Here is a 57671-nt window from a genome sequence, read left to right as displayed (position 1 = left end):
GAAAAACAGATGTAGTAGTTGTTGGATTTGATGCAACAGAAGATGCTGTGAAAGCGGTTAACGATGGGCGTATGGCTGCAACAGTCGCTCAAAAACCGGAATTAATCGGAGAGAAGGCGATGCAAACAGCAAAAGAGATAACACAAGGTAAAAAAGTGGACAAATCTATTCCGATTGAATTAGAGCTTATTAAGAAAAATAAATAAATATAAAATGAAAATTAGGAAGGAAGAATAACAAATGAAATTTTTTATTGATACAGCAAACATTAACGAAATTAAAGAGGCAAATGCATTAGGCGTAGTAGCTGGAGTAACGACAAACCCATCACTTGTAGCAAAAGAAGGCGTAGATTTCCATGAGCGTATTCGTGAAATTTGCAGCTTTATAGAAGGACCTGTAAGTGCAGAAGTAATTAGCTTAGAAGCTGATAAAATGATTGAAGAAGGAAAAGAATTAGCGAAGATTGCTCCAAACGTTGTTGTAAAAGTTCCAATGACAACAGAAGGTTTAAAAGCAGTAAAAGCATTCTCAGATTTAGGAATTCGTACAAACGTTACATTAGTATTCTCAGCAGTTCAAGCATTACTTGCAGCTCGCGCTGGTGCAACATATGTTTCACCATTCTTAGGTCGTTTAGATGATATCGGTCATAACGGTATGGATTTAATTCGTCAAATCGCAGAAATCTTTGCAATTCATGGCATCGAAACAGAAATCATTGCAGCATCTGTACGTCACAGCGTTCACGTAACTGACGCAGCATTAAACGGTGCACATATTGCAACAATCCCAGCAAACGTAATTGCTTCATTAGTGAAGCACCCATTAACAGATCAAGGAATTGAGAAATTCTTAGCTGATTGGGAAAAAACACAAGAGAAATAATAGAAAATCAAGAATCCTAGTTTAATTGACAGGATTCTTTTTTTATTTAAAAGAATTTTCATGCAATTTTGCATATTGTCTTTTAAATTTGTTATATAAGATATTTAATATATATCACATAACTCTTTATTTTTCATATTTCGATATAAAGTGAAACTTTAATCAGTGGGGGCTTTGTTCATCAGCACACTGATTATTAGTTGAACCAAGGGATAAACAGATAGAGGGTCTGACCAGAAAACTGGAGGGCATGATTCTATAACAGAAAGTTTAATGTTTATAGAATTATGTCTTTTTATATAGGGAGGGTAGTAAATAGAGATTTCGACAAAAACGCACCGATTTATCTGAATTTTAAGTTTTATAAAAGGAGAGAAATGGAATGAGAAGAAAAGCCCCATTTAAAGTGTTGTCATCATTAGCAATTGCAGCAATTATCGGATGCACATCTGTAATGAGTGCGCCGTTAGCATATGCAGAAACGCCAGCAAAAGAGAAAGAGAATGTGTCTACAACGCCAATTGATTACAATTTAATTCAAGAAGATCGTTTAGCGGAAGCTTTGAAAGAAAGAGGAACAATTAATCCAGCATCTTCTAAAGAAGAGACGAAAAAGGCTGTCGAGCAATATATTGAAAAGAAACAAGGAGATCAGGCGAACAAAGAAATTCTTCCAGATGCTCACTCACAAGAAACGTCTGATTTCACAAAAAAAGTAAAAGAGAAAAAGATGGAAGAAAAGGAAAATGTAAAAAAGACTGAAAAAAATATTAATCTTGAGCAAAAGCCAGAACCAAATAAAAAGCAATTAAATGGGCAAGTTCCAACTTCAAAAGCAAAGCAAGCTCCATATAAAGGATCTGTTCGATCGGATAAAGTATTAGTGCTACTCGTTGAATTTAGTGATTATAAACATAATAATATTGATCAAACACCAGGTTATATGTATTCGAAAGACTTTAGTAGAGAACATTATCAAAAGATGTTGTTCGGTAAGGAGCCTTATACATTATTTGATGGTTCAAAAGTAAAAACGTTTAAACAATACTATGAAGAGCAGTCTGGTGGTAGTTATACGACAGACGGATATGTAACGGAGTGGCTAACAGTTCCAGGAAAAGCATCTGATTATGGAGCTGATGGTAGCAGTGGTCACGATAATAAAGGTCCGAAAGGTGCACGTGATTTAGTGAAAGAAGCTTTGCATGCAGCTGCTGAGAAAGGACTAGATTTATCTCAGTTTGATCAGTTTGATAGATATGATACAAACGGGGATGGGAATCAAAATGAACCTGACGGTGTAATTGATCATTTAATGGTAATCCATGCTGGTGTTGGTCAAGAAGCAGGTGGTGGTAAATTAGGTGATGATGCGATCTGGTCACATCGTTCAAAATTAGCAGTAGATCCAGTAGCGATTGAAGGTACAAAATCAAAAGTAGATTACTTTGGTGGAAAAGTAGCAGCACATGATTACACAATTGAACCAGAAGATGGAGCTGTAGGTGTGTTTGCGCATGAATTTGGACATGATCTTGGATTACCAGATGAATATGACACGAAATATACTGGAAATGGTTCACCTGTCGAAGCTTGGTCGTTAATGAGTGGAGGTAGTTGGACAGGAAAAATCGCAGGAACGGAGCCGACAAGTTTTTCACCACAAAATAAAGACTTCTTACAAAAGAATATGGGTGGCAACTGGGCAAAAATATTAGAAGTAGATTACGATAAAATTAAGAGTGGTGTGGGAGTTCCTACCTATATTGATCAAAGTGTTACGAAATCAAATCGTCCAGGCGTTGTACGTGTTAACTTACCAGGTAAAAGTGTTGAAACGATTAAACCGGAGTTTGGAAAGCATGCATATTATAGTACAAGAGGCGATGATATGCATACAACGTTAGAGACACCTTTCTTTGATTTAACAAAAGGAACAAATGCAAAATTCGATTATAAAGCAAATTATGAGTTAGAAGCAGAGTGCGATTTCGTCGAAGTACATGCAGTAACAGAAGATGGAACGAAGACGTTAATTGATAGACTTGGAGAAAAAGTAGTCCAAGGAGATAAAGATACAACAGATGGGAAATGGATTGATAAATCATATGATTTAAGTCAATTTAAAGGCAAAAAAGTGAAACTACAATTAGACTATATTACAGATCCGGCTGTAACATATAAAGGTTTTGCGATGGACAATGTAAATGTAACTGTTGATGGACAAGTTGTATTTTCTGATGATGCAGAAGGACAGTCTAAAATGAATTTAAATGGTTTTGTTGTTTCTGATGGGACAGAGAAGAAAGCTCATTATTACTACTTAGAGTGGAGAAACTATGCGGGATCAGATAATGGTTTAAAAGCAGGAAAAGGTCCAGTGTATAATACAGGTCTTGTCGTTTGGTATGCAGATGATAGTTTCAAAGATAACTGGGTTGGGGTGCATCCAGGTGAAGGATTCCTTGGTGTTGTAGATTCTCATCCAGAAGCGCTAGTTGGTAATTTAAACGGAAAACCAGCATATGGTAATACGGGCATGCAAATTGCAGATGCTGCATTTTCATTTGATAAAACACCAGCATGGAGTGTAAATTCATTAACACGTGGTCAGTTTAACTATTCTGGATTACAAGGTGTTACAACTTTTGATGATTCAAAAGTATATAGTAACAAGCAAATTGCAGATGCAGGAAGAAAAGTTCCAAACCTTGGACTTAAATTCCAAGTTGTTGGACAGGCAGAAGATAAATCGGCAGGCGCTGTTTGGATTAAACGTTAATAACATAAAAGCACATTCTTCATATGAAGAGTGTGCTTTTTAATTTGTACAGTAAGTTATTATTTTAGTTTATGTAATACAAGTGTTTATTCATGTGTAGTGTATCAAATTATGTGGGGAAAGGAAATATTTCCGAGGAAATTGTCGAAGTATCGTCGGTATTTATAAACTTTCTTTTTAAAAGAAGCGATGTATTATTGCCTTTACGGCTCAATTTATTTACATTGTTATTTGGTTATACACAAAAGTAATATATTGGGCAAAAAAGAGTTCTATTCAATAGGGCTCTTTTTATAGATAGAAAGGAGTAAGCGATAAATGAAAGAAGTTATTGAATGTCCACAGTGTGAAGGGGATATTACTGTACAGCATATTATTGATCTCCCGCATCCTTTTTCATTAAGGTGTCCACATTGTAAGGTGAAGTTGAAAGAAATCAGGATAACACCATGTTTAATATTAGCGATGATTTGTATAATTCCATTGTTTATTATTATTGGAGAGAGTATTAAGGAATTACTAGTAAAATATTTTTCTATTGTAGACAATGTACCAACTGTACTTATTTTCTTTTTATTTTGTTATCCATTGTATTATTTCTATGAAAAATATAATGCTATATTGTTTATTAAATATGGTTTGCTGAAAGTTAAAAGTTAAATTGAATAGGAGATTATCATTATGCTTTGGAAAATATATTTAGTTATTGTAGCAATGTTAGCTATTATTTCGTTAGTAAGGGGTATGTTTCAAACACCAATTCAAAAGTTTGACTTTGTAGTATCTATTATTACGTGGATAGGGCTTTTTGGTTTTGTATTTGATATACAAATATTAACCTCAATTGTTTGGAAATGTATCTTCTTGTTTAGTGTCATTTGGACTTTAACTGCAGTTTTTGTTTTTCGTTTATATGAAGAGCGAGATGAGCCATTACCTTTTATATTTAAATTAATTGGCATTATTCCAACGCTTCCATTATATTACGGATTATATCAATATGCATTTTAAAAAAGACAACGATGGATTATCCCATCATTGTCTTTTTTACTTTGCTTCTTACATAAATCATCCCAGCAAATGTTAATAAAAATGCTGTCCCGATAATGAAGCTGATGCTAGGTGATGCTCCGATTGCGCCGACTGTAAAGGAGCCAGCAACAACTCCTAATGAGAAGAAGGCATAAAATAATCCGAATGCCTTTCCACGATTATCGTCTGTAGTATTTTCAACGAGTAAAGCGTTAATAGACGGAAAGAGGATTGCGAATCCAATTCCATAAATCATCATTACGATAAAGAGCATACCTTTTGTAGCAAATAATCCGAGTAAAGATAATGCGAATGCCATAACTGCAATTCCGATTAGCATTAGTTTCGAACGATTAAATCGATCGTAAATACGATTTGTTGGAAGCAAGAAGAAGAGGATAGCAGTTATACCGAATACACTTAACATCATGCCTGTTGTGGATGCTTTAAGCGCTAATGCCTCAACTTTTACTGGTAACATATAAGTGACAATTCCTTGTGAAAACATTAATGTGAAAGCACCAATATATGCTTGTAATAACGGTTCTGATTTTAAAAGTTCAACCATATCTTCTTTGTTCATCATTTGCGTTCTTGATGTATCTTTTCTTGATACGTTATTTGGTAAGAAGAATAGAGATACGATTGTACCAAGAGCCATTAAAATAGAAATAGTAATGAAGACCCACTCTACGCCAGCTGTTGCTTTCATAATACCGCTGAAAGCAGGTCCTACGATTGCGGCTGTTCCAACAGCAGCACCAGATAGAGCCATTGCTTTTCCTTGTCTTTTTGCATTTGTTTGTTTTGATAAAAATGTAAAGGCAGCAGGAATTAAAAAGCCATCACTAAATCCATGCATAAAGCGCACAACTAATAGTTGTTCACCACTTTGAACAACGGTGTATAACAAGACTATGAAACTCGTAATTCCCATGCTTATATAAAGGATTTTTTTTGCACCAAATTTATCGACAGCGGCTCCAGCAATAATATTACCGATCATATTAGCGAATGAGTACATACCGACAACTAGACCGATAATAAGAGGAGTTCCTCCAAGGCTTTGAGCGAAAGTACTCATAATAGGTAATTGTGAAAATGTATCTAAAAATGCCACGATAACGATAAAGTAAATAAAATATTTCAAGCGATATTCACCTCTCCTATGCTATTATGGCACAATGCTAATTTCACCTGCAATGAAATTGAATTAACAGATGTGGAAAAAAGTACAAAGTGACAAAATATTGAACGTTATTTGTAAAAAATTAGTGGGAACGTGATTGTTTTTTTGAAATATATGGATAGAAGTATTATAATAGAGTTGTAAACTTCACCAGGTTAAGTATATACATAGAGAGGGATGTATAAAATGAAAGCACTACTTTGGCATAATCAACGTGATGTACGAGTAGAAGAAGTACCAGAACCAACAGTAAAACCAGGAACAGTGAAAATCAAAGTTAAATGGTGTGGTATTTGTGGGACAGACTTGCATGAATATTTAGCAGGGCCTATTTTTATTCCAACAGAAGAACATCCATTAACACATGTGAAAGCACCTGTTATTTTAGGTCATGAGTTTAGTGGTGAGGTAATAGAGATTGGTGAAGGAGTTACATCTCATAAAGTGGGAGACCGCGTTGTTGTAGAGCCAATTTATTCTTGTGGTAAATGTGAAGCTTGTAAACATGGACATTACAATGTTTGTGAACAACTTGTTTTCCACGGTCTTGGCGGAGAAGGCGGCGGTTTCTCTGAATATACAGTAGTACCAGAAGATATGGTTCATCACATTCCAGATGAAATGACGTATGAACAAGGTGCGCTTGTAGAACCAGCAGCAGTAGCAGTTCATGCAGTACGTCAAAGTAAATTAAAAGAAGGGGAAGCTGTAGCGGTATTTGGTTGCGGTCCAATTGGACTTCTTGTTATCCAAGCAGCTAAAGCAGCAGGAGCAACTCCTGTTATTGCAGTTGAACTTTCTAAAGAACGTCAAGAGTTAGCGAAATTAGCAGGTGCGGATTATGTATTAAACCCAGCAACTCAAGATGTGTTAGCTGAAATTCGTAACTTAACAAATGGTTTAGGTGTAAATGTTAGCTTTGAAGTAACAGGTGTTGAAGTTGTACTACGCCAAGCGATTGAAAGTACAAGCTTCGAAGGACAAACTGTAATTGTTAGTGTATGGGAAAAAGACGCAACAATTACTCCAAATAACTTAGTATTAAAAGAAAAAGAAGTTATTGGTATTTTAGGATACCGTCACATCTTCCCAGCTGTTATTAAATTGATTAGCTCTGGACAAATTCAAGCAGAGAAATTAATTACGAAAAAAATTACAGTGGATCAAGTTGTTGAAGAAGGATTTGAAGCACTTGTAAAAGATAAAACCCAAGTGAAAATTCTTGTTTCACCTAAATAAGATAGAATCGAAAAAAGTAGCCCTTTTCTAGAAATAGAAGAGGGCTACTTTTTTTCTGTACAGAAAGGTGATAGACTTTCCTGTAACTAAAGGTATTTTGTTTGGAAGGGGAAGTCTAATGCTTTCATTTATATTGACATTGAAACGGATGCTAAAAGCTTGTTTGCGAGCATGGAAAGATAAAGAATTTCAAGTGTTATTCGTATTAACAATTTTGACATTAATATCTGGTACAATCTTTTATAGTACAGTGGAGGGGTTACGTCCTTTGGATGCTTTATATTTTAGCGTTGTGACGCTGACTACTGTCGGTGATGGGCAATTTAGTCCCCAAACTGACTTCGGAAAGATATTTACGATATTATACATATTTATAGGGATCGGATTAGTGTTTGGATTTATACATAAGTTGGCAGTTAATGTACAATTGCCAAGTATATTATCGAATAGAAAAAAAGAGTAAAGCATGTGGGTGCTTTACTCTTTTTTTACATTAGTTTAGACAAAACTTAATAATAGTTTATTAAAATGAAAGTGTATTCATTCATTATATTCACTATGTATAAAGTTATAATGATATGAACATTTGCATATTTTAATTTAGTGATAGAAATTTCGTGAAAGGTGGGATATTCTAGTCATAGGTTAACCGGACGACATCATAGGATCCTAACAAAATGTTTACAATAATTCAATTATAAAATGGAGGATTTTATATGAAAAAGAAAGTACTTGCTTTAGCGGCAGCTATTACATTAGTTGCTCCATTACAAAGTGTTGCATTTGCTCATGAAAATGATGGGGGACAGAGATTTGGAGTTATTCCGCGCTGGTCTGCTGAAGATAAACATAAAGAAGGCGTGAATTCTCATTTATGGATTGTAAACCGTGCAATTGATATTATGTCTCGTAATACAACACTTGTAAAACAAGATCGAGTTGCACTATTAAATGAATGGCGTACTGAGTTAGAGAACGGTATTTATGCTGCTGACTATGAAAATCCTTATTATGATAATAGCACATTTGCTTCACATTTCTATGACCCTGACAATGGGAAAACTTATATTCCGTATGCAAAGCAGGCAAAGGAAACTGGAGCTAAATATTTTAAATTAGCTGGTGAGTCTTACAAAAATAAAGATATGAAACAAGCATTCTTCTATTTAGGATTATCTCTTCATTATTTAGGGGATGTAAACCAACCAATGCATGCGGCAAACTTTACGAACCTTTCGTATCCACAAGGATTCCATTCTAAATATGAAAACTTTGTAGATACGATAAAAGATAATTATAAAGTAACGGATGGAAATGGGTATTGGAACTGGAAAGGTACGAATCCAGAAGATTGGATTCATGGAGCGGCAGTAGTTGCGAAACAAGATTACGCTGGCATTGTAAATGATAATACGAAAGATTGGTTCGTAAGAGCAGCTGTATCACAAGAATATGCAGATAAATGGCGCGCTGAAGTTACACCAATGACAGGTAAGCGTTTAATGGATGCACAACGTGTTACTGCTGGATACATTCAGCTTTGGTTTGATACGTACGGAAATCGTTAAGTATTTGAAAAAGGTCAAATCTCAGAATAGAGTATTTGGCCTTTTTATTACTATACAATACATGGAGGTATGAAACGTGAAAGGTAAATTGCTAAAAGGTGTACTTAGCTTAGGGGTTGGTTTAGGAGCTTTATATAGCGGAACTTCAGCTCAAGCAGAAGCATCTACAAATCAAAATGATACATTAAAAGTGATGACGCATAATGTATATATGCTATCAACAAACTTATATCCGAACTGGGGACAAACTGAGCGTGCTGATTTAATCGGGGCGGCAGATTATATAAAGAATCAAGATGTTGTTATATTAAATGAAGTGTTTGATAATAGTGCTTCAGATCGTTTATTAGGCAATTTGAAGAAAGAATATCCAAATCAAACAGCAGTATTAGGTCGTAGTAGTGGAAGCGAATGGGATAAAACGTTAGGAAACTATTCATCTTCAACTCCTGAAGATGGTGGCGTTGCGATTGTGAGCAAATGGCCAATCGCTGAAAAGATTCAATATGTATTTGCAAAAGGATGCGGGCCAGATAATTTATCGAATAAAGGATTTGTATACACGAAAATTAAGAAAAATGATCGTTTCGTTCACGTGATTGGGACGCATTTGCAGGCTGAAGATAGTATGTGCGGAAAAACTTCACCAGCATCTGTACGTACGAACCAATTAAAAGAAATTCAAGATTTTATTAAAAATAAAAATATACCAAATAATGAGTATGTGTTAATTGGTGGTGATATGAACGTAAATAAGATAAATGCAGAGAACAATAATGATTCAGAGTATGCATCTATGTTTAAAACATTGAACGCTTCTGTACCATCTTATACTGGACATACAGCGACTTGGGATGCAACGACAAACAGTATTGCAAAATATAATTTCCCTGATAGTCCTGCCGAATATTTAGATTATATTATTGCAAGCAAAGACCATGCGAACCCATCGTATATAGAGAATAAGGTGTTACAGCCGAAATCTCCACAATGGACTGTTACATCGTGGTTCCAAAAATATACGTATAATGATTACTCTGATCATTATCCAGTAGAGGCGACTATTTCTATGAAGTAGTTTCAAAAAGTTTCTTCGTAAAGAAGAAACTTTTTTTATTTGCAAACAGGAAAATCATACTTTCTTTCCAATATGTATAAGACATATTGAAAAGAGGAGAGAAAAATGTGGATCGAGGAATTTTTAAAGAAGTTCCATTACCGTGTGCATTTTTGGATGAAGTGGCTTTAGATAGAAATATTCAATCGATTATAGAGTTAAGTGGAAATAAGAAGATTCGTATAGCGAGTAAATCGTTACGTTCTGTTCCGATTATGCAAAAGATTTTAGCTGCAAATGATCGATTTCAAGGTATTATGTGCTTTTCACCTAGAGAGGTTTTATTTTTAATAGAACAAGGATTTAATGATTTATTGCTCGGATATCCTGCTTATGATGAAAGAGCTTTGTGTGAAATTAGTTTGCTAACAAAGAAAGGTTTCATTATAACTTGTATGGTGGATTGTGAAGAGCATATTGTGTATTTAGAAAAAATTGCTGAGAAATCTAGAGGATGTTTTCGTGTTTGTTTGGATATTGATATGAGTAGTCGTTTCTTTCAATTTCATTTTGGTGTACAAAGATCCCCAGTAAAAAATGTGCAGGATGCGTTGAAAGTAGTAGAAAAGGTGAGAAGGTCATCATATTTAATGTTAGATGGTGTGATGGGTTATGAAGCTCAAATTGCTGGGGTGGGAGACCATATACCGAATCAATGGCTGAAGAGTAAAGTGATTTCGTATTTAAAGCAGAAATCAGTGCTAGAAGTGAAAGAAAGAAGAGAATATATTGTAAAAGCAATACAAAAACTTGGTATTGAGCTAAGGTTTGTAAATGGAGGCGGAACAGGAAGCATAAAAACAACTGAGAAAGATAATTCAGTTTCAGAGATTACAATAGGTTCTGCTTTTTATTCTCCGAAGCTGTTTGATTATTATAAAGAGGTGAAATTTCATCCAGCGGTCGGATTTGCTTTACCAGTTGTGCGTAAACCAGTCCCGTTTATTTACACTTGCCTAGGTGGTGGATATATTGCTTCAGGAGCAGTTGGAAAAGATAAAGAGCCTGAAGTTTGGAGACCGAAGGGTGCAAAACTATTAGCTTTAGAAGGTGCTGGCGAGGTACAAACGCCAATTTTTTATAGCGGCGAGGAACGAGTGGATATAGGAGAGTCCATTTTGTTTCGTCATAGTAAGGCTGGTGAATTATGTGAGCGCTTTCCTTTTTTGTATCGTGTTAAAAAAGGAGAGATTGTTGGGGAGTATTCAACATATCGGGGGGATGGCCAATGCTTTCTATAAAGGGACAAAAGTGGAGGAATTGGACAGGGAATGTAGAAGGAACGCCGCATTATACGATGTATCCAGAAAGTATACAAGATGTAGTAGAAGTAGTGGGGCTTGCACGAAAAAAGGGGCGGAAAATTCGTGTTGTTGGTTCAGGACACTCGTTTACACCCCTTGTGCAAACCGAAGAAGTTTTAGTTTCTTTAGATGAATTGAAGGGCATTGTGAATATTGATGAAGAGAAGATGGTCGCTGAAGTGTGGGCAGGAACAAAGTTATATGATTTAGGGAAGTTACTTGAGGAAAAAGGTTATGCGCAAGAAAATTTAGGGGATATTGATTCACAATCTATTGCAGGAGCGATTAGTACGGGGACTCATGGAACGGGTATTACCTTTGGGAGTTTATCAACACAAGTTATAGAGATTACGGCCGTTTTATCTAATGGTGAGAGTATAGTTTGTTCGGAAGCTGAGAACGTAGAATATTGGAGAGCGTTTCAGTTGTCACTTGGAATGTTAGGTATCATTGTAAAGATAAAATTGAAGGTTATTCCAGCGTATTCACTCGTTTATGAAAGTGAAAAACAGTCATTATCTACTGTAATGAACAAACTAGAAGAGTATAAGAAGCATCGTCACTTTGAATTTTTCGTTTTTCCTTATTCTGATGAAGTACAAGTAAAACTTACGAACGAAACAACGAATACAGGCAGTGATTTGAAATGGCATAAACTAAAGGTGGAGTTACTTGAAAATAGGATGTTCTCTTTGCTATCTAAAGGGTGTAAATGGTTTCCTTCTATAAGTAAAGGAGTGAGTCGATTATCAGCTAAGGCTGTACCAAACACAAAAATAATTGGCCCGAGCTATGAAGTATTTGCTACATCACGTACGGTACCATTTTATGAAATGGAGTATAGCATTCCTTCAAAGTATATGAGGACTGTGGTAGAAGAAATCTCAAATCTTATTGAAAAGAAAAAGTATAAGGTGCACTTCCCGATCGAATGCCGCTATGTGAAGGGTGATGATATATGGCTTAGTCCAGCCTATGGAAGAGATTCAGCGTATATCGCTGTTCATATGTATAAAGGTATGAAATATGCTGCTTACTTTGGCGAAGTGGAAAAAATTTTTCTGAAGTATGAAGGGCGTCCGCATTGGGGGAAAATGCATACATTATCGTATGAGCAATTACAAGATATATATCCAGAGTTTCATTCGTTTTTACAGGCGAGGAAGTCTCTAGATGAACTTGGAATGTTTTTTAATCCTTATGCAGAAAAGTTATTTATCCCGCTATTTGCCGGGCAGTAAGACCCCCACTGATTAAAGTTTCAAATTATGTATATGAAAAAGCTGACAAATAATTATTTGTCAGCTTTTTTTAGCGTAATTGCATTTCTTGTATGACTAATATGTTCATAAAATAGTAGTTTATCACGGCTAAATACATGCAGTAAAACATGAATAATAAATAGGCCGTTAATGATAAATAGGAATAACAATGTAACGAGTAATACTAAAGGCTCTGTATGATTTAACATAGAGCTACTAGAAAGAATATAATTGATTCCGCCTAACGCAAAATAAAATATACCGTAGCGAATAAATAGTTCTTTTAATGTAATACGATCTGATTTTCCTTTCAGATGAATGCGGAGCAATGCTTTCCCAATTGTTTTTCCATTTGTAAAGTATGGAATAAGAATAAAATAAATAAGGATTGAACACGTAATGAAAATGAGTTCATACATATTCGTGTAAGATTGCATATTAGAAACGAAGAAAGAATTTCCTTTGTTTTTAACGACAGGTACGACGATAGATAAGAAAATCCAATCAATTTGCATCGCGATAAGGCGACGAATGAATCCGACTGGTTTCGTTTCCAAATCAATATGACTATCTAACTCATTTGTCTTCGGAAGGAAGTACGTAAATATTGGGGCAATGATAAAACCAATTACGCCACCTAATGTATTTAAAAACAAATCATCGATATCAAATAATCGGTATGCACAATTGTATATACCGTATAATCCAGTCACTTGTGTTAGCTCGAAAAATAGTGAAAGGAAAAAGGAAATGCAAATTGTTTGTAAGAAACTACGTCGGAAATAATAACGTAAGTAAATACCGAATGGAATAGTTAATAGAACATTAAATGCCACTTGTAAAAACGCAGACTCTTTTAATAAGTAGAAATAAGTAGCTGGTTTCGTTAAAACTGCCGATGTATGACTACTAATCTCTTGTATGAAATAAAATGGTGAGAGTTGCATGTGTTGTGTATTAGCTGGTTGTAGGCTACAAGTATCAAACGTTTGTGGTAACGGCAAAATAACAAGAAAATAGGCATTTAATAAGTAAAGTAATAATGAGTATAAAATAAATGAGCGCCATTTATTTAAATAACCGTATTTTCGATAATTAAATATTAAAAAAGGGATTAAAAGAAACATTGCTAAAAAGGGAAATAAAATAAATGCTGTTTTTACTGGAAATAAATATGCAGTCAAAGTAAAACTCCTTTCAATGAAAATTCGTTTATCATTATAGCGCCAAAAATATTTAAATACAAAGTTAAAATCTTTCGAAATAGAAATAATTACTAATTTTATAGGAATTAAGTTATAATAAATTTAATATGAGGATATTATGATTATATAAGTTGAGAGAGGGTACAAGAAATGCGATATGAACTTTTTTCTGTAAGTGGGGATCATATTACGACTTTTGAAAGTGCATGGCGTTTTCAGGAGGGAGAACAGATTTTTGTTCATAATGATCAAACAAAAAGAAACTTTATTATTATTCGTCTGACGCATGATGTATTTCAACAAAATAAACATGTTATTCGTTTGTATTGTCAAGAGAAGAAAGTGTATGCATAAGAGAAGCCCTCTTACAGTATGAAAAGTAAGAGGGGCCTTATCTCGTTATTTGTGAACAGCCCGATTGATGAGAGCTGATTAAAGTTCCACTTTATCATTTTTCCCCTCGTAAGGAATAAAAAGAGAAGGGTTAATGTACATAGCTAGCATTTGATTTGGAAGAAAGGATATAGCCTTGTATTTTGTGCTTCAAAGTTACATTTCTTTCTCTTTGAGAAAGCCATGTATGGTAATCTTGTTGTGTTTTCCATAACATACGAATCATATATTCTGCCTTATCATTTGTAGGATGAACATGTGAAAACTCTATGTTAATACAACCGTTCGTTCCGGGAGAAGGATAATATTGTTTAAGCCCATAAAGAAGCTCACTTTCATATCCGTACTTAATATGAATGAGTTTAGTAACAATAAACATATAAACACCTCTTTTACGATAATAGTAGGAAAGATAGCTTCACTATAATAGTGAACTCAAATGATATCATACTATTCAGAAAATTCAAAGTAAATGATAGATTTTAACTTAATACAGGTATAAAAAAGCGAGTCATCTAGTGTAATAGAATGACTCGCTTTCAATTTGTAAGTTTCATTTTATAAGAAAATAAGAGTAAGTACACCTACGATAATACAATAGAAAGAGAAATATTTTAAATTTCCTTTTGCCATAATGTTCATAAACCATTTTAGTGAAATATACGTCATGATAAATGTTGCGATGAATGCAACAACATATGGCACGAATAATGTGTCTAGATTTGGATCATTTGCAATGTCTGTAATGCTTAACAATAACCCACCTAAGCTAACAGGAATGTATAGTAAGAATGAAAAGCGAAGAGCTGTTTCTTGCTTCATACCAAGTAACATTGCTGCTACGATTGTGGCACCAGATCGGCTTATTCCGGGAATCAGTGCGCAAGCTTGTGCTAATCCGACGATGATTGCATCTTTCATAGAAAGGTCGCCATCATTTTTACGACCGCGTAAATTTCTAATAATCCAAAGGCCGACAGCAGTAATAAGAAGGGAAATCCCAACCATCTTCACACCTTTTAAGTACTGATCGATGTAATCTTTAAATAAAACACCAATAACACCTGCTGGAATGGTTGCAATAACAAGATAAATAATAAAGAAGAAATCTGATTTTGCGTCTTCTGCTCTTGTAAATATATAAGAGAGACCATTCTTCGTTAGACGAATTAAATCATTTCTATAAATAAGTAATACAGCTAATAATGAAGCTGAATTAACAAGTAGTTCGAAGCTAAACCCTTCTATTTTTAGTCCTAGCAAATGTTGTGCTAAAACGAGATGACCACTTGAAGAAATTGGAATTGGTTCTGTTAGTCCTTGGAACAGACCGAGAATTAAATATTTTAAAACGTAGTAAAATTGTTCCATAATAACCTCCTTGTTTATTAGTTGAAAGAAACAACTTTTCCATTATAACAAAGATATGGATGAATATTGAAAAGAAATAAATATTCGAAATAAAATAAAAATCCCTTATAGCAGTATAAGGGATTTTTATTTTTAATTAAGAATTTACTGTTCCTTGAAGACTTTTAGACAATTGAACATCGACTTTTTCAGCATCATGAATATGATTCATAATAGTAGTATTTAATTTTTGGAACATTTGTTGTGTGTTAGCGAATTCTCGTAATATGTCATCATTACAAGATTTTTGGTTTTCAATAGCCTTAATAACATTTGTAGCACCATTTTGTAACGTTTCAATCATAACTAAAATATTTTCAATTCTAGCGTTTGTATCGGCGCTCATTTCTACACCTTCATCGACTAAATGTAAATTATCTTTTGTGTTATCGTATGCTTTTTCAATTTCTTCTTGAATTTTTTTCGTTAAGTTGCCTATGTTTTTTGTACTTTCTGCTGTACTTTCTGCTAGTTTTCTTACTTCATTGGCAACGACAGCGAATCCTTTACCGTGTTCTCCAGCACGTGCGGCTTCAATACTCGCATTTAAAGCAAGTAAATTTGTTTGTGCTGCAATGTTTTGAATGACTTCTACAATTTGCTCGATTTCCTTTGAGCGTTCGCTTAGATGATTCATACTATTAGACGTGCGTTGGGATTGTTCACCTAATTTATTAATTACAATAAGTAAGCGGTGAACGGATTCTTTTCCTTCATTAGAGCAGTCAATAATTTCTGCAATAGACTGAATTAAGCTTTGTTCCTTTTGTAACATTTCATTATTTAACTCATTGGAATGTGTCGTACGTGTTGAAACATTTTCGAAACATGAACTTAATTGTTGAACTAAATTTTGGAGTGTATTGTGTTGGTTATTTACAAGTTGGTGCTCTTGGACAACGCTTTGTACACGATCGTGGATAGTAGAAATAGTCTCTTGTTTTTCAATATCTTTTTGTTTTAATTCTGCTTCTAATTCTTGTATACGCTCTTCTAATTGAGCAATTGTATGTTGGAGTGATTTCTTTTGAGTAAACATGTATTTATTTCAACCGCCTTCGAAAGTTATATTTTCTCTATATTTGGATTTTAGCATCTTTTGTATTTTTTAAATATAGGAATTGTTAAATATTTAAGAATCTATTACATTTTATTCATAATTCTCTTTTTTTTGTCACGAAAAATAAACTGTATTTAATCGTTTTGTAAACAAACTGTAAAATAAATCATGTATAACTGTATAAGAAGGGAGTCGGATTATGAACTATTTTAAGCGAATCAGTAGTCTAGTATTAGCAGGAATTATCGGTCTTTCTAGTACAGTCGCTGTAAAAGCAGAGTCAAACGACGAGAAACTTAACAACATGCAACAGCAATTGCAACAAAACGATGCAGAAATGCAAAAGAAAGAGCAAGAGAAGCAAGCTGTTAGTAAAGAAATTAAAGGTATCGAAAACGAACTACATAATTTAAATAATACAATTGCAAAAAATAAAGAGGATCAAGCTGCTATTCAACGTAAAATCGATGAAACACATAAGCAGATTGAACAAAAAAAGGAAGAAATTGTCGTTTTAGAGGATAAAGTCCTTGCTCGTAAAGATATTATGAGAAAACGTATGGTTTCTGTTCAAAACAGCTCAAATACAAGTTTAGTAGTAGAAGTTGTAGTAGAGTCAAAAAACTTTGCAGACTTCTTACAACGTATGAACGCAGTTTCTACTATTCTAGAAGCTGATAAAGAAATTTTACGTCTACAAGAACAAGATCTTCGTCAAATTGAAGAAGATAAGAAAACAATTGACGAAAAAGAAGCATCTTTAGTAGTAGATAAACAAAAATTAGCAAAAGCGCAAGCTGAACTGCAAGATAACTTGAAAAAACGTCAAGATAACTTACAAACAGTTCAAGCTAAATATAATGAGGTTGCAAGTCAACTTAATTTAGCAGCGGAAGAAAAAGCTAAAATTGAATCAAATATGAAGGCAGTACAAGAAACAATTGCTCGTGAACAAGAAGCAGCAAGAATTGCGGCGGAAGAGCGTGCAAAAGCAGAAGCGGCTGCAAAAGCAGAGCAAGAAGCTTTTGCGAAAGCACAAGCAGAAATTGCTGAAAAGCAAAAGCAAGAAAAAGCTAGTAAACCGGCTGAACCAGTTGCTAATAATAATTCGAAGGTAGAACCTGCAAAACCTGCACAACCTGAACCGTCTTCTAAGCCAACTGCTGGCGGGAAAGAACTTTATGTACATGCAACAGCTTATACAGCAGATCCAGGTGAAAATGGCTATGCACCAGGTCAACAAGTATATTCTGCATGGGGAGGCTATAATCTAACTGCAAACCCAGGAATGAAATTAATTGCGGTGGATCCATCTGTTATCCCATTAGGTTCTCGTGTATATGTTGAAGGATACGGAGAAGCAATTGCAGCAGATACTGGTGGCGCGATTAAAGGTCACAAAATTGATGTTTTAATGCCAGATAAAGCTTCGTCTAGTAAGTGGGGCAGAAAAAATGTTAAGCTTACAATTTTAAACTAAAACGTAATCCAACTTTACAATACGTAAAGTTGGATTTTTTTGTAAGAATAATGTTAAGTTGAGTTTACATTTTGTTAAGGATAGCATACGATAATGGTGAGAGGTGGTAAATTTGACCATTTTAAACAGAGTAAAAGAATTAAGAGCTCGTTTTAACTTTACACAAAGCGTATTAGCAGAAAAGGTTGGAGTAACGAGACAAACAATTGCAGCAATTGAAAAAGGGGATTACGTTCCTTCGTTGTTATTAGCACTTACGATTTGTGATGTGTTTCAGTTAAAGATGGAAGATGTGTTTGTTTTAAATAAGGAGGGGGAAGAGGATGAATAGAATTGTTTTTTCTTATATCATAAACGTGCTTTATACTGCTTTAGCATGCTGGACATTTGTTGAATTTTATAGTGTCATTACAGAGTTAGCAGATATAATTAAAAACGAGAAATTCCCATTTGAAGTATGGTTTAATGGAGTACCATTCATTTTATTATTTATTGGAGCAATTATAGTTACAATTTTTTATAGAATTCAAAAGAAAAAATATAAGAATTTATCTTTTTGGATGTATCCATTATTATTTCCACTAGAAGATGAACGTGAAAAAGCGATTACGGATAAAGCTTGCCGAACAACATTTGTATCGTTATGGTTTGTGTTACCTTGTGCAGTTGGATTTTTAACTTTTTCGCCTATTATTAATGAATATCTTCCTGGATACCCATTATATATTATATTTTCGATTTTCTTTATTCAAATGACAGTATTTCACGTATCACTATACAGAAATAAATTAGCTTAAAAAGAAACCTTCTTGCACCGGCAAGAAGGTTTCTTTTTAAGCTAATACTTGTACATATGGCGATATTATTTTATCATTTTATATAGAGTAAGATTTTGTAAGGGAAAGGAATTGTATATGAATAAGCAAAGAATTTATAGTATAGTAGCAATCCTTCTATTTGTTGTAGGTGGCGTGTTAATTGGAAAGCCATTTTATGATGGATATCAGGCTGAAAAGAAACAGACTGAAAATGTGCAGGCTGTTCAAAAGATGGATTATGAAAAGCATGAGACGGAATTTGTAGATGCTTCCAAAATTAATCAACCAGACTTGGCGGAAGTAGCGAATGCATCATTAGATAAGAAACAAGTAATCGGTCGTATTTCGATTCCAAGTGTTTCAGTAGAACTGCCTGTTTTGAAAGCTTCTACTGAAAAAAACTTATTATCAGGTGCAGCGACAGTAAAAGAGAATCAAGTTATGGGAAAAGGAAATTACGCACTAGCAGGACATAACATGTCTAAAAAAGGTGTTTTATTTAGTGATATAGCTTCTTTGAAAAGAGGCGATAAAATTTATTTGTATGACAATGAAAATGAATATGAGTATGCGGTTACTGGTGTATCTGAAGTAACTCCTGATAAGTGGGAAGTTGTAGAGGATCATGGGAAAGATGAGATAACGCTTATTACATGTGTATCTGTAAAGGATAATTCTAAGCGTTATGTTGTTGCTGGTGATTTAGTAGGAACGAAGGCGAAGAAGTAAAAAAGAAGGTGAACTCTTTAAAGAGTTCACCTTCTTTTTTACTAATGTTGAGAAATAATAGAATATTTTGGTTGGTATTTAAGTATTCTTCTATTTATGTATAATAAATTTAGGATTCTATATTTTGGGAGGAACAAGAGTGAGACAACAGGTGAAGAAACTTCTTTTAACAACGAGTATAGCGTTATTGGTAGCTCCAATTTCAGCTTATGCGCATCCAGGGCGTACAGATGCTAATGGCGGACATACGTGTCGTACAAATTGTGAGAAATGGGGATTACAGTACGGGGAATATCATTATCACAATAAACCAGCTTCTAGTAGTGGTGCAACGAGCCCAGCTCCTAGCCAGAATAATAATAGTGCTGTAGAAGCTGAGAGACAAGTAGAAGCACAGCGCAATACTGAGGCTGAAAAACAACGTAATGCAGAAGCACAGCGTAAAGCTGAAGAAGAGAGACAACGTGTAGCCGAGGAACAAAGAAAAGCTGAAGAGGCACGTAAACAAGAGGAAGCGCAGCGCCAAGCTGATATGGAAAAAGGTCAACTTGAAGGTCAAAAGAATGGAGAAACTGATTTTAAAGCAGGAAAAAATGATGCAGAAGTGCATGTAGCTGGAAAATCTGATGCATATAAACAAGCGTTTAAAGCGACTTATGCAGCCGCATGGTCTTTAGAAGAGCAGAAGAAAACGCATTTTGAAAAAGGAAAAGAACAAGGTTTAGCACAAGAGACGATGGACGATAGTCAAGTTGCTCCAGAGTTTAAGGTAAATTTTGCAGACGGGTTCAAAGTAGGGAATAAAGAAAGAGTAGAAAAAATTGAAAAAGAGCAAGCTGAATTAGGGGAAAAGACCGGGAAAGAATTAGCTGAAAAGAATCCTGGAAATAGAGAGAAAGAAGTATACGTGAAGGCATATGAAACAGCGTATGAAAAAGGCTATAAATCTACAAAAAAGGCAGTAGAAAAAGCTGGCTATAAGTATGCATTTGAAAACTATGATTTAAAAGTTCCTGCTAAGTATGAAAGAAATGAATTGTTAAAGAAATGGTTTACTGAAGGATTTAAATCGAATAAAAAAGCAGCGGAAATTCGAGAAGAAGGGTATAAAAAGGGAGACAGCTGGTTCTCATTCTTCTATAAGAGTTTCGTACCAAGTGAATATAAAGAACATAAAGAGCTGTACGAACAAGCAATCGAAAAAGGTAAAACAGCATAAAAAAAGATGAGGAGAAATTCCTCATCTTTTTTAATCCATCCATTTTACTAATTTCTTAGAAATTAATAATAAAACACAACCTAATACAATTGCCACAGCGCCAATAACTGTGAATACTTCAGCGTATCCAAGTGAAGTTGTGAAGCTTGCAAGTTGTCCGCCTAAAATGTTGGCGATACCTGAACTTGCTAGCCATACACCCATTAGTAAAGATGCTAATTTTACCGGAGCAAGCGCACTAACCATTGATAGTCCGACAGGTGATAAGAATAGCTCACCTAACGTATGGAAAAGATACGTAAAGACGATAAATAGTAAGTTTGCTTTTTCTGTAATGTTATGTTCATCACTACCTGTTTTTAATGTAGCGATAACGAGAATGATATAACCGATACCGAGCAAGATCATCCCAAGTCCCATTTTAGTTGGGATTTTTAAATCACCCTGCTTGCGAGTTGCAAGTTTTGCCCATAATGCAGAAATGACTGGAGCAAGTAAAATAATAAATAATGGATTGACCGATTGGAACCAAGATGTTGGAACTTCCCATCCGAACACAGAGCGGTCTACAAATTTGTTTGTATATAATGTTAATGAGCTACCAGCTTGTTCAAAGCCAGCCCAGAAGAAGACAACGAAGCATGTTAAAATGACGATAACTGCGGTACGTTGTTTTTCTTTTTTTGTTAACGGTGTATCTCCTACTGATGGTTGTCCAGCAGCTGTTTGTAAATCGCGAGTTGGTTTTTTACCGATATTACCAAGGAAGCGATTTGAGAGTGTTGTAAATAAAATTTGTCCAATGATCATTCCGATTGAAGCGGCTAAGAAACCGTAACGGAATCCGTAATGTACAACGCCATCAACTGTTGTTTTGAATAAATTTTCTGATAAAAATCCGCAAACGAGTGGAGCTAAAAATGACCCGACGTTAATACCCATATAGAAAATGGTAAATGCACTATCACGTTTTGGGTCGTTCTCTTCGTATAATTCTCCAACCAGTGTAGAGATGTTCGGTTTGAAGAATCCGTTACCGATAATAATAAGCGCTAATCCGAGGTATAGGCCTAATTGGTTTTGCAAGGCAAATAGTGTAAGGTTACCGATTGCCATTGTTATACCACCAATTGTGATTGCTTTTCGTCTACCTAGAAAACGGTCTGTTAAGTAACCACCAATCATTGGTGTGAAATAACAGGCTCCAGTATAAAATCCGTAAATAGAGAGTGCCCATGCGGGACTAAACCCAAGACCACCGCTTACTAAAGCTGTCGTTAAATATAATGTTAATAATCCTCGTAATCCATAGTAACTAAATCTTTCCCACATTTCTGTAAAGAAGAGTAAGTATAAACCTGGAGGATGTTTCTTTTTTCTTTGTTGTTCTTTTTCTAGTTGTATCGTTGATTCCATTTTATTTTCCTCCTGACACAAACAAAAACAAAGTTAATAATTTTGTACATTTAATATTTTACCTTATTAACTATTATAAGTCAATAAAGGTTGATTTTTCAGAAGAAATTGGAAAAGGGGGATAGCTATAGAAGGGGTGTTTCTTTTGTGATAGACTATGGACTATGTTTTCTTTGTAAGGAAGCAGGTTATTGTACTTTTTTTATATGTGGAATTGATTTCATAAGAGATGAAATTAAAGAAGGAGAAAGAAATGAAATTGTTACAGAAAAAAGAAATTTTACTTATTAGTCTTATGTTATTTTCGATGTTCTTTGGAGCAGGGAATCTTATATTCCCACCTTTTCTTGGATATGAAGCAGGAGAACATGTGTGGATTTCATTAGTAGGATTTATTATATCAGCAACAGGTCTTCCTATATTAGGTGTTATCTCTATTGCAAAAGCAGGAAGTTTTCAAACGTTAGCGGGTAGAGTTCATTCTTCATTTGCAATTATTTTTCCATGTATCGTGTATGTATTTATTGGACCTGGGCTTGGTATACCACGTGCGGGAAGTTTAGCCTTTGAAATGGGGCCAGGTCAGTTATTCCCTGAAGCAGGAAGCGGAGTATTATTGTTTTATACAGTTATTTTCTTTAGTATTGTTTATTGGTTAAGTTTATCACCATCTAAGTTAATGGGTTTGTTTGGGAAAGTTTTAACACCATTATTATTATGTATGATTGCCATTATTTTTATAAAAAGTATGTTTACATCAGTAGGTGGCGTGAAAGAGGCTGCGGGGAATTATGGACAAGCTCCTATGTTTCAAGGATTTTTAGATGGATATTTAACAATGGACGCGTTAGCTGCTTTAATTTTTGGAATTGTGATTGCAAATGCATTACGTGCAAAGGGTATTGAAGATGATAAAGGTTTAGCGAAATATATGAGTATTGCTGGAATTGGGGCAGGACTATTATTATCTATTATTTATGTCATCCTTGGATATGTGGGGGCAATTAGTGGCTCATTAGGAACATTTGATAACGGTGCGAAAGTGTTAGCACAAGTTATGATTACATTATTTGGACAGGGCGGAGTCGTTTTATTAGGTCTTATTTTTACTATCGCTTGTTTATGTGTTTCAATTGGACTTGTTACGTCTTGTAGTCAATTTTTTGCGAGTGCATTTCCGAAAGTATCTTATAAAGTGTGGGCATTTATAGTAAGCGTTGTTAGTATGATCTTAGCTAATTTAGGATTAACGCAAATTTTAAAAGTATCAGTACCAATTCTTGGATTTATTTATCCAATTGCATTAACGCTTATTATTCTAGGGTTATTCCATAAGTATATTGGGAAGTATGCATACGTATATGCAGTAACTGTTTGGTTTGTAGCAATATTTAGTGCAATTGATATTTTAAATAAAAATGTAATGATGAATCAGTGGACGTCAGTATTAAAATACATTCCATTTTATACAGAAGGTGTTGGGTGGATAGTTCCAGCTATTATAGGCGTGTGTGTTGGTGTCATCGTTAGCATTGTTCTAAATAAGAATAAATGAGTAAAAAGGTGTTTTCCTATTTTGGGAAGGCATCTTTCTTTTTTTGGAAAAAATACTATTGAAAATGAATAGACTAAGAGTATGATAAAGATAATTGGTAATATATAGGTTTAATGAGAGTTACGAATAAGGGGGTAGCGTATGAAGAAGGATTTGGATAAGAAAATAGAAGCACTCGAAACGGCAATTGAAACAATTCAAGAAGCACTTGCTGAATTAAAAGTGAAGCAAAGGGAAATAGAAGTAGAGAACGCTCAGCAACATGTTAGTAAGGAAAAGAAAGAATATATTGAAACGGTAATGGAGGAAAAGCCAAAAGAAGAAATAGTTACGATAAAAGAGCCTGTGCAAGAATATGAGGTAAAACAAGTAGATATATCTGCTTTTAAACCAGAGCCATTTAATATTATTAAGTTTTGTCAAACGTGGTTACCGCGTGTATTTGTCGGTATTATGTTGCTTGGAGTGATCTGGTTATTTAAAGCAGGGGTAGATGCTGGTTTATTAACACCAGCAATACGAATTGTGTTTGGTATCGCATTATCTATCGGTTTGTATTATATAGGAGATATTCAAATTAAAAGAGAGCGGCAGGCGTTAGGATTAGTATTGGTTGGAGGAAGTATTTCGGGGATTGTTTTAACGACGTTTGCGGCACATTATTTGTATGCATTTATTCCGGCAAGTATCGCGTTTCTCTTTAATATTGCATGGGTTATTTTAGGGATTTATTTAGCGAAAAGATATAACTCGGAATACCTTACTATCTTCGTAGCGGTAGGAGCGTTCTTCGTGCCATTCTTGTTAAATAGTACGACTCCTAATCCTTATATTTTCTTCGGATACGAGACGATATTAACACTTAGTTTATTATGGTATGGATTGAAAAATCGTTATAAATACTTATATATGATTTCTTACGCTGTTGCGGCCATTGTTCTTTTTGTCTTCTTTGCTGTTATGTCAATATTAGTAGAGAACTTGCAAATACAGTTAACGATTGTATATGGTTTGATTCATTTACTATTATTTTGGCATATGTTTACGGAGAGAAGTTTTATACCAGAACCACGTTTGGCGATATTTAGTGCGAATGCAGTTTTCTTTATACTAGCTATTGCCAAAATACCTGATTTTACAACATGGGGATTGATTATTAGTGCAATTGTGCACGCTGCTATGTTTGTGCTTGAGTATAGGAAGAATAGACATTCTATATTTACAAATCTCTTATTTGGTTTCGCGATGGGAGCATTTAGTTTAGCGATTTTATACGAGTATAGTTTAGTGAATGCAGCGATCGTACTATTATTACAAGGTTTCCTTGGAATGGTTACTTCTATTAAAGGAAAACAACAGATAAAATTGTATGTTAGTGCAACGATTTACGCGATTGGAATGATACAGACGATTTTTAGTCCGTTTGATGAATTTATTTCGGCAGGTTTTGTTGCTCATCTTATTTTAATAGGAACGTTCTATTATTGCATGAGACAAGCGAAAGAAGTGTTAGCGAGTATTGGTAAGTATGTGTACTCTATAGCGCTCTACTGGTTAATGGTCATTGTATTTATTACAATCACTAGAATTGGTGAAGTTCTTTCTACAGATGGAAGTATAATTAGCGTATCTGTATCGTTATTATGGATGATATATGCGTTATTTGCAGTTTGGTTTGGCCGTTATAGACAGATGAATGAAATATTATATGCTGGATTAATCGTATTAGTAGTAACGGTAGGGAAGTTATTCCTACTTGACTTACCAGAGGTTTCGATGATGATTAGGGCAGTGTTATTCCTAATCGTCGGTAGTATAGGTATCGTTATTTCAAGAATGTTTTTCTCGAAGGAAGAGAAGTGAAAAGAAGGCAATCCATGTATGGATTGCCTTTTTCATTATTTTTTATTAATCGTTACAGTTTCATTATATTTCGTTGTTGTATTTTGACGTAGACGAAGTGTTGCTTGTCCAGTTGTATTTGAATCAATCTGTACATTTACAACTTTCTCAGCAGAGCCTAAGCTGTTTGTTGTGAAAGAGAAGGCACTACTATATCCAAAAGCAGATGGCCAAGTGCCGTTTGTATTTTGAATTTTTGCTACTTGTGTTCCACCAGTAGTGAATATACCTAAAGAATAGTTGTTATAAGTTGTATTAGGTAGTAAGTTGTTTACTTGAATCTTCATTTGGAAAATTTCATTGTTTGGTAGAATGCTAGGGTGTGTAACGACGTAGTCGCTTGTTGTTACCGCACCGTTATAACCGTATGAACCTGGTTTAAAAGTATTTGTATTAAACCATTGATAACCCGCATTTGGTGCACTCCAAGGTTCAGGTTGTGGTTCTGTTGATAAGCTTGGCTGTTCAAATGTTTGTAGAGCTGTAGGTGAATCAAGTTGTAAACCATTTACTTGATCTAAACTTGTAAATGTCTCTTTATTCGATAACCAATTTACGATGTTTTCTAATAAAATCGCATCGTTTTCTTCTTTATAACCATCGTAAGTTTTCTTTGTTTGGCCAGAATCTTCACGAACGTACTTTGGCGTAGCATCTTCAACAGGAGAAGAGTCACCAATAAAGGCAGCTTTTCCAAGTCCTACTTTTGCAATTGCAGCATATGGGCCTTCTGCAATACCACCGCCATTATAAACGCCACTATCAACAGCGTTATTCCATTTTGATGGATTTTCTGGAAGGTAAACAAGTCCTTTTGCTAGTTTTGGGTTTGTAATTGCTAGAGTAGAACCAGCATGCATTGCTACAGAAGAAACACCTTTTGTAATTCCGAAAGATTGTTCAGGCGATACGATTGTTTTCGCTGAAACATCACCAAGTGCATTGTAGCGGAAGCGAATACCGAAGTTGTCAGATAGCCAATCAGAGCTTTCTACTCCTTGCATAGCTTGTGAATTTGCTTCTTCATTAGACATTCCTTTTGCTGGATTATCCCAAGCACCGCGTCTATATCCATTAAATACTTCAGAAGAGTCCCAGCGATTTTTATTACGATCCGCATTGTAATGATCGGCAATAAAGAAGATACTACCGCCATTTTTTACATATTGTAACATAGCGTCCTGCTCAGATTTTTTGTAAGGAATATTAGCTTCTGGAACGATAAATACATTGTAACCTTTTAAGTCTTCGTACGTAATAGGTGTTGATTTACGAAGTTCTTTTACGTGATAACCGTTTTTTGCAATGCCATTTCCGAAGTCAGAAAAGCCGCCGTCAATAACCCAGTCAGCTGTCCCAGCAGTTTGACCGTGTGTATTATCGAATAATACTTTCTTCCCATTGTTTTGATTTACAACTTTTGCAGCAATTTCAGGAGCTGGGTCTACAGAGCTTTCGGCATAAGTAGACGGTATGAACGAGGTCCCTATACTTAGTGTAATTGCTGTTGCTAAAGAAAATGTAATCCATTTTTTATTCTTCATAGAAGAATCCCCCTAATAATAAATATATGTGCTTTAATAATGTAATTTATTTTTCTGTAAAAATAAAGACGGAAAACATAAAAAATATTAAAAGATTGTAAAAATACCGTGAATTTTGTTGAGAAATATTTATATAGATATAAAAACACCCCTTCCAAGTAATAAGGAAGGGGTGCTTTGCTTAACTAATTTTTGAGTTAGGTGTTTCATCAATCTTATGAAACCCTTTCATGTAATATACGATTGCTAAGCCGATAAGCCAAATTGGGCCGACAATCAATGCAATTCGTGTATCTTCTGAATACGCCATTATACCTAGTACTAATACAAGGAAAACGAGTGAGAAATATGAGCTTAATGGGTATAAAGGCATTTTATACGATAACTTTTGTTTATTTTGAGTAGGCAAGCTTTTACGGAATTTAATTTGAGCGACTAATATAATGCCCCAAGTCCAAATTGCGCCGAAAGTTGAAATGCTAGTAAGCCATGTAAATACCTTTGCAGGTACGAGATAGTTTAATATAACGCCAATGAGTAAAACGATAGCAGTTGCTACAATTCCTTGGCTTGGAATGCCATTTTTATTTAAACGACCAAATCTTTCAGGAGCTTTTTTCTGCTGAGCTAATGTAAATAGCATACGGCCTGTACTAAATAAACCACCGTTACAAGAAGAAAGAGCTGCTGTTAATACGACAAAGTTAATAATACCTGCTGCTTTCGCGATACCAATTTGCTGGAATGTTAATACGAATGGGCTTCCTTTCTCACCAAGTTCGTTCCATGGATAAATTGCCATCATAACGAATAGAGCTCCTACGTAGAACAGTAATATTCTCCAAAACACATTATCAATTGCTTTTGCGAGTGTTTTCTTCGGATTTTGAGCTTCACCAGCTGTGACACCGATTAATTCAACGCCTAAATAAGCGAATAGTACCATCTGCATGGAGAGTAGTAACCCAGAAAAACCATTTGGGAACCAGCCACCATGTGACCAAAGGTTTGAAATACCAGTAGCGATACCACCGTTTCCGAATCCGAATAAAATAATACCAGCGCCGACTACTATCATACAGATAATTGTGACAATTTTAATGAGAGCAAACCAAAACTCAAGTTCTCCAAATACTTTTACTGATAAGAAGTTAAAAGCGCTCATTAACAATAGAGCAAGTAACGCCCAAGTCCAGCGCGGGATATCTGGAAACCAGTACTGCATGTAAATGCCAGCTGCTGTAATTTCAGCCATACAAGTAACAACCCATAAGAACCAGTAATTCCAGCCAGTAATATAACCAGCGAGTGGGCCGATATAATCATATGCATATTTACTAAAAGAACCGGCAACAGGTTGTTCAATTGCCATTTCCCCGAGAGCTCGCATGATGAAAAAAATAACGAGTCCGGCAATCATATAGCCTAGTAAAATAGAAGGACCGGCTAGTTTAATAGCGGAAGCAGATCCTAAAAATAGCCCAACGCCAATAGCTGAGCCAAGTGACATTAAAGTAATATGTCGTTCTTTTAAACCACGATTTAAAGTTCCAGATTTGTTTGTGTGCTGCATAAGAAGAATCCCCCTTGTAGAGTGAACAATATTTGAATACGTTTACTAAGTATTTAACTATTTCAAATTATAAAACATTTCTATCTGTTATGCTACAAAAATAATCATAATGAACTGTACTACATCTGTACTTGTCAGACTTAAACTTAAAATTCGAACTATTAGGGAATATATTGACTCTTCTTTTTATTGATTGTTAAGATTAAGTATTATATTTTCTCACATACTAGTAAGAAAAGAATGTGTGATAATAATTCAGGTGTAGGAAGGGTACATAAGCATGTTTCAATTACAAAAATATAACACTTCTGTGAAGCAAGAGTTTTTAGCTGGCATCACAACTTTTTTTACATTTGCGTATATTCTTGTCATCAATCCAAAAATATTATCTGATGCAGGTGTACCATTTGACCAAGCGTTTACAGCAACAATTATTGCAACCGTTGTTGGAACAGTAGGTATGGCGATTTTCGCGAATTACCCGATTGTTATTGCTCCAGCTATGGGAATGAATGCATATTTTGCTTATTCTGTTGTACAGAAGGCAGAAGGGATTACATATGTAGTTGCCTTTTCAGCTGTATTTGTAACGGGGATTATTTTTCTTTTATTATCTTTTACTTCGTTTAGGCAAAAGTTAATTTTAGCAATTCCTGATAGTTTAAAGCATGCAATTGCAGGTGGAATTGGACTATTTATTGCTTTTATTGGATTGCGCCTTTCTGGAATTATCGTGGATCATCCTTCTAATTTAGTTACGATTGGTGATTTTCATTCTCCAGCTGTTATTTTAACTTTAATTGGTTTAATATTAGCGGCGGTATTAATGGCATTACGTGTGAGTGGTGCATTATTTATTAGTATGATTGTGACAGGAGTTATCGCCTTCTTTACAGGGCAATTGAAGTTTGCTGATAAAATTGTGGCGATGCCTCATTTGCCAGAGGGTATTATCGTTTCAAACCCAATCAATGCATTTTCAGATGTAATTGAATACGGATTATATGGTGTTGTATTTTCATTTTTACTTGTACTTTTATTCGATACAACAGGTGCATTACTTGGTTTAATTAAACAAGCAGGTTTAATTACAGACAATACAGAGAAGCGTTTTGGTAAAGCGTTTATTGCAGATGCAATTGGCGGGACTACAGGTTCTATCTTTGGAACAAGCCCAACAGCAGCGACGATTGAATCGTCAGCAGGTATTGCTGCAGGTGGGAAAACTGGATTAACAGGGATTGTAGTTGTTGGTCTAACAATTATAACGGCATTTTTCAGTCCTGTTATTGCTTCTTTATCAAGTGTAGCCGCTATTACAGCTCCTTCATTAATTATAGTAGGTAGTTTAATGGCACAAAGCATTCGAGATATTAATTGGAATGAATTTGAAGATGCGTTACCAGCATTTTTGATTTTTATAGGTATTCCGTTAACGTCTAGTATTGCAAATGGAATTGCAATTGGATTTTTAGTATATCCAGTTTTGAAAATTGTGAAGGGTAAAGGAAAGGAAGTACATCCATTACTATACTTATTTACAATTTTATTTGGATGTCATTTATTCTTATAATATAGATATAGGAGAGTGAGCTTCTTATGAGAGGCTCCTTTTTTGTGTATAATAAAGTGAAACTATAGGCAGTAGTGGGGATTTATCCCCACTGTGTATTAGCCCGCATCAATCGGGATAATGTGGAAATTAAATTAATTTAGTAAAATATAAATTACCTAATGGAATGTATATGTTACAATAAAGGTGGAGGAGGAACATGAATGGCTGTAAGTAAAATAAAAGTCGCGCGTGTTCAGTTAGATTTAACACAGCAAAAATTAGCAGAAAAAGTAGGCGTTACAAGGCAAACGATTAGTTTAATTGAGAAGGGGAAATACAACCCATCTTTAGATTTATGTTTGAAAATTTGTTATGCGGTAGATAAAACATTGAATGATTTGTTTTGGGAGGAAAAGGAGTGATAGGGTGAAAATCGTGAAAGATGAACGTTTAATGATTGAGGGGTTAAAACACATTAGGTTAGTTTTCATTTTACAAAATATCATCATACTAGGCATTGTTTTTTACCGTTATGTTTTGCAAGGAGCAGGATATGAAAGTGTTTCGGATCTATTAATGGTATTTATGGGCGGGATCGTAGCCATTAACTTCTTAAATTTAAAACATTCTGTAGAGGCATATGAGCATACAGGTGGGGTATCACGTAGCTATTTCATGAAACTATTATTCATTCCGGTAGGTGTTGTTATTGGACTGTTAGCTATTTGTATTATTGTAACACCGAATATTTCGATAAAAGCAATCAGTATAACAGCACTTATTATGTTTGCTTGTTTTTTAGTTCCTAGTTTATTTATCTACATATATATGAAAAAGATAAAAAGTGAAGATTGAAATATAAGAAAGGCTTTCCCGTATTGAGGAAAGCCTTTCTTATATCTTTTTATACAGTACTTTATGAAGGCCAATCGGTTCAATTTCAAAGATTTCACCATGCTCCTGAAAGCCTAATCGCTTGTAATAGTCAGTTACAGTAATTCGGCCATTACACCATAGGATGTTTGCTTTCCGTTCTTTTAAAATTTGTTCTGCCTTCTGAATTAAGGAGCTTCCAGCTCTTTTGTTCCGAAAGTTAGGTAATGTTGCCATTCCTCGTAGTCTATAATGGATACCTTTTTGCAAATCAGGATATATTTCTTTTGAGAAGGAAGCGATGCTAATCAACTCATCGTTTATAAAGGCACCTAAGTGGAATGTGTCTTTTTCGTAATCAGAAGAGTATTTACAGTCTGCTAGGGACTGATTGGGACGCAACACCGCTTGGCGTAATAAGTGTGTCTCGGATGCATCAATATACTGCACAGTAATCATGTTATCATCCTTTCTTATAAACCTTTTTCTATAAGTTGTATAAAGAAGTATGCAGGTGCAGCGAGAAGGCCGAGTATACTAGCGGTTCCGAGAAGGAGTGAAAGAAAAAGGAATGAGTATTTAACTCCATTTGATTTTTTCCAACCATAGCTGCAAATTTCAATGCTAACACCGATGAGAATAATGGCGACGAGTACTTCCGCTAATAATAAGAGAGCTAAAGTTACAATAGACATAATGTAATCCATCCTCATAATATGTGATAGTAACATTTTACCATATGAAATTAAAAAAATGCCCCTCAATTATGTGAGGGGCATTTTTTTACTCTAATATGTTTTTTAGTGTATCGATATGCTCTTTTGAACCTGTTACAAGTAATGTATCGCCGTGTTGTAGTCTTGTATCACCATGTGGTATTAATGCTTTATTACCGCGGTAGATTTGAATGACAAGTACATCACCTAAAAACGGAAGGCGGCGAAGCGCAATGCCGTTATATTTATTGCTGCGTAGTTCAACTTCGCGTACTGTTTCGTTTGCTGTTGTAATTAAGCGAACGAGACTAGGTTTATCAATAAGTGCACGTAATAAAATACGTGTAGAGTTAATTGTTGAGAATACAGCGATATGTTCTTGCGTTGCTTTTTCTTGTAGAAGTGGATCTTCTACACTTGCAATAACATGTTCAACACCTAGCTCTTTTGCATGTTCTGCTAATAATAAGTTTTGTTCATCATCGCTTGTTGCAACAACGACGCGATCTGCATCAAATGCTGTTTGTTCAGTTAATGATGCGATTGTGATGTCATCTAATTTCACGATAGGGAAGTCATGCGATTTCGCTTCCTCATCATTTATTTTGTTTTGACGCATCATATATAGCGTTACGTCATAATCTTCTCGTTTTAAATCTAGTGATAACGGAAGGGTAATTCTGCTCGCGCCAATAATAGCTACTTTTGGTTTTGGTGTTTCTACTTTTGGGAACATTTTTTTAAACAATATAGGTGCAAAAATACAAGTAATAACTGCGCTTAAAATAAGAGAGGCAGATAAACTTGGACTGATGATCCCTAGTTTTTCACCAATTTGTGCAGCCGCGATAACTAAAGAAAGTGTCGATGTTAATAAGATTGCACTTCCAAGTACGATATTACGTGGATACCATTTTCGTAAGACGAGTGATGGTAAGAGTTTTGAAATAAAGAGTCCTACAATTAAGATTGGGATCATTAGCATGCTAGAAGGCTCTTTAAAAATAGACCATACCTCTAGATTTACACCAACCATTACGAAGAAAATAGGGATGAAGAAACCATAGCCGATGGAATCAAGTTTTTCCACCATATCTTCATTGGGTGATAATAACGATACAAGTACACCTGCTAAGAAGGCACCTAAAATATTTTCTGCTCCAACAGATTCCGATAACCCAACTAAGATTAAAATGAGTGCAAAAACAGCCCGTGTATCAATTTGTACACTACCAGCTTTTAAACTATCTAAGTATGGAATGTTTTTAAAGCGTTTTGCAATAAAGTAAATGACAATACCGGCACCGAATAGAAGAAGTAAGAGCCACATACTTTGGCCGCTTTCGGAATTTAATCCGACGAAAACAGCGAGTAAAATCATTGTAACTAAGTCTGCAATAACAGCAACTAATAAAATGATTTGTCCGATTGCAGTTTTTCCTAGGTTGTTCTCTTTTAGTGTTGGTACAACAACACCTAAAGAAATAGTTGAAATAATTAAAGTCATGAACATTGCATTATCTACAAATCCTAGCCATACGAATAGTAATGATAGGGCATAAGATAAGATGAAAATAAATAAGAAGATAATGCTTGCTGCTTGAAATGTATTTGGTTCGTTTGTCGTATTTTTTTTCCCTTTTTGTTTAAAGATAGAAAAATCAATTTCTAAACCGCTTAAGAACATGAGGAAGATAAATCCTAATGTTGATAAAACTTGAAGCCACATATCTGGCTCAATAATATTAAACCCACTTTTACCTACAAAGATTCCTGCAATAATTTCTGCAACGACAACAGGAAGTGCTTTTAATTTAAAGCGTTGTAACAAAAGGGGAACGAAAAACGCGATTGCAACGACAACCATAAGTGATAGAACAGAAGTATGATGTTCCATTGCGTTCTCTCCCTTCAAATAAATATAGTACCTATTTAGCCATATAATAGGTAGAAAAGCAACGCATATGGATTCGATTTCATAAAGAAAGACTTTTCTTAACATTTGTCATAATAAGTATATTCTTCATGATTCTGCTGTTAATTCCGTAATGTGGATGTAATGGGGGAGGAGAATAAAAAAAGACTGCTGAGATTCCTCAGCAGTCTTTTTCATGTACATTACATTGAGAAGAAGATCCATACAGTTAAACCAACTGTTGCAGTTGCAACGAAGAAACTGTATATCATTGTAAGAATTTGAACTCTTCCTTCTCCTTCTTTTAAATGCATGAACATAATTAATTGTAACAATGCTTGCGCAACAGCCATTATGATAATAGTTGTTAAGACTGTTGAGAGTGGCAATGTTGTGTAAAGTGCCACGTATAACGCTAGAAACGTTAATGCAAGCGATAAAATAAATCCGAAAACGTGTGACCAAGGGAATCCGCTATGCGCATGCCCGTTTGCTTGATTGTTGTTTTGAGCCATCTACGCCACCATCCCGTTCAAGTAAACTAGTGTGTAAATAAAGACCCAAACAAGATCAAGGAAATGCCAGTATAAGCTGATAATGAATACTTTACGAGCTGTAACTGGTGTTAAACCTCGTTTTAAAATTTGGATAATAACACAAATTGCCCAAATGATACCGCCTGTTACGTGGGCTCCATGCGTTCCAAGAAGAACGAAGAATGCAGATAGGAAAGCACTTGTTTGAATTGTTGCGCCTTCACCGATGTACATAATGAACTCTTCGATTTCAAAGAATAGGAAACCTGCACCTAAAAGTAATGTAAGGATGAACCATCCAAGCATTGCTTTTTGGTTGTGCTTACGCATTTCGTGAATTACGATACCACATGTGAAACTACTTGTTAAAAGTAGTAATGTTTGAATTAAAAGCGTTTTAAGTTCAAACAGTTGCGCTGGAGTTGGGCCATCTGCCGTACGACCAGCAAGGACTAGATAAGAGGCGAAAAGTGTTGCGAACAGCATAATTTCAGCCCCAAGAAAAATCCAGAATCCTAGGATATTCAATCTGCTTTGTTCGGATTGATATTCCAAAGGTAAGCTTTTATCTAAAGCCGCCATGTCATTTCACCTCTCATGCTATATGTTCTGTTTCTTTAATTTCATCAACACTTACGTAGTAGCCATCATCATAATCGAATGAACGATAGATTAAGCAAGCTAAAATACCAACGCCGCCGATTGCTGCAAGCCAGAACCAGCTAAATACTAATGCGAAACCTGCAAGACCGAAGAATAAAGACGCAATAATAGGCACACCAGAGTTACTTGGCATGTGAATTGGTTTGATATCTTCTGCTGCTGGTGTAACTGTTTCTCCGCGTTTTTTCATGTACCAGAAAGCATCAGCTTCTTTGATTTCAGGAAGTTTCGCGAAGTTGTAATGTTGTACAGGAGATTGAGTTGCCCATTCAAGTGTACGGCCATCCCATGGATCTCCAGTTGTGTCACGTTCACCGTGACGTGCACTCCAAATTACGTTGTAGCAAAGAAGTAGGAAGCCAATACCCATCATTACCGCACCAACAGATGCGATTTGGTTTAGCCATCCCCATCCAAGACTTTCAGAGTAAGTGTACATACGACGAGTCATACCGTCTAAACCTAAGAAGTACATTGGGAAGAAACAGATGTTGAATCCGCTCATAAAGATCCAGAATGTCCATTTACCTAGGCGTTCATTTAACATATGACCAGTCATTTTTGGATACCAGAATGTGAATCCAGCAAGCATAGCGAATACTGTACCTGCAATTAATACGTAGTGGAAGTGAGCGATTAGGAAGTAGCTGTTATGGTATTGATAATCAGCTGCTGCCATTCCAAGCATAACCCCTGTAACCCCACCGACTACGAAGTTTGGAATAAATGCCAATGACCAAAGCATTGGAACTGTAAAACGGATACGTCCTTTATACAGTGTAAACAACCAGTTAAAGATCTTAACACCGGTTGGAATCGAAATCGCCATTGTCGAAATCGAGAAGAATGAGTTAACCGCTGGACCTGCACCCATCGTGAAGAAGTGGTGAAGCCATACGACGAAACTTAGTAAAGAAATTGCAACCATTGAGTATACCATCGCACTGTAACCGAATAGACGCTTACGTGAGAATGTACTAATGATTTCAGAGAAAATACCGAATGCCGGTAAAATAACGATATATACTTCAGGATGACCCCATACCCAGAACAGGTTGGCCCATAACATCGGCATACCGCCGCTCGCCATCGTAAAGAAGTGAGCATCGAATAGACGGTCAAATGTCATTAATGCAAGAGCAACTGTTAATACTGGGAAAGCGAAAATAATGATAATTGTTGTAATTAAGATTGACCAAGTAAACATTGGCATTCTCATTAAAGTCATACCAGGTGTACGCATTTTTAAGATAGTAACAAGGAAGTTAATACCGGTCATTAGCGTACCGAGACCTGAAATCTGTAATGCAATTGCGTAGTAGTTATTTCCTACGCCTGAAGTAAACTCTGTACCTGCCATTGGGAAGTAAGAAGTCCACCCAGCGTCTGGAGAACCACCGATTACGAAAGCGATGTTGAATAACATTGCTCCGACAAAGAATAACCAGAAACTTAAAGCATTTAAGAACGGATATGCAACATCACGAGCACCAATTTGTAATGGTACTACAAGGTTCATTAATCCCATAACGAATGGCATTGCCATGAAAAGAATCATTACTGTACCATGCGTTGTAAAGATTCCGTTATAGTGTTCAGCGTTTAAATAAGTTGTTTCTGGGAATGTTAATTGTGCACGGATCATTAAACCATCCATACCACCACGGAATAACATGATAACCGCAGAAATAATATACATGGCTCCGATTTTTTTATGGTCAACAGTTGTTAACCATTCGTCCCAAAGCCATTTCCATTTTTTATACTTTGTTAGTACGAAAATGATTGCTAATGTCACAAGAACGATAGAAGCGTCTGCACCGTAAATAATCGGGTCACCTGTGACAAAGAATTCATCAAGCTTCACTGTGTTCACTCCAATCTGTTGGAATAATAGCTATTATTTTTTGTTTTTGTAGTAGTTGTAATCACAATATTCAAGTGATTTTGGATCTACATAACTTAAGTGGTGACTAGAGAATGTCATACGACCAACTACACCAGGTTTAACAATTTCGTTGTACTTAGCTTCTGTTAGTTTAGGAGCAGTTTCTTGTACTTCTTTAACCCACTTGTCATATTTCTCTTTAGTTTTCGCTTCAACTTCGAACTCCATGTGTGTGAATCCTTCACCAGAGAAGTTCGCACTACGGCCTAGGTAAGAACCTGGCTTATCAGCTTGTAAATAAAGATCCATAATCATGCCATCCATTGTGTACTTCATACCACCAAGTTCTGGTACCCAGAAAGCATTCATTGGGCCGACAGAAGTCAGTTTGAATTGAATTGGTACACCAGCTGGGATGTTTAAATAGTTAACGGTTTCAATTTTTTCCTCTGGGTAACTGAATAACCATTTCCAGTTTGCAGATGTAACATAAATTTCAACTGGTTTAATATGTTTGGACTCTTTCGGAACCTCTTCCGAAGCATAAGTTGCTTTTACTGTTGGAATCGATAATGCGATAACGATAATAACAGGAACAAGCGTCCAAATAATTTCTAGTAATGTGTTACCGTGTTGTTCAGGTGGCTCATAGTCCATATTCTCTGGTTTTTCACGATAACGAATCAAGATGACTGTAAACAGAATGAATACAATTGCGATAATTAATGACATAAGCAAGAATGACCAAACAATTAAATCATACTGTGCTTTTGCAACAGGTCCTTGCGGATTTAATACTGCGAGTTTTTTATCACAGCCACCGAGGAACAGAAGTAATGATAACGGAAGAAGCGAAGCCAACTTCCAAAACGCTTTCTTTAGTTGCACGATTGAAAATCTCCTTTCTCCTTGGATTGAAACTATGCCAATAAAACAATATAAACCTATTAATTTATAGAAGGCAATAGTTTTTGATATATTGTTAAAAAATAGACACAAATGCACACTTTTTAAGGTGAATATCATTTGTAACTTGATTACATTGTAAACTATTTTCCAGAGAAAAACGTGATTGTGAAAATTTTAAGATAAATAAAGTTATACCAGGATATCCAAGAAATAGAAAAAAGCTATCTTATCATAAGAAAGATAGCTGAATATTTTGTATATTTAGTTTATTTATTGTGTGACAGTTCGTGGCTGTTCAAGTTTGACAATTTTTTTATATTTAACTTGGTATAAAATGTAACAAGTAATCATAAATGGAATGCCACAATAAAGAGCAATTCTTTGATCTGGAATGAAAGCCAAACTAACAAATGTAATGAAATTGAGCGAGAACGCTACGATTGGAACTAGTGGATAGAGCGGTGTACGATATTTTAAATCATTTATGTCGCCACCATTTTTCACGAAATTTCTACGGAAGAAAAACTGTGAAGCGGCGATTGACATCCACACGACAACAGCAGCCATCGCTGCAATAGATGTTAAAACTAGAAAGACAGTATCTGCCGCAAATACACTTGTTAATAAAGAAAGACTTGCAAAAATCAGACTGAAAATTAATGCGTTTAGCGGTACACCTCTTTTAGTTAATTTAGTAAACGCTGGACTTGCCATTCCTTGTTTTGCCATCGCCCACAGCATACGAGAATTTGCGTATAGACCAGAGTTAGCAACGGATAATACAGCTGTAATAATAACGAAGTTCATAATGTCTGCTGCATATGGGACACCGGCTACATCAAATACAAGTACAAAGGGACTTTCGACTAGATTAGCCTCTTGCCACGGGAGTAAACCTACAACAACTGATATCGCTAAGACGAAGAAGAAGAGAGTTCGCCAAATTGTATTTTTGATTGCTTTTGGAATTGTTTTTTCAGGATTTTCACTTTCTCCTGAAGCGATTCCAATTAATTCTGTTCCTTGGAAGGAGTAATTTACTGTAATCATCGTAAGAAGAACAGCTAATGCACCGTTTGGAAATAGCCCGCCATTTTCAGTGAAATTATGAAGCATCGGAGCTGGCTTTCCATTAAAGTCTAGTAGACCGAACATAACAGCGCCACCAAGTACGATGAAAATAACAATTGTTGCAACTTTTACACTTGCGAACCAAAACTCTGCTTCTGCATATGCTTTTGCTGATAAAGCGTTTACGAGAAATAGCGCTGCTGCAAATGTAACGCACCAAATCCATGAAGAAACGTCTGGAAACCAGCGTTTCATTAAAATACTTACAGTTGTTAACTCTACGCCAACTGTAACAGCCCAATTTAGCCAATACATCCAACCGACAACAAATCCAAAACCAGGTGAAATGAATTTGCTTGCATAGCTTTGGAATGAACCTGCTTCTGGCATAGCAACGGATAATTCACCAAGACATAACATCGTTAAATACATAACAAATCCACCGACTAAAAATGCAAGAATAGCACCACCAGGTCCGGCATTATGGACAATTTGACCAGATCCCATAAATAGCCCGGTTCCGATAACACCGCCGAGTGCAATCATAAATAGGTGTCTACTTTTCATTGTTCGTTTTAAATCTGTTTGTTCAATTTGTTGATTCATATGCCCCTCACCCCGTATTTTCTTGAATGTGTGAACTTCGTTTTATTCTGAGTTTTTAATCATTAGTGGGGGATGCAACACACACTCGGTTTATTTACTATGAAATGAATGGAGTATGTAAAAAAACGAACTATGACTAAATACTCTAAGAATGTTTGTTAACATGGTGATATCTTCACCATGTTAACAATTTTGATTTTAGCAAAATATTCTGGAAATGTATATTTATTTTTCTTTTTATTAAAAATAATTAGAATTTTTATAATTAATTCTATGAGCGATAATTCACATGATCTTTCTAGCAAACTAGTAAGAAGAAGGGTACAATGATAAGAGTTGTGTCTGTAAAATAATAATTAATGGAGTTTTGTTTATAATGAAAAAGTTAAAATATCTTTTTGTTTTTGGGATTATACTTGCTGCTGCATTTTTTATAGGAAAAGATAAAATTATGCAAAAGGCGCAAGTTCTACGCTTAGAGTTTCTATCTGAAATGAAAGAAGCAGCTATGATTGAGGATGTTCCGTTTATTAAACAATTACCAGAATTACCTCGAGGATGTGAAGTGACAAGTTTAGCTATGTTGTTGCAATATAAAGGTGTACAAGTAGATAAGATGCAACTTGCTAGCGAAATTCATCGTGTTCCATTTGAACAAAATGGCGTACGGGGAAATCCTTACGAAGGGTTTGTTGGAAATATTTATACAAAGGCAGAGCCTGGATATGGTGTATATAATCAACCAATTTTTAATTTGGCAGAAAAATATGTTCCTGAAAAAGTAATTAATTTAACAGGTAGAGACATGCAAGATATATATAAAGTAATTAGTTCTGGTTCACCGGTATGGGTCATTATTAATACGACGTTTAAGCCGCTAGCTGAAAGTAGTTTTGAAACATGGAATACGAGTTCAGGTGAAGTGAAAATTACATATTATGAGCATAGTGCAGTAGTAATTGGATATGATCAAAACTTTGTATATGTAAATGATCCTCTTAAAAATAATCCGCGTTTGGCTGTTCCGCGAGCAGAATTTGAGAAAGCTTGGGAGCAAATGGGAAAACAAGCAATTACTATTTTATAATAATGAAAAAGTCATCTTTTGGGTGGCTTTTTCTTTTTGAGTTATTATTACAGAAAATTTAGAAGATTCTTTTAAAAGTTAACAATTCACGTTATAATAACATTTAACTTGGTGAAGAAGGAGTGAAGGAGTATGGATGTTGCAAAGGAATTTGTTTTGTCAAAAAATCAGTTAGTTGAGTGGAGAAGGCATTTTCATAAGTATCCAGAGTTATCTTTTCAAGAAGAAAAAACATCGCAGTTTGTGTTCGATATACTTCGGAAATTCCCATATTTAGAAGTGTCACGGCCGACTAAATATAGTGTGATGGCAAAGTTAGTAGGTAAACATCCGGGCAAAACAGTTGCGGTTCGAGCCGATATGGATGCTCTTCCTATTCATGAAGAAAATGAGTTTGATTTTATTTCTACATATAAAGGTGTAATGCATGCATGTGGTCATGATGGACATATAGCGATATTACTTGGGGTTGTACATAAGTTAGTAGAAGAAAGAGAGAAGATTAAAGGGGAGATTCGTTTTCTATTCCAACATGCTGAAGAAAATTTTCCTGGTGGTGCAGAGGAGATGGTTGCTGCAGGTGTAATGGAAGGTGTGGATTATATTATTGGTGCTCACCTTTGGGCGTCGTTAGAGGTTGGGAAAATAGGTGTTATTTATGGTCCTGCAATGGCTGCACCGGATGTTTTTAAAATTAAGATAGAGGGAAAAGGTGGACATGCTGGAATCCCTCATGAAACGGTGGATAGTATCGTAATCGGAACACAAGTCGTTTCGCAACTTCAGCAAATTGTATCTCGCCTCACGAATCCATTAGATTCGCTCGTAATATCTGTTACGCAATTTCATGCGGGGACAACTCATAATGTAATACCAGAGCAAGCCGAGATTGAAGGGACAGTGAGAAGTTTAAGACATGAATTACGAGGTGAAACAGAGAAGAAGATTGAGCGGATTGTGAAGTATATTACGGAATCTTACGGAGCGAAATATACATTTTCATATGAATATGGATATCGACCAGTTGTAAATGACTATGAAGCTACAGAGCTTATTGAACAAACGGCATTACAACTTTATGGAAGGGATAGAGTTGTTCGTTTACAGCCAACGATGGCTGGAGAAGATTTTTCAGCGTTTTTACAAAAGGCACCGGGGACATTCTTTTTTATCGGAGCAGGAAATAAAGAGAAAGGTATTATATATCCTCACCATCACCCTCGTTTTACGATTGACGAAGATGCATTACCGATTGGAGTGGAAGTCTTTGTATCAGCCATTATGAACTTTATAAGTAAAGGAGAATGAGATGAAGAAAATACACATCCTAGCGCTTATTCCAGTTCTTTGTTTAGTAGTTGGGCCAATATTTGCGAATTCAGTTACTCCTTACGTATTAGGGATGCCCTTTTTATTATTTTGGGTATTATTATCAGTGTTTATTACATCTCTTTGTATGGGGCTTGTGTACGTGCTTGATCCTGCTAATAAGGAGGATGTAAAATGACTGCATTACTTATCATTATTTTATTTTTGTTTCTCGCACTATTTTTAGGGATTCGGGCACAACATGGAAAAGATATGAATTTAGAGCAATGGTCAGTTGGAGGAAGAGGGTTTGGTACTATTTTTGTTTTTCTCCTTATGGCAGGTGAAATTTATACGACGTTTACATTTTTAGGAGGAAGCGGCTGGGCATATAGTAAAGGCGCACCTACCTTTTATATTTTAGGTTATGGTGCTCTAGCTTATCTTTTATCGTATTTTTTATTGCCACCGATTTGGAAGTATGCAAAAGAGCATAACCTTGTTTCGCAGTCGGATTTTTTTGCGAAGAAATACAGAAGTAAGGCGCTTGGACTTATTGTTTCAATTGTTGGTGTTATTTCCATCATCCCATATCTTGTTTTACAGTTAAAGGGACTGGGAATTATCGTTTCAGAAGCGTCTTACGGAAGGGTATCACCTGTTGTTGCGGTTTGGATTGGTGCTATTGTTATAACTATATATGTAATGGTTTCAGGTATACACGGTTCAGCTTGGACGGCTGCTTTGAAGGATATTATGATACTGTTTATCGTTATGTTTTTAGGTATATATTTACCGTATCATTATTATGGAGGATTTCAGCCGATGTTTGAAGCTGTAGAAGCAGCGAAACCAGGATTTTTATCTTTACCTGAAGAAGGAATGAGTATTTCTTGGTTTGTTTCTACTATTATATTAACGGCCCTCGGTTTCTATATGTGGCCTCATACATTTGCTTCTGCTTTTTCTGCAAAAAATGAAAAAGTATTTCGTAAAAATGCAACAATTATGCCATTGTATTCTTTAGTGTTACTTTTCGTATTTTTCGCAGGGTTTGCTGCTATATTGCAAGTTCCTGGGTTAAAGGGAGCGGATGTAGATCTTTCGTTAGTCCGTCTTGCTTTACAAACTTTTGATCCTTGGTTTATTGGGATTATTGGTAGTGCGGGAGTATTAACGGCATTGGTTCCAGGCTCTATGCTTGTTATGGCGGCTTCTACACTGTTAGCAAAAAATATTTATCGAACGATCGTTCCGTCTGCTTCAGATAGACAAGTTGCTAAGATGGCAAAATTATTTGTGCCTGTAGTAACGCTCGTGGCAGTTTTATTTACATTTAAAGGAGGGGAAACAATAGGAGCACTTCTCTTAATGGGGTACAGTATCGTTACGCAACTTTTCCCTGCACTTGTATGTAGCTTGTTTCCGCGCCAAATTGTTACGAAGCAAGGAGCGATTGCAGGAATGGGAGTTGGGCTGTTAGTGGTCGCATATATTACCTTATCTGGCTCAACTATAGCTACGATGTTTCCGAGTTTTCCGCAGTATATAAAAGATTTGAATGTGGGCATAGTCGCATTGTTAATTAATATGATTGTGATGTTTGTAGTTAGTGGATTTACAAAAGGTGTATTTATAAAGAAAAACACTACAATAGTAGAAAAGTAATTCGTTTATTGGAGCTATCTTTGCAAAGAGATAGCTCTTTTTTGTATATATTTTCTTCTATTAGCGGAATCTAACTAAAAACTTGTTGAAAAGGAAGTTAGGTGGGGAAATTGTTAGAGCTTGAAGGTAACTTATTTGAAGTTATGAAAGAAATTAGGGATGAGTTAGGTTCACCTAATGATTTAACAATTAGAGAAGTTGTTCTTGCTGGGAGTTTTACACGTTGTGCGGTTGTGTTTTTATGTGGGTTAACAGACAAGGATAATGTTTATAAATATGTAGTTCGTACTCTTCAATATGAAGAAGTGCAAAATGAAGCGGCTGTCGTTCAGACGTTATTGGATCGTTTTATTTCTATTGCGGAAGTGGGTAAGAAGACAACGTTTCCGGATATTATAAATGCGATTTTAGCGGGAGATACAGTTATATTAATTGATAATATTCAAACTGCTATCGTTATTAATAGTAGGGCTTGGGAGAAGAGAAGTTTAGAGCCACCAGTGACAGAAGATTTAATACGCGGACCGAGAGTTGGATTAAATGAAGATATTAATGTGAATAAAATGTTAATCCGACGCAGTTTACGCGATCCAAAGTTGAGGTTCCAATCTTATATTATGGGGAAGCGATCGCAGAAAGAAGTAACCCTAGTATATATAGAAGATATTATTAATCCTCACATTGTAAAAGAGTTAGATCGCCGTCTTCAATCAATAGTGACAGATATTATTTTGGAAACAGGTACGATTGAACAATTAATTCAGGATAATAATTTATCTCCATTTCCACAGTTTTTGAATACAGAGAGGCCAGATAATATTATAGCGTCATTAGCGAAGGGAAAAGCGGCCATTTTAGTAGACGGATCTCCGTTTGCTCTTATTGCACCGCTTGTGTTTGTTGATATTTTTCAATCTGTAGAAGATCATTACGAGCGCTGGGTGATTGGAACGTTACTAAGATTTTTACGTATGGGTTCAGGTATAATCGCGGTTTTGTTACCAGCTATGTATGTAGCACTTGTATCTTATCATCAAGGACTTATTCCTTCTAAACTGGCTTATTCAATTGCAGGTGCGAGGGAAGGTGTTCCGTTCCCAGCATATATTGAAACGTTAATGATGGCCTTGACTATGGAATTAATACGAGAAGCTGGAATCCGATTGCCGAAACCGATGGGACAAACGATAGGGATTGTAGGAGGTCTTGTAATTGGAGAAGCTGCGGTAAATGCAGGGATTGTAAATCCGTTTTTAGTTATTATTATTGCAGTTACTGCGATTGCTACGTTCTCGCTTCCTGTATATAGTATTACGATTACGTTCCGGATTTTACTTTTCGTCTTTGTATTAGCTGCAACTGCTTTTGGGTTGTATGGGATCATTCTAGCTCTGATTGCACTTGCTGTTCATATTACAAATTTAACAAGTGTTGGTATACCGTATACAACTCCAATTGCTCCTGCATTTTATAAAGATTGGAAAGAAGAATTTATTCGCATACCAAAAGCGATGTTGAAAGATAGACCGGAGTACTTACAAACAAAAGATTCTACAATACGTCCAAAGGAGCGAAAATAATTGAAACCATTTGAGTATGGCGATGAAGAGATTGGATCTCGGGAAATTGGGTTTGCGGTATCATCGACCATTATTGGTATAGGGGCATTGTCTATGCCAAGAGATATCGCTAACCAAACTTTATTTTCGGACGGTTGGATTATCTTGCTTTTGGGTGGACTGATTTGCGCAGTTTTAGGCTGGTTTGTGACGAGAGTGGCTATCTTATTTCCAAAACAAAATTTTGTTCAATATACGAGTGCGCATTTGACGAAGCCTGTTGCATACACAATTAGTAGTATTTTAGTATTAACGTTTGCTGCTTTGACAGCGTATGAATCGCGAATGATTTCAGTTATTTCTCAAACGTATTTATTTAGTGATACACCAATACAACTACTGTCTTTTTTCTTCTTATTAGTTGTTATTTATGGAATAGCAGGATCAAGAGCAGCCTTATTAAGGTTAAATGTTTTATTCTTGCCTATTGTTTTAATTGCGATAGTACTTCTTTCTTTATTGAATATAAATTTAATGGAAATAAATAATTTACTACCAGCTTTTCAAACGAAAGTAAGTCAATATGCTGTTGGAGTTAAAAATTCTATTTTTACGTTTATTGGATTTGAAGTAGCTTTATTTTATGCGGTGTTGCTGAATGATAAGACAGCGAAAAAAGCGCCAATGGCAGTCGCGAAAGCGGTGATGGTAAACGTGCTGTCATACATTTTAATTTATGTAACTTGTATTAGCGTTTTTACGTATATGACAACACGTGGATTGACATATCCAACAATTGAATTAGGGAAAGAAATTGAAATTGGTGGAGGATTTTTAGAAAGGTTTGATGCGATTTTTTTTACGACTTGGATTATTACTATTTATAACACTACAGCAATGTATTATGACGTCGCATCTTTATTGTTTTGTGCTATGTTTCCGAAAGTGAAGAAACAAATTTTTATTTTCATAAGTGCCCCTATTATTTTTATGGTGAATATGATACCTAGTAGTTTAAATACTTTATCAAGTTATGGGACTTATTTAGCTTGGATAGATATGGGGTTTGTTGTGTTAGCTCCTTTGCTCGTTTTAATTGTATATAAAATAAAAAGAAGGAATGGTGGAAATGAAACACCTTCTTAAAATTATAATGGTTATGGCTTTAACTGGATTTATGAGTGGGTGTTCTGAGTTAGAAGAGATAGAAGAAAGAGGATTTGTAGTAGGAGCGGCTTACGATATTGTGAAGGAGAAGAAAGCGAATCCAATTATGAAAGGGACCTATCAGATGGTACTCCCCAGTAAATTGTCTCAACAGGGTGGACAAGGGGATAGCGAAAATTATATTAATGTTAGTGCAAAAGCAGATAGTGTATTTGAACAAATAAGAATAATCGCCAAAAAAATTAGTCGTACATTATTTTTCCCTCATATACAGGTGATTATTTTCTCTGAAGAATTACTTTCACATCCATACATTTTACAAAATACGTTAGATGTATATATTCGCGATCATGAGATGAGAAGAAATATTCGTTTGTTCGTTTCTAATAAAAATGCCGAAGCTATTTTAAAACAAAGTGCCAAGCCTGAAAATTTACCGGCGCAGTATATTGATATGTTAGCTGAACACCCTCCGAAAAATGCCCAAATGATTGAGGCTGCAAGAATTGGTGAGGTGCAGGAAAAGATGATCTCTAACCGAAGTTTTGTATTACCTATTCTGGAACTAACAAAACAAGGAGTACAAATGAACGGTGCAGCATTGTTTCGTGGAAAGGATAATAAATGTGTAGGCAATTTGAGTGGGGAAGAAACAGTAGGGATGAATTATATAATAGGCAAAAAAATTGGAGGTTTTTTTACCATCCGTAAAAAGAATCAACTTATTACATATGAAATTCATAAGTTACGTCGAAAAATTAAAGTATCCACAACGAATGCTACAAAACCAAAGTTTGATATTCATTTATCTCTGGAAGGCACATTGGCTGAGTTGCATTTCAGTGATCATAAAAAGGTTTTGAATGAAAAGCGTTTAGAGAAGGATATATCGGAAGAAATGGAGAAGCGTATTCAAAAATCAATTAAACTTGTTCAAAAAAAATATAAGGTAGATGTACTAGAGTTAGGGGAAGTGTATAAGCGACATAATTATAAAGAGTGGAAAAAGGTAAGTAAGAATTGGGATCAAGGCGAAAATTACTTTAGTAATGCTGAAATTACTGTTCACGTTCATCCAACAATTGAACATTCAGGTTCAGCTTTACCGAAAAGAGTGAAATAAGGTGATGAAAGTTGTTTACTGGATTAGGAATTAGTTGCACGATATTAATGGCGGTGCTGCCGGGGGCTATTTATTTCATTCATAAAAAACTCACAACGTATGGAGCACAGCCGTGGAATACTGATGTACAAAAAAAGAAACCTGAATAATTTTCAGGTTTCTTTCGTGCAAAGCATATGTGAAGGGGGATGCCTTCTATGTATGCTTTGCTTTATACAAGCCCTAACCAATGTACCAATTGTGTAGAGAGGAATGTAACAACAATGGCGATAACGGTAGGGATTGCAAACGATAAGAATGTCCATTTTGCACTTTTTGTTTCTTTGTATATATTAACAAGTGTTGTTCCGCACGGGAAATGAAGAAGTGAGAACAACATTGTGTTTAACGCTGTTAACCAAGTCCAACCATTTTCTAGGAATAGATTTTTAATTTGATTAAAATCATCTATTTCAGTTAAAGCCCCAGTTGATAAGTAAGACATTAATAAAATTGGAATTACAATTTCATTAGCGGGTAGTCCAAGAATGAATGCAGCTAGAATAAAGCCGTCAAGTCCTAACATTTTAGCAAATGGATCTAGAAAGTTTACAAAATACATAAGTAAGCTTGTGTCACCAATAAAAATATTAGCAAGTAACCAAGTTAATGCAGCTGCAGGGGCAGCAACAACTATAGCTCGTTTTAAAACGTAGATTGATTTATCGAGTGTTGCGCGAACAATTGTATTCCAAACTTTTGGCTTGCGGTACGGAGGTAACTCCAGTGTGTAGTGAGTTGGAACCCCTTTTAAGGCTGTTTTTGATAGTACCCAAGAAACAGTTAATGTCATAATAACACCAATTACAACCATTCCAACTACAACGCCAGCAGTAACCAATGTTTGCATACTGCCTGTATAACCAGCAGCCATAAATAGTGAAGCCATTAAAATTAACATAGGCCAGCGACCGTTACAAGGAACGAAGTTGTTCGTTAAAATTGCTAGCATACGTTCACGTGGTGATTCAATGATACGTGTTGACATAATGGCTGCTGCATTACAACCAAATCCCATTGCCATTGTTAAAGATTGTTTCCCGTGTGCGCCGGATCGTTTGAATAAGCGGTCCATATTAAACGCGACACGTGGTAAGTATCCGTAGTTTTCTAATAGCGCGAACATAGGGAAAAAGATTGCCATAGGTGGTAACATAACGCTAATAACAGCACCGATACCACGGAACAAACCAAGTATTAAAATGCCATGTAACCATTCAGGTGCATGCGCTGCTTGGAACCAAGATGTTAAATATCCTTCGGCCCATCCGAAGAATTCGGCAATCATATCAGATGGTACGTTAGCGCCTGCAATTGTAAGATAAAAAATAATAGATAAAATACCGAGCATAATTGGAAATCCCCAGATTGGAGATGTGAAAATTTTATCTAGTTTTTCGGAACGATATAATTTATCAGTATTTGTATATTGGACAGATTCTTTACATATGCTTGCAGATGTTCGGTAAATATCTCCGACTATATCATCTCGTATATCTTCTTTTGAAAGTGTTTGTGCATGTTGAATAATATAGTCTAATGGAAGAGCTTTACTGGCTGAGTGAGATTCCATTAATTACGACCTCCCTTACAAGTGGTTCATTATGGTGTTTTTGAAGTGTAGTTAAGAAATTTTTATCTCCATCTAATATACGTAACGCAATCCAACGTGCTGGATACGTATCACCGAACACTTTATAAATTTGTGGTTCTAATTCCTGAATCATATTTTCGATTTTTTCGCTGTAAGTAATTTTAATTGGTGTTGGAATTAGTTTTTTATTTGCTACTTTTGCAATAACATTTAGCAAATGACCAATACCTACTCGGTTACGTGCTGAAATTTTAACGACAGGTACACCAAGTGATTTTGCTAATTTCTTTTCATCGATAACAATCCCTTTTTTCTCGGCTTCATCAATTAAGTTAATGCAAATGACTACATTATTTGTCATCTCCATCACCTGGAGTGCTAAATTTAAATTTCTTTCCATAGCAGTTGCGTCTATGACAACTACAGTTACTTCTGGTTTTTCAAATATAATATAATCCCTCGCTACTTCTTCGTCTGCGGAATTTGAGTATAGTGAGTAAGTTCCAGGTAAATCTATTAATGTATAATTACTTCCGTTATGTTCATATTCTCCTTCAGCTTTTAAAACAGTTTTTCCCGTCCAGTTTCCAGTATGTTGTTTTAAACCTGTTAAAGTATTAAATAATGTACTTTTCCCGGTATTCGGGTTACCAGCTAAAGCAATACGATGTTTGCTCATCTGAAATCATCTCCTATTAATACCCCGAAAATAAGGGAGCTTTCTTCTTTGCGCAGTGCAATAGTTGTGTTGCTCACTTGATAAGCGACCGGATCTCCAAGTGGACTGCGTTGCAATACTTTAATCGTTGCCCCTGGGATAAATCCCAAATCTAATAAACGTCGTTTCATAGTTCCTTCTAATTGTATCTTCTCAATTTGTACAAACTCCCCTGTTTTAAACTCGGAAAGGGGTTTAGTATTAGCCGATACCATAAAAGTTACCTCTTCTCTATATTTTTAGTGTTAGTTTAAAAAGTTTCCTTAGGTAAACTTTTTGTTAGTAATATAGTAGACTACATTGGATGATGCTGTCAATTAGTACTTTAAAAATATTCATTTAATTTTAGAATTGTTCCAATTTATTTAGTTGTACTAAAAAATATTACTGAAATTCTTTTTAATGTGCATAAATTAGGCGTGAAAAAGTTACAAAATACAGCGGAATTGTAAATGTAACTTTAACTAAAAGGGAAAAAGAGAGAAAAACATTTACATTGAATTTACATTGTTAAGAATAAATTTACATTACAGCATAGTTAGTGTGGTTTTTGTTTGCTTCTTTAACTACAAATGTTGGGATTCCTAGCTTTTGAGGATGATTATCGTCATTTACTTAAAATTAAAAATTGCTTAACACTCACATAATATTGTTGTCCTACAATGAATTTGTGTTCGAAAGAAAATGAATTCGAAAAGTGATAATCCAAATGGGGGTACAAGACATGGTTATGAAAAAAGGTATTAAATTTTCTTTAGCAGCTTTAGTGGTAGCAGGAGCATTAGTTGGGTGTGGGAAAGCAGAAGATACAACTAGTAAAGAAACTGCTAAAGGAAGCGATAATACAAAACAAGAATTATCAGGTACGATTGCAGCAGCTGGTTCTACAGCTCTTCTACCTCTTGCGGAGGAAGCTGGAAAGAAATTCATGGAGAAAAATTCAAAAGTTTCTATTCAAGTTCAAGGTGGCGGTAGTGGAACTGGGATTAACCAAGTAGCATCTGGTGCAGTACAAATTGGTAATTCAGATGTTCCGTCTGGAGATAAAATAAAAGATGCTGAAAAGGCGAAAGAATTAGTAGATAACAAGGTAGCGGGTATTGCATTCGCTCTTGTCGTAAATAAAGATGTAAAAGTTGATAACTTAACAGTGCAACAAGTACAAGATATCTTCACTGGAAAAGTAACAAACTGGAAAGAAGTAGGCGGAAAAGATGAAAAAATCAACGTAATTAATCGTCCGGCTTCATCTGGTACACGTGCTACATTTGAAAAAACGATTATGAAAGACGCGAAAATTAATGATGGAACTGGTACAACACAAGATTCTAACGGTGCAGTAGAGCAAGCTATCAATTCTACTCCAGGTTCAGTAAGCTATTTAGCGATGTCTTACATGGTTGGAGATAAAAAAGGTGCACTACAAACAGTGAAAATTGATGGTGCTGAACCGAAAGTTGAAAACATTGCGTCTGGTAAATATCCATTCTGGTCTTACGAGTATATGGTAACAAAAGGTGAAGCGAAAGAAGCAACAAAAGCTTACATCGATTATGTAAAAGGTAAAGACTTTGAAAAGCAAGTAGAAGATATGGGCTACATTCCAATGTCTAAATTAAATAAGTAATAAAGTTTTATGGGGCTGGCTGCAAGGCCAGTCCTGTTCATTTCAATCTGTGAAGTGGGGTCTGTCCTGTGATGAAGGGGAAAAAACAAATTAATTACGTGAAAAGTGAATATATAGGAAGATCACTTGTTACGTTTTGTGGTATTTTTATTGTTTTAATTACATTAGCTATTATTGCGTTTATTTGTGGTAAAGGTATTCAATCTTTTACACAAAGTGGTATCTCATTTACTGAGATGTTAACATCGACAAAATGGAATCCAAATGCTGATCAAGGATCCTTCGGGGCTTTAATTTTCATTGTAGGTTCAACGGTGGTTTCGTTAGGTGCGGTTATTATTAGTGCACCAATTGCTATAGCTCTTGCTATATTCATGAATTTAATTTCGCCAAAGTTTGGAAATAAAGTATTGAAGCCTGTTCTAGAATTGTTAGTTGGTATTCCTTCGGTTGTATACGGATTATTAGGGGTTACGATTTTAGTACCACTATTACGTGATTCGTTTGGGGGAGTAGGCTTTAGTTTAATTGCGGGTATTGTTGTATTAAGTATTATGATTTTACCTACTATTGCTAGTATCGCTTCTGATGCAATACGTTCTGTTCCATTTGATTATTTAGAAGCTTCTTATGGTCTAGGATCAACAAAATGGCAAGCGATTAGCCGAGTGATTGTTCCTGCTGCGAAAAAAGGGATTTTAACAGGTGTTGTTTTAGGCTTAGCGCGTGCTTTCGGTGAAGCGTTAGCGGTTCAGATGGTAATCGGGAATACGATTAAATTACCAGAAGGAATATATAGTCCGACAGCGACGTTAACTGGTATTTTAACAATGGACATGACGAATACATTGAACGGAACTGCTTGGAACAATGCGCTATGGACTTTAGCGATGATTTTACTTGTTATTTCATTCCTGTTTATTTTAGTAATTCGAGCGATTGGGCAAAGAGGTGAGCGATAATAATGAATGCAAGAACGGTAAATAAAGTTTGGACGGGTATCTTTTATGCGGTTGCGGCTTTAGTTGTAGCTTTGCTAGTGTTCTTAGTATTTGAGATTTTACAAAAGGGATGGGGATTTTGGGATCCTAATTTCTTGTTTGGAGAACCAAGCAATACAAGAGCTGGTGGTGGGATTGGTCCGCAGTTATTCAATTCCTTCTACATGCTTGTTATAACGCTTATTATATCTATTCCTCTTGGATTAGGTGCTGGAATATATTTAGCAGAGTACGCAAAACAAGGACGTTTTTTAAATTTTGTTCGTCTATGTATAGAGACGATGGCGTCTTTACCTTCTATTGTTGTTGGTTTATTTGGTTTGTTAGTGTTCGTTACAATGACAGGTTGGGGATACACAGTAATGGGTGGTGCTCTTGCTTTAACTATTTTAAATTTACCAGGTTTAACGCGTGTTTGTGAAAATGCGATTTCAGAAGTTCCTCATAATGTAAAAGAGGCAAGTCTTGGATTAGGTGCAACGAAGTGGCAAACAATCGCTCGTATTATTATCCCATCGTCATTACCACAAATTATTACAGGGATTATTTTAGCGGCGGGTCGTATATTTGGGGAAGCGGCAGCATTAATTTACACAGCGGGTTTAACATCCCCGATTTTAAATTCAGCAGCGGATTTCTCAAGTCCTGCGCATCCTTTAAATCCGTTTAGACCAGCTGAAACATTAGCGGTTCACATTTGGAAATTAAATTCTGAAGGAGTTATTCCAGATGCGAAGTTGATTGCGACAAAATCTGCAGCTGTATTAATTATTATGGTATTACTATTCAATGTTATTTCACGCTTGATAGCATCTATATTACACAAGCGCTTTACAGGAACGAAAAGAAAAAGTAAAGCAACGAAAAAGGTAAAAGCGGCATAAATTATAAAGAAGAACTCGCTATTTTATAAGTAGGGGGTTCTTTTGTATTTTAATATAGAAGGAATGGATGTAATGATTGTTGAATTTGTGATTAATTATAAAGAAGAACAGATGTAATTTAGAGAGGAGTTTTAATTTGTTTTTTCTGCAAATGTCAGGTTTTCCTGGGTCAGGAAAATCGACAGTTTCTAAGTATATAGCGAAATTAACAGGTGCTGTAATTATAGATCATGATGTTTTGAAATCCGCGTTGTTAAAATCATTAAAAGTAAAAGGAATTGAATCAACGATTGTTGGTGGGCTTGCGTATGATGCCGAATGGGTATTGATTGATTCTTATTTAGAACAAGGGCATAGTGTTATATTGGATAGTCCGTGTTTATATGAGGGAATGGTTGAAAAAGGAATTAAATTATCAACTAAACATGGTGTGAAATATAAATATATTGAGTGTTATCTTAATGATATGGAAGAGATTAATAGGAGACTGCAAATACGTAAGCGTATGATCAGTCAAATTGAAAAGGTGGAGTCGGAAGTAGGTTTTGAAAAGTGGTTAAATGGTAGTCAAAGACCTTTAAATAATGAATACCTTATTGTGGATTCTAGTAAACCTATAGAGCAATATGTGGAAAAAATGATGGATTATATGACTAAGTAGAGAAAAGACGTTATCTTCATTTGTGAAGATAACGTCTTTTGTTTTTAAATATCAGGTGTTTCTGTAGAAGTGCTTATTTTCCTACGGGAGCGTCTTTTTCTCCCGATTTTATCTAATAGTTCATACATAACTGGAACGACTACTAATGTAAGAACAGTCGAGACTGCCAAACCGCCGATGACAACGACGGCTAAACTTTTTGATACCATACTTCCTGCTTGGGATTGGCCAAATAGGAGTGGGAGCATAGCGACGATTGTTGTAATAGCTGTCATAATAATTGGGCGTAGTCTAGTAGAACCTGCTTCAAGTAAGGCTTCTCTAGTTTCCATTCCGTGTTCCCGATTTTGTTGGACTCTTTCTATTAATACAATAGCGTTTGTAACAACAATCCCGATTAACATTAATGCGCCAATCAAGGAATTTATATCAACAGGTGTTCTTGAGATGATTAATCCTAAAATACCACCGACAGCAGCTAACGGTAAGGAGAATAGGATTGCAAAAGGAGCGCGTGCTTGCCCGAAGGTGATAACCATAATTAAATATACAATCCCGATTGCAATCCCCATAATTTTGAATAAATCTGTAAAATTCTCTTGCATAGATTCAGTAGCTCCTGCGATATTTACTTTTGAACCGCTAGGTAAATCTAAGTCAGTTATCGCTTTATTTACTGCTGTGTTTACTTTACTCAAATCTTCATTTGAAGCTTCGGCGGTAATTTGAATTGTTTCTTTTCCGTCTTTATGGAAAATTTCTGTTTGCGTTTGTTTTTCTGAAATAGTTGCGATGTCTTTTAAAGGAATTGGTCCATTAGTAGGTGATAGTATGTTTGTATTTAAAATATCTTCTTTTTTGGTAATATTTTCCCTTTTGTGTTCTATCATAATAGTAGTTTTTTCATTATTAATTGTAATTTCGCCAATAGGTGACTTCTTCATAAGGAATGCTACTTGTTGCGCAGCTATTTCTGGTGTTAAACCTAGTTGTTCAGCCTTTGTTTGATCAATATGAATTTGCCATTCTTTCTTAGAGTCTTCTAAATTCGTTTTTACTTTAGAAAGATCATCCATGCTTTTTAGTTTTGTTTCGACGATAGTAGCCGTCTCTTTTAAATCCGCTTCGTTAGTAGCTGTTACGTTAAATTGTAAGTTGTTGCCGCCGCCAGAGCTTGAATAACTTGTTTTTATATAATCAAGTTCAGCAGGCTTAAAAGTTTTATTTTCCTTTTTTAACTCTTTAATATATTGATCAATATCAGAACCTTTTTTAAAGACTACAAATATACTAGCAAGGTTATTTTTAGTTGTTTGCCCCCATTGTGCATCTTCTGCGCTAGATCCCATTCGTAAAATAACGTCTGTTACATCTGAATTAGAAAGTAATTTCTTTTCGAAATCAAATGCTTTTTGTTTTTGAGCTTCAGCATTATAATCGGCTGGAAATGTCATGTTAATAGATAACATTGTGTCGTCCTCAGATTTTATGTTTGCTTTCGGTAGTAATATATAGGCTGCAATTGATCCTGCAAATAATAAAAATGCAGTAAGTAGAATAATGAATTTATGAGAAAGAGACCAATTTAACGTAGCGACATATCGTGATGAAGAACTTGGCTTTCGATGCTTTGTTTTTTTGAGTAGTAAAAAAGCCATAAGTGGAACGACTGTGAGTGCAACGATTAAGGATGATAGAATAGAATATACAACTGCTAATACCATAGGTAACATTAATTTTCCGATTGCTCCTGATACGAGGCCGATAGGTAAAAAAACAGCGACCGTTGTTAAAGTAGAAGAAGTAATTGCGACGGCGACTTCTTTTGTTGCATCAAGAATAATATTTTTAGAGAAAGAATCTTTTTGTAAACGGCGGAAAATATTCTCGATGACAACGATACTATCATCGACGAGACGTCCAACCGCAACAGCTAAACCACCAAGGGTTAAAATGTTAAGTGTGATGTTAGATTGATGTAGTAAAAAGAGTGTTAATAAAATAGATAATGGAATACTGACAACAGCGATGAGTGTTGTTCGGAAGTTACGTAAAAAGATTAAGATAATTAGAGTTGCAGCGATTGCTCCAAGTATTACTTCTTTTCCCATGCTAGTAACAGCATTTTCAACTTGTTCATGGGTTGAGGCCAAAAGTTTAATGGAAAACTGATTTTTATATTCCTTATTTATCTCTTTAACTTTTTTATCAATCTCTTTTCCAATTGCAACTGCATTTTTGCTCGGTTCTTTCATGATGATTAATCCAGTGCCTTCTTCTCCGTTTATATGTGAGATTGTATCGTAGTGTTGTTTGATTTCGATTTGAGCAATGTCTTGCAATTTCACTTGGGGTACCACAGTGATGTTTTTAATGTCATTTACATTTTTTATGTCCCCAATGATGCGGAGGTTGTATTCTTCCTGATTAACAGTAATTGCCCCAGCTGGAGTAGAAGTTTCTTTTCCTTGTAAAACAGTGAGTACCTGCTGTGATGTTACGTTTTTGTTTTTTAATTGGTTCGGATCAAGTACGATAGATAATTCAGAGGTGGATTTTCCGAAAAACATAACATTAGCAACACCATCAATGTTTTCGAGTTGTGGTACGATTTCTTTTTCAATTTGTTTTTCATCTGCTTTTGAAAACCCGTTTTGTTTCTGGATAGTAATTTGGGCGAGTGGAATCATAGAAGTGTTTAGTTGACTAACTACGGGCTTGGTTACATCTTTAGGTAATTTAATTGTATTGACGGCTTTTTCGACTTCGCGTGCTGCATCTTTCATGTTTGCTTTTGATGTATACGCAATGTCGATACGTGATAATCCCTCGTATGTAGAAGAAGTAATGGTGTCGACGTGTTCTAAATTGCGAAATTGTTTTTCGAGAGGATCAGTTACATCCTTTGTCATCGTTTCAGCGTCGAGTCCTTGAGATAAGGTTGTGACGGTAATTGCTGGATTGTCGATACTTGGTAAAAATTCCATAGGTAATTTAGAGCCGGAATAAACACCGAGTATGGAAATGAGAAAAATCATGATGATAATGGCAGCTCGGTTTTTTAATGAAAACTTTGTTAACCTATCCATAAAATAATTCCTCCATTGGTTTATTTATAGTTGAGTACATCCTTTCTTACTATATAACAAAAAATGGATATTTTACATTAATTAAATGTAAAAAAATTCTAATAATATTCTTAAGTTTATATTTGCATTGAAATTGTTTAATGTGGATGGGATTTTTTCTTACGGCTAAGTTATATCGTTATTCTATAGAAGGATAATTATTATAAACTTTAATATAGAAGAGAATGAAAACCTGGGAAGGTATTGTGAAATGCAATTTGGTTGAATGAAGTGTAGTAGTATACAATCAGAATAACTATTTTTAGTAGGAAGGATAATAATTCTTTCTATAGAAGAAAGTAGGATAGATAATTTTTTTGTGTTTTTTATAAAAAACACTTGTTATTTAAAAATCATGATGGTATATTAATAAACGTCGCTGATGCGGAAACGCAGAAAACGACAAAAAAGAAATTTAAAAACTTAGTTGACATCGAAAAATGAAGATGTTAATATGATGAAGTCGCTTCTGAAGCGGCGGACAAGTTCTTTGAAAACTGAACGAAACAAACAACGTGAAACGTCAAATTTTATTTTTAGATGCTAGACAAACTAACTTTATTGGAGAGTTTGATCCTGGCTCAGGATGAACGCTGGCGGCGTGCCTAATACATGCAAGTCGAGCGAATGGATTGAGAGCTTGCTCTCAAGAAGTTAGCGGCGGACGGGTGAGTAACACGTGGGTAACCT

At 35.4% G+C, this 57671-nt stretch carries 54 protein-coding genes and 1 rRNA gene (1 of these 55 running past the window's edge); 35 read left to right on the top strand and 20 right to left on the bottom strand.

Annotated features, from left to right (window positions below):
• The 5 genes from rbsB to BUA87_RS23415 all read left to right on the top strand — a co-directional run.
• On the top strand, positions 1-206 hold the end of the coding sequence (rbsB, locus tag BUA87_RS23435) for a ribose ABC transporter substrate-binding protein RbsB (RefSeq protein WP_000758975.1). Its footprint begins 721 nt before the window's first position; 206 of the gene's 927 nt are visible here — the last part of the coding sequence; its start codon lies off the left edge, out of view; its stop codon occupies positions 204-206.
• Positions 207-240: 34 nt separating this feature from the next.
• Positions 241-888 (top strand): fructose-6-phosphate aldolase, encoded by a 648-nt coding sequence (fsa, locus tag BUA87_RS23430; protein WP_000667666.1) that lies wholly within the window; start codon positions 241-243, stop codon positions 886-888.
• 382 nt (positions 889-1270) lie between these two features.
• On the top strand, positions 1271-3670 hold the full coding sequence (gene inhA2 / locus BUA87_RS23425; protein ID WP_001252976.1) for a M6 family metalloprotease immune inhibitor InhA2: 2400 nt from the start codon (positions 1271-1273) through the stop codon (positions 3668-3670).
• Positions 3671-3988: 318 nt separating this feature from the next.
• Positions 3989-4330: a hypothetical protein gene (locus BUA87_RS23420; protein ID WP_072940968.1), complete on the top strand. Its 342-nt coding sequence runs from the start codon at positions 3989-3991 to the stop codon at positions 4328-4330.
• Positions 4331-4351: 21 nt separating this feature from the next.
• Positions 4352-4681: a hypothetical protein gene (locus tag BUA87_RS23415; protein WP_000964465.1), complete on the top strand. Its 330-nt coding sequence runs from the start codon at positions 4352-4354 to the stop codon at positions 4679-4681.
• A gap of 16 nt (positions 4682-4697) precedes the next feature.
• On the opposite strand, the gene BUA87_RS23410 is transcribed toward BUA87_RS23415, so the two are convergent.
• Positions 4698-5852, bottom strand: coding sequence for an MFS transporter (locus BUA87_RS23410; protein WP_000873271.1), 1155 nt, complete (start codon positions 5850-5852; stop codon positions 4698-4700).
• Positions 5853-6077: 225 nt separating this feature from the next.
• On the opposite strand from BUA87_RS23410, the gene bdhA reads away from it, so the two are divergent.
• The 6 genes from bdhA to BUA87_RS23380 all read left to right on the top strand — a co-directional run bounded on the left by bdhA (position 6078) and on the right by BUA87_RS23380 (position 12360).
• On the top strand, positions 6078-7130 hold the full coding sequence (gene bdhA, locus BUA87_RS23405; protein ID WP_000645827.1) for a (R,R)-butanediol dehydrogenase: 1053 nt from the start codon (positions 6078-6080) through the stop codon (positions 7128-7130).
• A gap of 118 nt (positions 7131-7248) precedes the next feature.
• The gene (locus BUA87_RS23400) at positions 7249-7593 is read left to right on the top strand and encodes a potassium channel family protein (protein WP_000948035.1); all 345 of its coding nucleotides are present in this window, start codon (positions 7249-7251) and stop codon (positions 7591-7593) included.
• Between the two features lie 253 nt (positions 7594-7846).
• On the top strand, positions 7847-8698 hold the full coding sequence (gene cerA, locus BUA87_RS23395) for a phospholipase CerA (protein ID WP_000730997.1): 852 nt from the start codon (positions 7847-7849) through the stop codon (positions 8696-8698).
• Between the two features lie 76 nt (positions 8699-8774).
• Positions 8775-9776 (top strand): sphingomyelinase C, encoded by a 1002-nt coding sequence (sph, locus tag BUA87_RS23390; RefSeq protein WP_000676799.1) that lies wholly within the window; start codon positions 8775-8777, stop codon positions 9774-9776.
• 107 nt (positions 9777-9883) lie between these two features.
• Positions 9884-11056 (top strand): amino acid deaminase/aldolase, encoded by a 1173-nt coding sequence (locus BUA87_RS23385; RefSeq protein ID WP_000373758.1) that lies wholly within the window; start codon positions 9884-9886, stop codon positions 11054-11056.
• Entirely contained in the window at positions 11044-12360 is a 1317-nt protein-coding gene (locus tag BUA87_RS23380; protein ID WP_065229759.1) for a D-arabinono-1,4-lactone oxidase, read from the top strand. Before BUA87_RS23385 ends, BUA87_RS23380 begins: the two co-directional genes overlap by 13 nt.
• Positions 12361-12413: 53 nt before the next feature.
• Here the strand turns inward: BUA87_RS23380 and BUA87_RS23375 are convergent, their stop codons facing one another.
• Positions 12414-13565: a VanZ family protein gene (locus BUA87_RS23375; RefSeq protein WP_000128016.1), complete on the bottom strand. Its 1152-nt coding sequence runs from the start codon at positions 13563-13565 to the stop codon at positions 12414-12416.
• A 171-nt stretch (positions 13566-13736) separates the two neighbouring features.
• Between BUA87_RS23375 and BUA87_RS23370 the strand changes: the two genes are divergently transcribed.
• Complete coding sequence (locus BUA87_RS23370) at positions 13737-13940, top strand: hypothetical protein (RefSeq protein ID WP_065229760.1); 204 nt, start codon at positions 13737-13739, stop codon at positions 13938-13940.
• A 130-nt stretch (positions 13941-14070) separates the two neighbouring features.
• Here the strand turns inward: BUA87_RS23370 and BUA87_RS23365 are convergent, their stop codons facing one another.
• The 3 genes from BUA87_RS23365 to BUA87_RS23355 all read right to left on the bottom strand — a co-directional run bounded on the left by BUA87_RS23365 (position 14071) and on the right by BUA87_RS23355 (position 16428).
• Positions 14071-14358 carry an antibiotic biosynthesis monooxygenase gene (locus BUA87_RS23365; RefSeq protein WP_000471253.1) on the bottom strand — a complete coding sequence of 96 codons (288 nt, stop codon included), beginning with the start codon at positions 14356-14358 and terminating at the stop codon, positions 14071-14073.
• A 179-nt stretch (positions 14359-14537) separates the two neighbouring features.
• On the bottom strand, positions 14538-15350 hold the full coding sequence (locus BUA87_RS23360) for an undecaprenyl-diphosphate phosphatase (protein ID WP_000434794.1): 813 nt from the start codon (positions 15348-15350) through the stop codon (positions 14538-14540).
• A 136-nt stretch (positions 15351-15486) separates the two neighbouring features.
• Complete coding sequence (locus tag BUA87_RS23355; protein ID WP_072940963.1) at positions 15487-16428, bottom strand: methyl-accepting chemotaxis protein; 942 nt, start codon at positions 16426-16428, stop codon at positions 15487-15489.
• A gap of 220 nt (positions 16429-16648) precedes the next feature.
• Here BUA87_RS23355 and BUA87_RS23350 point away from each other — a divergent pair, with 220 nt between their 5' ends.
• From BUA87_RS23350 to BUA87_RS23330, 5 genes are all read left to right on the top strand, one after another.
• Positions 16649-17929 carry a 3D domain-containing protein gene (locus tag BUA87_RS23350; RefSeq protein WP_072940959.1) on the top strand — a complete coding sequence of 427 codons (1281 nt, stop codon included), beginning with the start codon at positions 16649-16651 and terminating at the stop codon, positions 17927-17929.
• A 112-nt stretch (positions 17930-18041) separates the two neighbouring features.
• On the top strand, positions 18042-18260 hold the full coding sequence (locus tag BUA87_RS23345) for a helix-turn-helix transcriptional regulator (RefSeq protein WP_000154019.1): 219 nt from the start codon (positions 18042-18044) through the stop codon (positions 18258-18260).
• Positions 18253-18726 carry a DUF2178 domain-containing protein gene (locus BUA87_RS23340; RefSeq protein WP_001080041.1) on the top strand — a complete coding sequence of 158 codons (474 nt, stop codon included), beginning with the start codon at positions 18253-18255 and terminating at the stop codon, positions 18724-18726. Before BUA87_RS23345 ends, BUA87_RS23340 begins: the two co-directional genes overlap by 8 nt.
• A gap of 117 nt (positions 18727-18843) precedes the next feature.
• On the top strand, positions 18844-19476 hold the full coding sequence (locus BUA87_RS23335; protein ID WP_001041728.1) for a class A sortase: 633 nt from the start codon (positions 18844-18846) through the stop codon (positions 19474-19476).
• A gap of 139 nt (positions 19477-19615) precedes the next feature.
• Positions 19616-20695 carry a YHYH domain-containing protein gene (locus BUA87_RS23330; protein WP_071714268.1) on the top strand — a complete coding sequence of 360 codons (1080 nt, stop codon included), beginning with the start codon at positions 19616-19618 and terminating at the stop codon, positions 20693-20695.
• Between the two features lie 30 nt (positions 20696-20725).
• Here BUA87_RS23330 and BUA87_RS23325 read toward each other — a convergent pair whose 3' ends face one another.
• Positions 20726-22111 carry a peptide MFS transporter gene (locus BUA87_RS23325; RefSeq protein ID WP_064532071.1) on the bottom strand — a complete coding sequence of 462 codons (1386 nt, stop codon included), beginning with the start codon at positions 22109-22111 and terminating at the stop codon, positions 20726-20728.
• Positions 22112-22364: 253 nt separating this feature from the next.
• Between BUA87_RS23325 and brnQ the strand changes: the two genes are divergently transcribed.
• Both brnQ and BUA87_RS23315 read left to right on the top strand, forming a co-directional pair.
• Entirely contained in the window at positions 22365-23666 is a 1302-nt protein-coding gene (gene brnQ / locus BUA87_RS23320; protein ID WP_023521188.1) for a branched-chain amino acid transport system II carrier protein BrnQ1, read from the top strand.
• 141 nt (positions 23667-23807) lie between these two features.
• Positions 23808-25529, top strand: coding sequence for a DUF2339 domain-containing protein (locus BUA87_RS23315; RefSeq protein ID WP_072940956.1), 1722 nt, complete (start codon positions 23808-23810; stop codon positions 25527-25529).
• 35 nt (positions 25530-25564) lie between these two features.
• Here BUA87_RS23315 and BUA87_RS23310 read toward each other — a convergent pair whose 3' ends face one another.
• Together BUA87_RS23310 and BUA87_RS23305 are read right to left on the bottom strand one after the other, a co-directional pair.
• Complete coding sequence (locus BUA87_RS23310; RefSeq protein WP_000791513.1) at positions 25565-27112, bottom strand: DNA-binding protein; 1548 nt, start codon at positions 27110-27112, stop codon at positions 25565-25567.
• A gap of 181 nt (positions 27113-27293) precedes the next feature.
• Positions 27294-28685 carry an amino acid permease gene (locus tag BUA87_RS23305; protein ID WP_001164892.1) on the bottom strand — a complete coding sequence of 464 codons (1392 nt, stop codon included), beginning with the start codon at positions 28683-28685 and terminating at the stop codon, positions 27294-27296.
• Between the two features lie 280 nt (positions 28686-28965).
• On the opposite strand from BUA87_RS23305, the gene BUA87_RS23300 reads away from it, so the two are divergent.
• The 3 genes from BUA87_RS23300 to BUA87_RS23290 all read left to right on the top strand — a co-directional run bounded on the left by BUA87_RS23300 (position 28966) and on the right by BUA87_RS23290 (position 31095).
• Entirely contained in the window at positions 28966-30258 is a 1293-nt protein-coding gene (locus tag BUA87_RS23300) for an NCS2 family permease (RefSeq protein ID WP_000487188.1), read from the top strand.
• A gap of 203 nt (positions 30259-30461) precedes the next feature.
• On the top strand, positions 30462-30662 hold the full coding sequence (locus BUA87_RS23295) for a helix-turn-helix transcriptional regulator (protein ID WP_000301177.1): 201 nt from the start codon (positions 30462-30464) through the stop codon (positions 30660-30662).
• 4 nt (positions 30663-30666) lie between these two features.
• Entirely contained in the window at positions 30667-31095 is a 429-nt protein-coding gene (locus tag BUA87_RS23290) for a hypothetical protein (protein ID WP_053565223.1), read from the top strand.
• A gap of 39 nt (positions 31096-31134) precedes the next feature.
• Here the strand turns inward: BUA87_RS23290 and BUA87_RS23285 are convergent, their stop codons facing one another.
• The 8 genes from BUA87_RS23285 to BUA87_RS23250 all read right to left on the bottom strand — a co-directional run bounded on the left by BUA87_RS23285 (position 31135) and on the right by BUA87_RS23250 (position 39417).
• Entirely contained in the window at positions 31135-31572 is a 438-nt protein-coding gene (locus tag BUA87_RS23285; protein WP_071714270.1) for a GNAT family N-acetyltransferase, read from the bottom strand.
• A gap of 14 nt (positions 31573-31586) precedes the next feature.
• Entirely contained in the window at positions 31587-31844 is a 258-nt protein-coding gene (locus tag BUA87_RS23280) for a DUF4022 family protein (protein WP_071714271.1), read from the bottom strand.
• A 52-nt stretch (positions 31845-31896) separates the two neighbouring features.
• A complete protein-coding gene (locus BUA87_RS23275) occupies positions 31897-33726 on the bottom strand; it encodes a monovalent cation:proton antiporter family protein (RefSeq protein WP_000399979.1) in 1830 nt (609 codons plus the stop codon).
• A gap of 221 nt (positions 33727-33947) precedes the next feature.
• The gene (gene qoxD, locus BUA87_RS23270) at positions 33948-34259 is read right to left on the bottom strand and encodes a cytochrome aa3 quinol oxidase subunit IV (protein WP_000068425.1); all 312 of its coding nucleotides are present in this window, start codon (positions 34257-34259) and stop codon (positions 33948-33950) included.
• Positions 34260-34862 carry a cytochrome aa3 quinol oxidase subunit III gene (gene qoxC, locus BUA87_RS23265; protein WP_000729313.1) on the bottom strand — a complete coding sequence of 201 codons (603 nt, stop codon included), beginning with the start codon at positions 34860-34862 and terminating at the stop codon, positions 34260-34262.
• 13 nt (positions 34863-34875) lie between these two features.
• A complete protein-coding gene (gene qoxB / locus BUA87_RS23260; RefSeq protein ID WP_000762374.1) occupies positions 34876-36810 on the bottom strand; it encodes a cytochrome aa3 quinol oxidase subunit I in 1935 nt (644 codons plus the stop codon).
• Positions 36811-36843: 33 nt separating this feature from the next.
• Positions 36844-37719 carry a cytochrome aa3 quinol oxidase subunit II gene (locus BUA87_RS23255; protein WP_001176165.1) on the bottom strand — a complete coding sequence of 292 codons (876 nt, stop codon included), beginning with the start codon at positions 37717-37719 and terminating at the stop codon, positions 36844-36846.
• 291 nt (positions 37720-38010) lie between these two features.
• Positions 38011-39417, bottom strand: a complete 1407-nt coding sequence (locus BUA87_RS23250) for an amino acid permease (RefSeq protein ID WP_071714272.1) — start codon at positions 39415-39417, stop codon at positions 38011-38013.
• Positions 39418-39793: 376 nt separating this feature from the next.
• Between BUA87_RS23250 and BUA87_RS23245 the strand changes: the two genes are divergently transcribed.
• The 8 genes from BUA87_RS23245 (at position 39794) to BUA87_RS31435 (ending at position 47478) form a co-directional block, all read left to right on the top strand.
• Positions 39794-40504, top strand: a complete 711-nt coding sequence (locus BUA87_RS23245; protein WP_000734491.1) for a C39 family peptidase — start codon at positions 39794-39796, stop codon at positions 40502-40504.
• Between the two features lie 132 nt (positions 40505-40636).
• Positions 40637-41812, top strand: coding sequence for an amidohydrolase (locus BUA87_RS23240; protein ID WP_000382086.1), 1176 nt, complete (start codon positions 40637-40639; stop codon positions 41810-41812).
• A gap of 1 nt (position 41813) precedes the next feature.
• Entirely contained in the window at positions 41814-42011 is a 198-nt protein-coding gene (locus tag BUA87_RS23235; protein ID WP_071714273.1) for a DUF3311 domain-containing protein, read from the top strand.
• Positions 42008-43480, top strand: coding sequence for a sodium:solute symporter family protein (locus BUA87_RS23230; protein WP_000125935.1), 1473 nt, complete (start codon positions 42008-42010; stop codon positions 43478-43480). Before BUA87_RS23235 ends, BUA87_RS23230 begins: the two co-directional genes overlap by 4 nt.
• Positions 43481-43581: 101 nt before the next feature.
• Entirely contained in the window at positions 43582-45060 is a 1479-nt protein-coding gene (gerLA, locus tag BUA87_RS23225) for a spore germination protein GerLA (protein ID WP_002060757.1), read from the top strand.
• Positions 45061-46185: a spore germination protein GerLB gene (gene gerLB, locus BUA87_RS23220; protein WP_000802008.1), complete on the top strand. Its 1125-nt coding sequence runs from the start codon at positions 45061-45063 to the stop codon at positions 46183-46185. It begins immediately after the preceding gene.
• Positions 46169-47329, top strand: a complete 1161-nt coding sequence (gerLC, locus tag BUA87_RS23215; RefSeq protein ID WP_071714274.1) for a spore germination protein GerLC — start codon at positions 46169-46171, stop codon at positions 47327-47329. The genes gerLB and gerLC overlap by 17 nt, the downstream gene beginning before the upstream one ends.
• A gap of 11 nt (positions 47330-47340) precedes the next feature.
• Positions 47341-47478, top strand: coding sequence for a hypothetical protein (locus BUA87_RS31435; RefSeq protein WP_000493991.1), 138 nt, complete (start codon positions 47341-47343; stop codon positions 47476-47478).
• Between the two features lie 62 nt (positions 47479-47540).
• Here BUA87_RS31435 and BUA87_RS23210 read toward each other — a convergent pair whose 3' ends face one another.
• The 3 genes from BUA87_RS23210 to BUA87_RS23200 are packed head-to-tail and all read right to left on the bottom strand — an operon-like array spanning position 47541 to position 49895.
• Positions 47541-48941 carry a nucleoside recognition domain-containing protein gene (locus BUA87_RS23210; protein WP_000443602.1) on the bottom strand — a complete coding sequence of 467 codons (1401 nt, stop codon included), beginning with the start codon at positions 48939-48941 and terminating at the stop codon, positions 47541-47543.
• Positions 48919-49641: a FeoB small GTPase domain-containing protein gene (locus BUA87_RS23205; protein ID WP_000033865.1), complete on the bottom strand. Its 723-nt coding sequence runs from the start codon at positions 49639-49641 to the stop codon at positions 48919-48921. Before BUA87_RS23205 ends, BUA87_RS23210 begins: the two co-directional genes overlap by 23 nt.
• Positions 49638-49895 (bottom strand): FeoA family protein, encoded by a 258-nt coding sequence (locus BUA87_RS23200; protein ID WP_000252989.1) that lies wholly within the window; start codon positions 49893-49895, stop codon positions 49638-49640. The genes BUA87_RS23205 and BUA87_RS23200 overlap by 4 nt, the downstream gene beginning before the upstream one ends.
• Positions 49896-50404: 509 nt before the next feature.
• On the opposite strand from BUA87_RS23200, the gene BUA87_RS23195 reads away from it, so the two are divergent.
• From BUA87_RS23195 to BUA87_RS23180, 4 genes are all read left to right on the top strand, one after another.
• Positions 50405-51307: a phosphate ABC transporter substrate-binding protein PstS family protein gene (locus BUA87_RS23195; protein ID WP_000245112.1), complete on the top strand. Its 903-nt coding sequence runs from the start codon at positions 50405-50407 to the stop codon at positions 51305-51307.
• 71 nt (positions 51308-51378) lie between these two features.
• Positions 51379-52269, top strand: coding sequence for a phosphate ABC transporter permease subunit PstC (gene pstC / locus BUA87_RS23190; protein ID WP_000676676.1), 891 nt, complete (start codon positions 51379-51381; stop codon positions 52267-52269).
• Positions 52270-52271: 2 nt separating this feature from the next.
• Complete coding sequence (gene pstA, locus BUA87_RS23185) at positions 52272-53192, top strand: phosphate ABC transporter permease PstA (protein ID WP_000994139.1); 921 nt, start codon at positions 52272-52274, stop codon at positions 53190-53192.
• Positions 53193-53328: 136 nt separating this feature from the next.
• Complete coding sequence (locus BUA87_RS23180) at positions 53329-53853, top strand: P-loop nucleotide/nucleoside kinase family protein (protein WP_000465757.1); 525 nt, start codon at positions 53329-53331, stop codon at positions 53851-53853.
• Positions 53854-53897: 44 nt separating this feature from the next.
• Here the strand turns inward: BUA87_RS23180 and BUA87_RS23175 are convergent, their stop codons facing one another.
• Complete coding sequence (locus BUA87_RS23175; RefSeq protein WP_072940953.1) at positions 53898-56942, bottom strand: efflux RND transporter permease subunit; 3045 nt, start codon at positions 56940-56942, stop codon at positions 53898-53900.
• Positions 56943-57539: 597 nt separating this feature from the next.
• Between BUA87_RS23175 and BUA87_RS23170 the strand changes: the two genes are divergently transcribed.
• Positions 57540-57671: ribosomal RNA gene (locus BUA87_RS23170) — 16S ribosomal RNA — on the top strand; the annotation flags it as partial.

Source organism: Bacillus sp. bc15 (assembly GCF_900142585.1).
Lineage (GTDB): Bacteria > Bacillota > Bacilli > Bacillales > Bacillaceae_G > Bacillus_A > Bacillus_A cereus.
This window is presented reverse-complemented; position numbering and strand designations above follow the sequence as displayed.

Excerpts from the sequence above, each read along its gene's own strand:
- fsa (WP_000667666.1), top strand. The coding sequence starts at position 241 with ATGAAATTTTTTATTGATACAGCAAACATTAACGAAATTAAAGAGGCA.
- inhA2 (WP_001252976.1), top strand. The coding sequence starts at position 1,271 with ATGAGAAGAAAAGCCCCATTTAAAGTGTTGTCATCATTAGCAATTGCA.
- BUA87_RS23420 (WP_072940968.1), top strand. The coding sequence starts at position 3,989 with ATGAAAGAAGTTATTGAATGTCCACAGTGTGAAGGGGATATTACTGTA.
- BUA87_RS23415 (WP_000964465.1), top strand. The coding sequence starts at position 4,352 with ATGCTTTGGAAAATATATTTAGTTATTGTAGCAATGTTAGCTATTATT.
- bdhA (WP_000645827.1), top strand. The coding sequence starts at position 6,078 with ATGAAAGCACTACTTTGGCATAATCAACGTGATGTACGAGTAGAAGAA.
- BUA87_RS23400 (WP_000948035.1), top strand. The coding sequence starts at position 7,249 with ATGCTTTCATTTATATTGACATTGAAACGGATGCTAAAAGCTTGTTTG.
- cerA (WP_000730997.1), top strand. The coding sequence starts at position 7,847 with ATGAAAAAGAAAGTACTTGCTTTAGCGGCAGCTATTACATTAGTTGCT.
- BUA87_RS23380 (WP_065229759.1), top strand. The coding sequence starts at position 11,044 with ATGCTTTCTATAAAGGGACAAAAGTGGAGGAATTGGACAGGGAATGTA.
- BUA87_RS23370 (WP_065229760.1), top strand. The coding sequence starts at position 13,737 with ATGCGATATGAACTTTTTTCTGTAAGTGGGGATCATATTACGACTTTT.
- BUA87_RS23365 (WP_000471253.1), bottom strand. The coding sequence starts at position 14,358 with ATGTTTATTGTTACTAAACTCATTCATATTAAGTACGGATATGAAAGT.
- BUA87_RS23360 (WP_000434794.1), bottom strand. The coding sequence starts at position 15,350 with ATGGAACAATTTTACTACGTTTTAAAATATTTAATTCTCGGTCTGTTC.
- BUA87_RS23355 (WP_072940963.1), bottom strand. The coding sequence starts at position 16,428 with ATGTTTACTCAAAAGAAATCACTCCAACATACAATTGCTCAATTAGAA.
- BUA87_RS23350 (WP_072940959.1), top strand. The coding sequence starts at position 16,649 with ATGAACTATTTTAAGCGAATCAGTAGTCTAGTATTAGCAGGAATTATC.
- BUA87_RS23340 (WP_001080041.1), top strand. The coding sequence starts at position 18,253 with ATGAATAGAATTGTTTTTTCTTATATCATAAACGTGCTTTATACTGCT.
- BUA87_RS23335 (WP_001041728.1), top strand. The coding sequence starts at position 18,844 with ATGAATAAGCAAAGAATTTATAGTATAGTAGCAATCCTTCTATTTGTT.
- BUA87_RS23325 (WP_064532071.1), bottom strand. The coding sequence starts at position 22,111 with ATGGAATCAACGATACAACTAGAAAAAGAACAACAAAGAAAAAAGAAA.
- brnQ (WP_023521188.1), top strand. The coding sequence starts at position 22,365 with ATGAAATTGTTACAGAAAAAAGAAATTTTACTTATTAGTCTTATGTTA.
- BUA87_RS23315 (WP_072940956.1), top strand. The coding sequence starts at position 23,808 with ATGAAGAAGGATTTGGATAAGAAAATAGAAGCACTCGAAACGGCAATT.
- BUA87_RS23310 (WP_000791513.1), bottom strand. The coding sequence starts at position 27,112 with ATGAAGAATAAAAAATGGATTACATTTTCTTTAGCAACAGCAATTACA.
- BUA87_RS23305 (WP_001164892.1), bottom strand. The coding sequence starts at position 28,685 with ATGCAGCACACAAACAAATCTGGAACTTTAAATCGTGGTTTAAAAGAA.
- BUA87_RS23300 (WP_000487188.1), top strand. The coding sequence starts at position 28,966 with ATGTTTCAATTACAAAAATATAACACTTCTGTGAAGCAAGAGTTTTTA.
- BUA87_RS23295 (WP_000301177.1), top strand. The coding sequence starts at position 30,462 with ATGGCTGTAAGTAAAATAAAAGTCGCGCGTGTTCAGTTAGATTTAACA.
- BUA87_RS23285 (WP_071714270.1), bottom strand. The coding sequence starts at position 31,572 with ATGATTACTGTGCAGTATATTGATGCATCCGAGACACACTTATTACGC.
- BUA87_RS23280 (WP_071714271.1), bottom strand. The coding sequence starts at position 31,844 with ATGTTACTATCACATATTATGAGGATGGATTACATTATGTCTATTGTA.
- BUA87_RS23275 (WP_000399979.1), bottom strand. The coding sequence starts at position 33,726 with ATGGAACATCATACTTCTGTTCTATCACTTATGGTTGTCGTTGCAATC.
- qoxD (WP_000068425.1), bottom strand. The coding sequence starts at position 34,259 with ATGGCTCAAAACAACAATCAAGCAAACGGGCATGCGCATAGCGGATTC.
- qoxC (WP_000729313.1), bottom strand. The coding sequence starts at position 34,862 with ATGGCGGCTTTAGATAAAAGCTTACCTTTGGAATATCAATCCGAACAA.
- BUA87_RS23250 (WP_071714272.1), bottom strand. The coding sequence starts at position 39,417 with ATGAATCAACAAATTGAACAAACAGATTTAAAACGAACAATGAAAAGT.
- BUA87_RS23245 (WP_000734491.1), top strand. The coding sequence starts at position 39,794 with ATGAAAAAGTTAAAATATCTTTTTGTTTTTGGGATTATACTTGCTGCT.
- BUA87_RS23240 (WP_000382086.1), top strand. The coding sequence starts at position 40,637 with ATGGATGTTGCAAAGGAATTTGTTTTGTCAAAAAATCAGTTAGTTGAG.
- BUA87_RS23235 (WP_071714273.1), top strand. The coding sequence starts at position 41,814 with ATGAAGAAAATACACATCCTAGCGCTTATTCCAGTTCTTTGTTTAGTA.
- BUA87_RS23230 (WP_000125935.1), top strand. The coding sequence starts at position 42,008 with ATGACTGCATTACTTATCATTATTTTATTTTTGTTTCTCGCACTATTT.
- gerLC (WP_071714274.1), top strand. The coding sequence starts at position 46,169 with ATGAAACACCTTCTTAAAATTATAATGGTTATGGCTTTAACTGGATTT.
- BUA87_RS23210 (WP_000443602.1), bottom strand. The coding sequence starts at position 48,941 with ATGGAATCTCACTCAGCCAGTAAAGCTCTTCCATTAGACTATATTATT.
- BUA87_RS23205 (WP_000033865.1), bottom strand. The coding sequence starts at position 49,641 with ATGAGCAAACATCGTATTGCTTTAGCTGGTAACCCGAATACCGGGAAA.
- BUA87_RS23200 (WP_000252989.1), bottom strand. The coding sequence starts at position 49,895 with ATGGTATCGGCTAATACTAAACCCCTTTCCGAGTTTAAAACAGGGGAG.
- BUA87_RS23195 (WP_000245112.1), top strand. The coding sequence starts at position 50,405 with ATGGTTATGAAAAAAGGTATTAAATTTTCTTTAGCAGCTTTAGTGGTA.
- pstC (WP_000676676.1), top strand. The coding sequence starts at position 51,379 with ATGAAGGGGAAAAAACAAATTAATTACGTGAAAAGTGAATATATAGGA.
- pstA (WP_000994139.1), top strand. The coding sequence starts at position 52,272 with ATGAATGCAAGAACGGTAAATAAAGTTTGGACGGGTATCTTTTATGCG.
- BUA87_RS23175 (WP_072940953.1), bottom strand. The coding sequence starts at position 56,942 with ATGGATAGGTTAACAAAGTTTTCATTAAAAAACCGAGCTGCCATTATC.